General features: G+C 41.6%; 49 protein-coding genes (2 of these 49 only partly in view). 39 read left to right on the forward strand and 10 right to left on the reverse strand.

Annotation, left to right across the window (positions count from 1 at the left end; all coding sequences use genetic code 11):
- Both BSHG_RS16345 and BSHG_RS16340 read left to right on the forward strand, forming a co-directional pair.
- Positions 1-559, forward strand: partial view of an ABC transporter ATP-binding protein gene (locus BSHG_RS16345; RefSeq protein WP_005796802.1) — the end only. 1,277 nt of this gene lie to the left of the window's left edge; 559 of the gene's 1,836 nt are visible here — the last part of the coding sequence; the start codon falls outside the window, past its left edge; it ends in the stop codon at positions 557-559.
- Between the two features lie 2 nt (positions 560-561).
- Entirely contained in the window at positions 562-1,794 is a 1,233-nt protein-coding gene (locus tag BSHG_RS16340; RefSeq protein ID WP_008657979.1) for a hypothetical protein, read from the forward strand.
- Between the two features lie 3 nt (positions 1,795-1,797).
- Here BSHG_RS16340 and BSHG_RS16335 read toward each other — a convergent pair whose 3' ends face one another.
- Positions 1,798-2,427, reverse strand: coding sequence for a viroplasmin family protein (locus BSHG_RS16335; RefSeq protein ID WP_008657980.1), 630 nt, complete (start codon positions 2,425-2,427; stop codon positions 1,798-1,800).
- Positions 2,428-2,546: 119 nt separating this feature from the next.
- Between BSHG_RS16335 and BSHG_RS16330 the strand changes: the two genes are divergently transcribed.
- From BSHG_RS16330 to BSHG_RS16285, 10 genes are all read left to right on the forward strand, one after another.
- Complete coding sequence (locus BSHG_RS16330) at positions 2,547-3,149, forward strand: nitroreductase family protein (RefSeq protein WP_005783862.1); 603 nt, start codon at positions 2,547-2,549, stop codon at positions 3,147-3,149.
- 836 nt (positions 3,150-3,985) lie between these two features.
- A complete protein-coding gene (locus BSHG_RS16325) occupies positions 3,986-4,525 on the forward strand; it encodes a shikimate kinase (protein ID WP_005783866.1) in 540 nt (179 codons plus the stop codon).
- 146 nt (positions 4,526-4,671) lie between these two features.
- Positions 4,672-7,170: a tetratricopeptide repeat protein gene (locus tag BSHG_RS16320; protein WP_008657982.1), complete on the forward strand. Its 2,499-nt coding sequence runs from the start codon at positions 4,672-4,674 to the stop codon at positions 7,168-7,170.
- A 7-nt stretch (positions 7,171-7,177) separates the two neighbouring features.
- Entirely contained in the window at positions 7,178-8,944 is a 1,767-nt protein-coding gene (locus BSHG_RS16315) for an HSP90 family protein (protein ID WP_008657983.1), read from the forward strand.
- Positions 8,945-8,952: 8 nt separating this feature from the next.
- Positions 8,953-10,032 (forward strand): hypothetical protein, encoded by a 1,080-nt coding sequence (locus BSHG_RS16310; protein WP_005796795.1) that lies wholly within the window; start codon positions 8,953-8,955, stop codon positions 10,030-10,032.
- Between the two features lie 57 nt (positions 10,033-10,089).
- A complete protein-coding gene (speA, locus tag BSHG_RS16305) occupies positions 10,090-11,982 on the forward strand; it encodes a biosynthetic arginine decarboxylase (RefSeq protein ID WP_005783873.1) in 1,893 nt (630 codons plus the stop codon).
- Positions 11,983-12,121: 139 nt separating this feature from the next.
- Positions 12,122-12,895 carry an acetylglutamate kinase gene (gene argB, locus BSHG_RS16300; protein WP_005783875.1) on the forward strand — a complete coding sequence of 258 codons (774 nt, stop codon included), beginning with the start codon at positions 12,122-12,124 and terminating at the stop codon, positions 12,893-12,895.
- Positions 12,896-12,955: 60 nt separating this feature from the next.
- The gene (locus BSHG_RS16295; protein WP_005783878.1) at positions 12,956-13,465 is read left to right on the forward strand and encodes an RNA polymerase sigma factor; all 510 of its coding nucleotides are present in this window, start codon (positions 12,956-12,958) and stop codon (positions 13,463-13,465) included.
- Entirely contained in the window at positions 13,455-13,964 is a 510-nt protein-coding gene (locus BSHG_RS16290) for a hypothetical protein (RefSeq protein ID WP_008769198.1), read from the forward strand. The genes BSHG_RS16295 and BSHG_RS16290 overlap by 11 nt, the downstream gene beginning before the upstream one ends.
- Positions 13,965-13,968: 4 nt before the next feature.
- Positions 13,969-14,445 carry a DUF4252 domain-containing protein gene (locus BSHG_RS16285; protein ID WP_005801902.1) on the forward strand — a complete coding sequence of 159 codons (477 nt, stop codon included), beginning with the start codon at positions 13,969-13,971 and terminating at the stop codon, positions 14,443-14,445.
- Between the two features lie 187 nt (positions 14,446-14,632).
- Here BSHG_RS16285 and BSHG_RS16280 read toward each other — a convergent pair whose 3' ends face one another.
- Positions 14,633-15,412, reverse strand: a complete 780-nt coding sequence (locus BSHG_RS16280; protein WP_005796792.1) for a head GIN domain-containing protein — start codon at positions 15,410-15,412, stop codon at positions 14,633-14,635.
- A gap of 19 nt (positions 15,413-15,431) precedes the next feature.
- Complete coding sequence (locus tag BSHG_RS16275; RefSeq protein WP_005801900.1) at positions 15,432-16,166, reverse strand: head GIN domain-containing protein; 735 nt, start codon at positions 16,164-16,166, stop codon at positions 15,432-15,434.
- Positions 16,167-16,286: 120 nt separating this feature from the next.
- Here BSHG_RS16275 and BSHG_RS16270 point away from each other — a divergent pair, with 120 nt between their 5' ends.
- Positions 16,287-16,985: a SprT family zinc-dependent metalloprotease gene (locus BSHG_RS16270; RefSeq protein WP_005783888.1), complete on the forward strand. Its 699-nt coding sequence runs from the start codon at positions 16,287-16,289 to the stop codon at positions 16,983-16,985.
- Positions 16,986-17,146: 161 nt separating this feature from the next.
- Here the strand turns inward: BSHG_RS16270 and BSHG_RS16265 are convergent, their stop codons facing one another.
- The gene (locus BSHG_RS16265; protein WP_005801898.1) at positions 17,147-17,545 is read right to left on the reverse strand and encodes a hypothetical protein; all 399 of its coding nucleotides are present in this window, start codon (positions 17,543-17,545) and stop codon (positions 17,147-17,149) included.
- Positions 17,546-17,655: 110 nt separating this feature from the next.
- Here BSHG_RS16265 and BSHG_RS16260 point away from each other — a divergent pair, with 110 nt between their 5' ends.
- The 24 genes from BSHG_RS16260 to BSHG_RS16150 all read left to right on the forward strand — a co-directional run bounded on the left by BSHG_RS16260 (position 17,656) and on the right by BSHG_RS16150 (position 44,397).
- Positions 17,656-18,705 carry a transcriptional regulator gene (locus tag BSHG_RS16260; protein ID WP_008657985.1) on the forward strand — a complete coding sequence of 350 codons (1,050 nt, stop codon included), beginning with the start codon at positions 17,656-17,658 and terminating at the stop codon, positions 18,703-18,705.
- Positions 18,706-18,865: 160 nt separating this feature from the next.
- Entirely contained in the window at positions 18,866-19,093 is a 228-nt protein-coding gene (locus tag BSHG_RS16255; RefSeq protein WP_005783893.1) for an NVEALA domain-containing protein, read from the forward strand.
- A 180-nt stretch (positions 19,094-19,273) separates the two neighbouring features.
- The gene (locus tag BSHG_RS23225; protein ID WP_005783894.1) at positions 19,274-19,540 is read left to right on the forward strand and encodes a hypothetical protein; all 267 of its coding nucleotides are present in this window, start codon (positions 19,274-19,276) and stop codon (positions 19,538-19,540) included.
- A 70-nt stretch (positions 19,541-19,610) separates the two neighbouring features.
- The gene (locus BSHG_RS16250) at positions 19,611-20,795 is read left to right on the forward strand and encodes a 6-bladed beta-propeller (protein WP_005783896.1); all 1,185 of its coding nucleotides are present in this window, start codon (positions 19,611-19,613) and stop codon (positions 20,793-20,795) included.
- Positions 20,782-21,342, forward strand: coding sequence for a hypothetical protein (locus BSHG_RS16245; RefSeq protein ID WP_008657987.1), 561 nt, complete (start codon positions 20,782-20,784; stop codon positions 21,340-21,342). The genes BSHG_RS16250 and BSHG_RS16245 overlap by 14 nt, the downstream gene beginning before the upstream one ends.
- Positions 21,343-21,546: 204 nt before the next feature.
- Positions 21,547-22,527 (forward strand): GntR family transcriptional regulator, encoded by a 981-nt coding sequence (locus BSHG_RS16240; protein ID WP_005783903.1) that lies wholly within the window; start codon positions 21,547-21,549, stop codon positions 22,525-22,527.
- A gap of 72 nt (positions 22,528-22,599) precedes the next feature.
- Positions 22,600-24,372 carry an L-fucose isomerase gene (fucI, locus tag BSHG_RS16235; RefSeq protein WP_008657989.1) on the forward strand — a complete coding sequence of 591 codons (1,773 nt, stop codon included), beginning with the start codon at positions 22,600-22,602 and terminating at the stop codon, positions 24,370-24,372.
- An 18-nt stretch (positions 24,373-24,390) separates the two neighbouring features.
- Positions 24,391-25,545, forward strand: a complete 1,155-nt coding sequence (gene fucO / locus BSHG_RS16230; RefSeq protein ID WP_005801896.1) for a lactaldehyde reductase — start codon at positions 24,391-24,393, stop codon at positions 25,543-25,545.
- Positions 25,542-26,180 (forward strand): class II aldolase/adducin family protein, encoded by a 639-nt coding sequence (locus BSHG_RS16225; protein WP_005783908.1) that lies wholly within the window; start codon positions 25,542-25,544, stop codon positions 26,178-26,180. Before fucO ends, BSHG_RS16225 begins: the two co-directional genes overlap by 4 nt.
- 17 nt (positions 26,181-26,197) lie before the next feature.
- Complete coding sequence (locus tag BSHG_RS16220; protein ID WP_005783910.1) at positions 26,198-27,610, forward strand: rhamnulokinase; 1,413 nt, start codon at positions 26,198-26,200, stop codon at positions 27,608-27,610.
- An 11-nt stretch (positions 27,611-27,621) separates the two neighbouring features.
- Positions 27,622-28,953: an L-fucose:H+ symporter permease gene (gene fucP / locus BSHG_RS16215; RefSeq protein WP_005783911.1), complete on the forward strand. Its 1,332-nt coding sequence runs from the start codon at positions 27,622-27,624 to the stop codon at positions 28,951-28,953.
- Between the two features lie 13 nt (positions 28,954-28,966).
- Complete coding sequence (locus BSHG_RS16210; protein ID WP_008657994.1) at positions 28,967-30,070, forward strand: hypothetical protein; 1,104 nt, start codon at positions 28,967-28,969, stop codon at positions 30,068-30,070.
- A gap of 170 nt (positions 30,071-30,240) precedes the next feature.
- On the forward strand, positions 30,241-31,392 hold the full coding sequence (locus BSHG_RS16205; protein WP_032497437.1) for a 6-bladed beta-propeller: 1,152 nt from the start codon (positions 30,241-30,243) through the stop codon (positions 31,390-31,392).
- Positions 31,392-32,606 carry a 6-bladed beta-propeller gene (locus tag BSHG_RS16200; RefSeq protein WP_008657998.1) on the forward strand — a complete coding sequence of 405 codons (1,215 nt, stop codon included), beginning with the start codon at positions 31,392-31,394 and terminating at the stop codon, positions 32,604-32,606. Before BSHG_RS16205 ends, BSHG_RS16200 begins: the two co-directional genes overlap by 1 nt.
- 137 nt (positions 32,607-32,743) lie before the next feature.
- A complete protein-coding gene (rimP, locus tag BSHG_RS16195) occupies positions 32,744-33,211 on the forward strand; it encodes a ribosome assembly cofactor RimP (protein ID WP_005783918.1) in 468 nt (155 codons plus the stop codon).
- A 2-nt stretch (positions 33,212-33,213) separates the two neighbouring features.
- Entirely contained in the window at positions 33,214-34,476 is a 1,263-nt protein-coding gene (gene nusA / locus BSHG_RS16190; protein WP_005783919.1) for a transcription termination factor NusA, read from the forward strand.
- A gap of 120 nt (positions 34,477-34,596) precedes the next feature.
- Positions 34,597-37,644, forward strand: coding sequence for a translation initiation factor IF-2 (infB, locus tag BSHG_RS16185; RefSeq protein WP_005783920.1), 3,048 nt, complete (start codon positions 34,597-34,599; stop codon positions 37,642-37,644).
- Between the two features lie 74 nt (positions 37,645-37,718).
- Positions 37,719-38,222 (forward strand): CvpA family protein, encoded by a 504-nt coding sequence (locus BSHG_RS16180; RefSeq protein WP_005796780.1) that lies wholly within the window; start codon positions 37,719-37,721, stop codon positions 38,220-38,222.
- A gap of 5 nt (positions 38,223-38,227) precedes the next feature.
- Entirely contained in the window at positions 38,228-39,682 is a 1,455-nt protein-coding gene (sufB, locus tag BSHG_RS16175; protein WP_005783924.1) for a Fe-S cluster assembly protein SufB, read from the forward strand.
- Entirely contained in the window at positions 39,682-40,428 is a 747-nt protein-coding gene (locus BSHG_RS16170; protein ID WP_008658000.1) for a hypothetical protein, read from the forward strand. The genes sufB and BSHG_RS16170 overlap by 1 nt, the downstream gene beginning before the upstream one ends.
- Positions 40,429-40,451: 23 nt before the next feature.
- Positions 40,452-41,204 (forward strand): Fe-S cluster assembly ATPase SufC, encoded by a 753-nt coding sequence (gene sufC / locus BSHG_RS16165; protein ID WP_005783928.1) that lies wholly within the window; start codon positions 40,452-40,454, stop codon positions 41,202-41,204.
- An 8-nt stretch (positions 41,205-41,212) separates the two neighbouring features.
- Entirely contained in the window at positions 41,213-42,556 is a 1,344-nt protein-coding gene (gene sufD / locus BSHG_RS16160; RefSeq protein WP_008769207.1) for a Fe-S cluster assembly protein SufD, read from the forward strand.
- An 11-nt stretch (positions 42,557-42,567) separates the two neighbouring features.
- Positions 42,568-43,779, forward strand: coding sequence for a cysteine desulfurase (locus BSHG_RS16155; protein ID WP_005783932.1), 1,212 nt, complete (start codon positions 42,568-42,570; stop codon positions 43,777-43,779).
- Between the two features lie 297 nt (positions 43,780-44,076).
- The gene (locus BSHG_RS16150; protein WP_005779329.1) at positions 44,077-44,397 is read left to right on the forward strand and encodes a heavy metal-binding domain-containing protein; all 321 of its coding nucleotides are present in this window, start codon (positions 44,077-44,079) and stop codon (positions 44,395-44,397) included.
- 74 nt (positions 44,398-44,471) lie between these two features.
- Here the strand turns inward: BSHG_RS16150 and BSHG_RS16145 are convergent, their stop codons facing one another.
- The 6 genes from BSHG_RS16145 to BSHG_RS16120 form a co-directional block, all read right to left on the reverse strand.
- Positions 44,472-46,064: an alpha-galactosidase D gene (locus BSHG_RS16145; protein WP_005796777.1), complete on the reverse strand. Its 1,593-nt coding sequence runs from the start codon at positions 46,062-46,064 to the stop codon at positions 44,472-44,474.
- Positions 46,065-46,155: 91 nt separating this feature from the next.
- Positions 46,156-48,000 carry a RagB/SusD family nutrient uptake outer membrane protein gene (locus BSHG_RS16140; protein WP_005813804.1) on the reverse strand — a complete coding sequence of 615 codons (1,845 nt, stop codon included), beginning with the start codon at positions 47,998-48,000 and terminating at the stop codon, positions 46,156-46,158.
- Positions 48,001-48,014: 14 nt separating this feature from the next.
- Positions 48,015-51,413, reverse strand: a complete 3,399-nt coding sequence (locus tag BSHG_RS16135; RefSeq protein WP_005796774.1) for a SusC/RagA family TonB-linked outer membrane protein — start codon at positions 51,411-51,413, stop codon at positions 48,015-48,017.
- A gap of 165 nt (positions 51,414-51,578) precedes the next feature.
- Positions 51,579-52,727: a FecR family protein gene (locus BSHG_RS16130; RefSeq protein ID WP_008658010.1), complete on the reverse strand. Its 1,149-nt coding sequence runs from the start codon at positions 52,725-52,727 to the stop codon at positions 51,579-51,581.
- A gap of 87 nt (positions 52,728-52,814) precedes the next feature.
- A complete protein-coding gene (locus BSHG_RS16125) occupies positions 52,815-53,357 on the reverse strand; it encodes an RNA polymerase sigma-70 factor (RefSeq protein ID WP_005796768.1) in 543 nt (180 codons plus the stop codon).
- 230 nt (positions 53,358-53,587) lie between these two features.
- Positions 53,588-55,747 carry an alpha-galactosidase gene (locus tag BSHG_RS16120; RefSeq protein ID WP_008658011.1) on the reverse strand — a complete coding sequence of 720 codons (2,160 nt, stop codon included), beginning with the start codon at positions 55,745-55,747 and terminating at the stop codon, positions 53,588-53,590.
- A 243-nt stretch (positions 55,748-55,990) separates the two neighbouring features.
- On the opposite strand from BSHG_RS16120, the gene BSHG_RS16115 reads away from it, so the two are divergent.
- Together BSHG_RS16115 and BSHG_RS16110 are read left to right on the forward strand one after the other, a co-directional pair.
- Positions 55,991-56,545 (forward strand): hypothetical protein, encoded by a 555-nt coding sequence (locus tag BSHG_RS16115; protein WP_005796764.1) that lies wholly within the window; start codon positions 55,991-55,993, stop codon positions 56,543-56,545.
- Positions 56,546-56,668: 123 nt separating this feature from the next.
- Positions 56,669-57,671 carry the 5' end (the start) of a sodium-translocating pyrophosphatase gene (locus BSHG_RS16110; protein WP_005796762.1) on the forward strand. 1,202 nt of this gene lie beyond the right edge of the window, so the window shows 1,003 of its 2,205 coding nt (coding positions 1-1,003); its start codon is at positions 56,669-56,671; its stop codon lies beyond the right edge, outside the window.

Here is a 57,671-nt window from a genome sequence, read left to right on the forward strand (position 1 = left end):
GCAGGAAGGGACGATTACTATAGACGGAGTCAGTATCAAGGATGTTCGTATCTCTGATTTGCGCAGCCTGATAGGAAATGTCAATCAGGAAGCTATTTTGTTCAATGATACATTCTTCAATAATATTGCTTTCGGCGTTGAGAACGCGACTATGGAGCAGGTGATTGAGGCCGCCAAAATAGCCAATGCACACGATTTTATCATGGAGAAAGAAGACGGTTACCATACTAATATCGGTGACCGGGGCAGCAAGCTCTCCGGGGGCCAACGCCAGCGCATCAGCATAGCCCGTGCCATCTTGAAGAATCCTCCCATTTTGATTCTTGACGAGGCTACTTCCGCTTTGGATACTGAGTCAGAGCGTTTGGTACAGGAAGCGCTGGAGCGTTTGATGAAAACACGTACGACGATTGCTATTGCCCACCGCCTCTCTACCATCAAAAATGCAGATGAAATTTGTGTGCTGTACGAAGGGGAAATTGTAGAACGCGGAAAACACGAAGAATTATTGGCTAAAAACGGATATTATAAACGACTGAATGATATGCAGTCACTATAGACATGACAAAAAAATGGCAATATTTATGTAGATGCCTTTTAGTATTGGTTTTTATAGGAGGAGTTATCCCCGCAAAGGCACAACTGGTAGAGCGAGTTTGCCGTACCGATTATAAAATAAGCCCCGAACGAAAAGGAGAACTTCTTCTGGAGTTGGACAATATCAGCTTTTTCAAAGACAATGAATTTGCCGGTACAGTGATAAAAGGCTATTCATTGCCGGGACTCTGGATACAACCCAAATTTGTATATTATCCTTTGAAGAATATCAAGTTGGAAGGAGGAGTCCATATGTTATGGTTTAGTGGGGCTTATCGATATCCGAGTGTTTCTTATCAAGACATAGCACTGTGGAAAGGTGAACAATATCAGAAAGGTGCTCATCTTTTGCCTTTTTTCCGGGCACAAATATCGATGAAATCAGTAGACTTGATTTTAGGGAATATATATGGAGGCTCCAATCATGGACTGATTGCACCTTTGTATAATCCGGAGTTGAATTTGACTGCCGATCCGGAGACGGGTTTTCAGGTATTGGCAGGTGCTCCCTGGATCGATCTGGATGCTTGGATTGATTGGCAGAGTTTTATCTTTCGGGACGATACTCATCAGGAAGCTTTTACTGTCGGATTATCTACACGGTTCAAGTTGAATGCCCCTTCTTCGACTTTCCATTGCTATATTCCTTTGCAAATATTGGCGCAACATCGCGGAGGCGAGATCGATACGATTCGCGAGAGTTCAGTACAAACGTTGATGAACGGTGCCGTAGGGGCAGGAGTGACGTGGAACATCGATCGCCGGATTTTGAAGCGTGTTAATGTAGAACTTGATGCTGCCGGTTATTATCAACAGAAAGGTGAGTTATGGCCTTATCGTAAGGGCATTGGAGTCTATAGTAGTGCTTTTGTTGATTTGGGCAACTTCCGCGTAAAGATGGGGCATTGGATCTGCAACGATTTCATTACGATGTTTGGAATTCCCTATTTCGGAACAATATCTACCAAGAAAGAGGGTATAACTTATGATAAACCGCAAACTCTGTTCTGTTCGATAGAGTATTCCCGCATGTTCGGGAAGCATTATGCACTGGGATTGAAGGCCGATGCATATCAGTTTTTCCCGGGGACAATGCGGAGTGCCAATGGAGAATTAACTTCTCCCGGTAGCACTACCAGTTTTTCTGTCGGAGTCTATTTCCGGATTAATCCATCATTTTTATTGAAGAAGTTTTAGAGTCTATTTTCTTCCGAAGTCTGCCGGTATTTCTCCCCATTCTCTGGTTTCCCATTTCAATATGGGAGTGGTATACTTATTTTCTTTAAGCCATTTTTCTGCGCGTTCTATCAATACAAACAGGGCTTCAGTTTCTGCCGTACGGGAGAGTTTCGTCTTGCATTTTTTTTGTTTCACCCAACTGATTGCGTTTGCACTGTCGCTATAGATTGGCATGTCGAACCCTTTCTGCTTCAGCAAAGCAAGACCGTGTACGAGTGCCAGAAACTCGCCGATATTGTTGGTACCTTTCATCGGGCCGAAATGAAAAATTTCTTGCCGGCTTGCCACGTGGACACCACGATACTCCATCGGGCCCGGATTGCCACTGCATGCAGCGTCCACAGCGAGGCTGTTTTCTATGACTGCTACCGGTAGCATATCAGTGGAAGGTCCGGTTGTTTTTTTCTTTGCATTTTTACCAATATAAGCATAAGGTGATGCAGCGAAAGCTCGTTCTGCTTCTTCCCGGTTATCAAAAGATTTATATTTGGCACTGTCATATCCCTTCACCTGAAGCTGACATTCGGTCCAGGAGGTATAAATACCAGGAGTGACTCCATCCCATACAACGTAAAATTTTTGTTTGCCCATATTTGATGTTTCAACTTATCGGGTGGTAAAGGTACGAATATATTCCATTACCGAACAACTTTCGTTTGTCAGTTGTTTTAATTTAAAAGAATCAATCTAATAAAGAAAGGAGTATTTTTATGAAAAAATCCTTCGAAGAGGCCCTCAAACACAGAAGGACCTATTATTCGATAACAAACCAGTCTCCGGTTTCTGATGAGGAAATAGAGCGGATTGTCAATTTAGCTGTCACTCATGTGCCTTCTGCTTTCAACTCTCAATCAACTCGTGTAGTGCTATTATTGGGTGAGAATCATAAGAAATTATGGCATATCGTAAAAGAAACATTGCGAAAGATCGTCCCACCGGAAGTTTTTAAAACGACGGAAGCCAAAATCGACAACTCTTTTGCAAGCGGATACGGAACTGTTTTATTCTTCGAAGATCAGTCGGTCGTTAAGGGATTGCAGGAAGCATTCAGCAGTTATAAGGATAACTTCCCCGGGTGGTCGCTGCAGACTTCTGCGATGCATCAGCTGGCTGTATGGACGATGTTGGAAGATGTCGGCTTCGGAGCTTCTTTGCAACATTACAATCCGCTGATCGATGAAGAAGTACGCCATACCTGGCATTTGCCTGAAGAGTGGCATCTGATTGCCGAAATGCCGTTTGGACTTCCGGTACAGGGACCTGGCGATAAAGATTTTAAAGATTTGGATACCCGGGTCAAGGTATTTAAATAAGGTTTATTTGTTTCACCGAAGGAGGGGATATCGTTTTATCTTTGGTCAAGACTTGTTGAGTAGCATTACATCGCTTTGTGTGCAATGTGTTATGATTAAGTCTTTTATGAAAAAGAACGACATCCTTATCCGGGTTCGCATGCCTGTGCTCATAAGCCCGCATACTCGGGCTCATGGATACAGGCATGCGGGCTTATGGGCCTCCGTATTGCCTGAAAAACAGAGGGGGTAAGACGGAAGATCGAAATGATTTTTTGGGGTTCTTCTTCAAATTTGGTGGTAAGTTTTCTTTTACTCATGGAGTCTAATTCAGTTTTCGGAAGTGTAAGCCCTCTTTTATAGTTGACAAAAAAGGAAGTATCCCGGCTTTCACCCGAAGAGTCCATCCGTGAGGTGAGGAAGCTAATCTTAGACTAAATCATCTGAAAATCAATGTCTTTAAAAAGTAAGATTTCTCTCCTTAAAAGCTTTGTTTTAACATAGAGTTAAAGCTTGTTCTTTGGATGTGAATAAGAAGTTCTTTAAATGCAAAAGGCTTGTTATTTGCGCACAAGAACCTGCCAACCTGCAAAAGACGTTAACAATGTTAATTGAAGAAAGGTATAAAGATGAAGATACCGGTTCAAACGACGTAAATTCACTTCCGAAGCTTGAGCTATCTTATTCAGCCGATGTCTGTTTTTTCTTATTAAAGCAAAAAGGACAATAATCAACTTGAAAAAAAGAAATTAAAGAATTTACCACCAAATTTGAAGAAGAACCCGAAAAGTTACCATGTGGGTCATTCGGTGTTCTCTCAATAAATATCTATCTTTGTGCGAAAATGCCGTTTGCTTATGATCCGTATATTTCTGACCGGCTATATGGGAGCCGGAAAAACCACGTTAGGAAAGGCTCTCGCACGAGAACTGCACATCCCATTTATCGATTTGGACTGGTATATTGAAGAGCGTTTTCACAAAACGGTCGGAGAGTTGTTTTCTGAACGGGGAGAAGCCAGTTTTAGGGAACTTGAAAAGAACATGCTACATGAAGTAGGTGAGTTTGAGGATGTGGTGATCTCTACAGGAGGAGGGGCGCCTTGCTTTTTCGATAACATGGAGTATATGAATCGGGTGGGGACTACCGTCTTTCTGGATGTAGACCCCAAGGTATTGTTTAGCCGGTTGCGGGTTGCCAAACAACAGCGCCCTATATTGCAGGGGAAGAAAGATGACGAACTACTTGATTTTATCGTACAGGCACTCGAAAAACGTGCGCCTTTTTATCGTCAGGCTAATTATATCTATTGTGCAGACAAACTGGAAGACCGTAGTCAGATTGAAACATCCGTGCAACAACTGCGTAAACTTTTGAACTTACATATAGCAAGCTAAATTTTAAGAAACCTTATTTTCTGCTTCGGCTATCCCTTTTTTCTTCTCTATCCTTTGTTCAGTCGGCCAATATTACTATCTTGCAGTCGCTGTGAGGTTTTATGCCTGTCAGTGTGTTACAACATAAATAAAACGATCAGACAATTATGGAAACTTTAAAAGAGAAATTCGAAGCCCTGGCCCATCGTATCCAATCATCCGGAAAACCGGCTGCCGCATGGTTCCCTCAATTTACACCTGTCACTTTGTTGAACGCCGAAAATTGGTGGGAAGCACTTGCTGTGTGCGAATATGCCTTGGACACCCATGAGGACGAAGCACTGACAGCCGGATTTTTTGAATTAATATTCAGTGCATACGATTGTAACGTAGAAGTGGATCTTAATGAGGAAGAGTATGCCTACTGGTGGGAGAAAGTGATCAGTGTATGCGATCGTGTGGCTGTATTCAACGGTGCCGGGTGGTCACAGAAAGGTGCACAATATTCGGAAGCCCGTTATGGGAAACGTGATCTCAGCCTGTTATTCCCTTGCTATGAAAAAGCGGCGGAAATGGGAAGCCCGGAAGCAGAGGCAACCGTTGCTTATTGGCGTTATATGGGTTTCTACTGCGAACAGGATAGGGCAGAAGGAGAGCGTCGATTTGCAGCTTTATCCTCACCCGAAGCTTTGCTATGGGGAAAATATTACCGGGCTTATGCCGAGCAGCACACCGGCAGTAAAGAGAAAGCCCTGCTTATGCGAAAAGAGCTGCTTGACGAACTTCCCGAAGGCCATCGCCTGCGTGCCCATGTATATGCCGCGATGGGCGACGCACTTGATATAGAAGAAGGAAGTGTGGCTGAAGAAGCGGCATGCTATGAGAAGTCGCTGGAACTTGTTCCTAATCTATATTCTTTAAAAAATCTGGCAACTCTCTATTTTCGCTATCCGGAACTAGGGAAGCAAAAAGAACTGGCGTTTGAGTTGTGGGAGAAAGCCTGGCATGCAGGTGTATGGTCTGCAGCTAATTTCCTTGGATATAACTATCAGGAAGAAGAGTGGCTCGATATGCCTAAAGCCATTGAATGGCTGGAGAAAGGGATGCTTTATTGTGAATCATATTGTGCCTATGAATTAGCATTGATCTATCTTTATAATGATGAGTATAAGAATGTGGAACGTGGGTTGATGTGCCTGCAGCGCTGTGTCGACGACAATTATGTAGAAGCTATCGAGACGCTTGCCAATGTTTATTTCAACGGTGAATTGGTGGAAGAGAATATCTCGTATGCCTGTCAGTTGTTGGAGAGAGCTATCAAGCTGGGGTCCGGTAGTGCAGCCTATCGTATCGGCTGGATGTATGAGCGTGGATTGCTTTCTGAAGAACCGGATTATCAGAAGGCTATGGAGTATTATGAAAAAGCTGTGTCTATGGACAATGCTGACGGGTATGCACGGGCGGCTCTTTATTTGGCTAATGGTTATTCCGGAGTTACGGATGCCGGGAAGTCAAAGGCCTATTATGAAAAAGCGGCAGAGCTGGGTTCATGTTTTGCAATGGTAGAATTGGCATTCTTATACGAAAATGGTGAGGTGGTGGAACAAAGTTATGAGAAAGCTTTCGACTTGCTCCAAAAAGCTGCCGGACAGGAGTATCCTTATGCGATGTATCGTGTAGGACTTTATTTGGATAGGGGAGTCATCGGTGAGCCACGGCCCGAAGAAGCGTTTGCATGGTATGCAAAGGCAGCCGAACGGGGAGACGGAGATGCGATCTTCGCTCTTGGGCGTTGCTATAAGAATGGAATTGGTACGGAAGAGAATCCGGATAAGGCTCTTGAATGGTTTACTAAGGGTGCAGAGAATAACGAACCCCGTTGTCTTACAGAAATGGGGTTGGCTTATGAATACGGTAGTGGGATAGAAGAGAATCCTCATCAAGCTGTTGAATATATGACAAAGGCTGCCGAACAAAATTATGGTTATGCCCAATTTAAAATGGGAGACTACTTTTTCTTTGGTTACGGTGCCTGTCCCGAAGATAACAAACAAGCTGTGGAATGGTACGAGAAGGCTGTTGCAAATGATATACCTTTGGCTATGTTGCGTATGGGTGAATATTACCTTTACGATTATGACAAACTGAATGAGTCGGAGAAAGCTTTCAGCTACTTCAAGAAAGCGGCTGAAGCAGAATGTTATAATGAAGGACTGGGAATCTGCTACGAGATGGGTATCGGTGTGGAAGACAATGAAACAGAGGCATTCAAATATTATACTTTGGCTGCGGGCAGTGGCAATGTTATGAGTATGTATCGCACCGGATTGTGTTATTACAACGGAGTAGGTGTAAAACAGAATTATACAGAAGCTTACCGATGGTTTAATGATGCCGCCGGAAATGACAATGTGGCTTCGTATTATTATTTAGGTAAGATGCTGATGTATGGCGAAGGCTGTGTGCCCGATGCGGAAGCAGGGCTTCAATGGTTGATGAAAGCTGCTGAGCATAATAGTGACAAGGCGCAGTTCGAATTGGGCAATGCCTATTTGATGGGCAATGGAGTAGAGGAGAATGATGAGATCGCTATGGAGTGGTTTGAGAAAGCAGCCGAAAACGGAAACGCGAAAGCCTTGAAAATTACTGGAAGAAGACAACGATAAAAACAGAATGGAAAAAGAAGGTAATAATCTGTTTCAGGTCAATCTTAAAGGTATGATTGCCCTGTTGTCAGAGCATATTTATAGTAATCCGAATACTTTTGTCCGGGAGTTATTGCAAAATAGTGTGGATGCCATCACTGCATTGCACAACATCGATGAAAATTACTCCGGACGTATTGATGTCTTCCTGAATGGGGATGGCTCGATGGTCTTTCAGGACAATGGAATCGGACTGAAGGAAGAGGAGGTATACCGTTTCCTCACAGTGATAGGTGAAAGTTCAAAGAGAGACACTCCCGATGCCGACGATTTTATCGGTCGGTTTGGTATCGGCTTGTTGTCTTGTTTTGTGGTGACCAATGAAATCAGGGTAGAGAGCCGGTCGGCAATGGGGGGAAATCCTGTTTGCTGGTGCGGAAAGGTGGACGGTACTTATCAGACTACTTTCCCCGATGAAGAGTGGGAGATCGGTTCAAGGGTTGTGTTGAGGCCTAAAAATGAATGGGCTCATCTGTTCGAATACGAAGTGTTTAAAAAGATATTGGTAAATTATGGAGAAGTCTTGCCATATCCTGTCTATTTACATCGTGGAGAAGAAGAAGAGTTGATTAATACCCCATCACCCGTCTGGCTTGATCCGAAAGCTACCCGGAAAGAGTTATTGGATTATGGGACAAAGGTCTTCCAATCGTCTGCTCTGGATGCATTTCCTATACGGACAGAGCATGGACGGATAGAAGGTGTACTCTATGTATTACCTTTCCGTACGCAATTCTCTGTGCGTAATTCGCATAAAGTATATCTGAAGCGGATGTTGCTTAGTGAGGACGATTGCAATCTGTTGCCTTCTTGGGCATTTTTTATTCGTTGCCTGGTGAATGCCGACGGACTGCTTTCTACAGCCTCCCGCGAATCATTTGTCAGCAACGGTTCATTGAAAGATGCCCGGAAAGAGATTGGGGTCGCTATCAAGGAATATCTCCGGGCTTTGGTGCAGAACAATCGGTCCGTTTTTAATAAAATACTGGATGTTCATCACTTTCACATTAAAGCCATTGCTTCGGAAGATAATGAGTTACTTCGTCTGTTTATGGATTATCTTCCGTTTGAGACGAATAAGGGAATAAGAAGTTTCGGTAGTATCCGTTCGTCAAATAATACTATTTATTATACACGCAATCTGGAAGATTTCAGGCAAGTGCGCAGAATAGCCGGTGCACAAGGCAGGCTGGTAGTTAATGCTGCTTATACATTCGATGAAACGTTGTTGAAAAAATATATCCGGCTTAATCAAGAACTGTCTTTAGAGGAGATTTCACCTGCCCGTCTGTTGGAAGAGTTTGCCGAAGTAGAGGGTAATAAAGAGCACCGGTCTTTTGAAACGAAAGCCAGTGAACTTTTGAAACGTTTTGGGTGTATTTGCCGGTTGAAGCATTTCACTCCGGTGGATACTCCGGTTATATTCGTAGCCGAAGAAAAAGAAGAGAACAGTAAAGTCGCCAATAATCCGTTGGCGGCGGTATTGGGCTCGGTAAATGCCAAAAAACGTTTGCCACCCACATTGACTTTCAATGCCGACAATGAGATGGTGCAGACATTGCTGAGAATCCAGGGAGACAACAAGCTGTTTCAGCATGTTGTGCACATTCTGTATGTACAATCGCTTTTGCAAGGAAAATATCCTGTGAACAGTGAGGAGATGGAACTTTTCAATCACTCTCTTTCTGAATTGATGACTGCCAAAATGAATGATTTTATAAACTTTCTCAATTAAACGAAAGCATGAAATATACACTTGAAATACAAAAATTACTGTTGCAGGCACAAAACGACAACCTGCATCCCCGCGAAAAGGCCAATTTGCTGAGAGAAGCTATTCGCATTGCAGACGAGAATGAAGATGTACAATGGGCTGTGGAGATGAGATTGGATCTTATTTACGAGCTAAATCTCCTTTCGGCTGATGCTGAAGAAATTGCTGTATTTTCTAAAATCCTGGACAGTTATGAAAATCATAAGGACCAGATAAATGAAGATGATATTTTATGGAAATATAAATGGATATGGTCTTGTACATTCGATCTTCCCAGCATACCGATGGAACAGGTAGAGGCAGTGGGAGAAGATTATAAAACCCGTATCTTGCGAAATGGTTACTCGTTGCGTACGTACTATCATCGTCTGTCTGTGGAGTATACCAAAATGAGGGAATACGCGAAAGCTAAAGAATGCATTGATAAAATGTTGGCGGAAAAAATGGATGATCTGACTTGTGAGGCATGCGAACTGAATTTTATGTTGGATTATTATCTTGAAACCGGGCAGTTTGAGGAAGCTTATAATCGTGCCCAACCTTTAATTACCAGACAGGTTTCTTGTTATGAAGCTAACCTGAGAGCCTATATGAAGTTGGCTTATTATGCCTGTAAAGCCGGGAAGCCGGAAATTGCTGCCGATATGTGTGCACGGGCTGAAGAAGCCTTGGTTGGGAGAGAAAAAGATGAATATTTGTTGCTATATCTCGGGTTGTTTATTGCCTATTATTTTATGACCCATCCGGATCGGGGCTGGGAGTATGCAGAGCGTTGTATTCCCTGGAGCCTGAATACTAATATGCAGAAAAAATATCGTTTTTCGTGTGATATGGTAGAGGCTTTGAGTTATGAATCCCGTGAAGAAGTCAGTTTGTCCCTGCCGGAAGAATTTCCGCTTTACCGGGCAGACGGAATATACTCAGTTGCTGCATTGCGTGATTATTTTTATAAACAAGCTACCCAATTGGCAAGCTTGTATGACACACGTAACGGAAATAACGGATATCAGGAACGATTATTTAATGTCAATTTAATTGGCAACCTGTAGATTAATACGTATTTTTGCCGTCCAATTATTTATTAAAAACAACTGAATAACAGAAAAATGAGAAAGTGGCGTATTGAAGATTCTGAAGAACTTTACAACATCACAGGTTGGGGGACTTCATACTTTGGTATTAATGACAAGGGTCATGTTGTTGTTACACCGCGGAAAGATGGCGTAGCCGTCGATTTGAAAGAATTGGTCGACGAGTTGCAGTTGCGTGATGTAGCGGCTCCGATGCTCGTACGTTTTCCGGATATTTTGGATAACCGTATTGAAAAGACTGCCTATTGTTTTAAACAGGCATCTGAAGAATATGGATATAAAGCCCAGAATTTTATCATCTATCCGATTAAAGTGAACCAGATGCGCCCGGTTGTTGAAGAAATAATCAGCCACGGCAAGAAATTTAATCTGGGACTTGAAGCCGGTTCCAAACCGGAATTGCATGCTGTAATTGCCGTCAATACCGATTCTGACTCTCTTATTATCTGTAATGGATATAAAGACGAAAGCTATATCGAGCTTGCTTTGCTGGCACAAAAAATGGGTAAGCGCATTTTCTTGGTCGTTGAGAAAATGAATGAACTGAAACTGATTGCCCGCATGGCAAAACAGTTGAATGTGCAGCCTAATATCGGTATTCGTATCAAACTGGCTTCTTCGGGAAGCGGCAAGTGGGAGGAGTCCGGAGGGGATGCCAGCAAGTTTGGTTTGACTTCCAGCGAACTGCTCGAAGCACTCGATTTCCTCGAGAGTAAGGGAATGAAGGACTGCCTGAAACTGATCCATTTCCATATCGGAAGCCAAGTGACAAAGATACGTCGCATCAAAACAGCATTGCGGGAAGCCTCTCAATTTTATGTGCAGCTTCATGCAATGGGATTCAATGTTGAATTTGTTGATATTGGCGGAGGGCTTGGAGTCGATTATGACGGAACCCGTTCGTCAAGCAGCGAGAGTAGCGTGAACTACTCTATTCAGGAGTATGTCAACGACTCTATTTCTACGTTGGTAGATGCCAGTGATAAAAACGGTATTCCCCATCCTAATATCATCACGGAGAGTGGCCGGGCCTTGACAGCACATCATTCTGTGTTGATTTTCGAGGTGCTCGAAACGGCTACTTTACCTCAATGGGATGATGAAGAAGAGATTGCTCCGGATGCACACGAACTGGTACAAGAACTTTATGGTATCTGGGATACACTGAACCAGAATAAAATGCTCGAGGCGTGGCATGATGCCCAGCAGATACGTGAAGAAGCACTTGACTTGTTCAGTCATGGAATTGTGGACCTGAAAACGCGTGCTCAGATCGAACGTCTTTATTGGTCAATTACTCGCGAAATCAATCAAATAGCCGGTGGGTTGAAACATGCCCCCGATGAATTCCGTGGGTTGTCCAAGTTGTTGGCCGATAAATATTTCTGTAATTTTTCACTTTTCCAATCACTGCCGGATTCTTGGGCAATCGACCAGATTTTTCCGATTATGCCCATTCAGCGTCTGGATGAGAAGCCGGATCGTTCGGCCACTTTGCAAGATATAACCTGTGATTCCGATGGGAAAATAGCCAATTTTATCTCTACCAGGAATGTGGCACACTATATGCCGGTTCATAGCTTGAAGCAGAAAGAGCCTTATTATGTTGCGGTATTCTTGGTAGGAGCTTATCAGGAAATTCTGGGTGATATGCATAACTTGTTTGGAGATACAAATGCAGTACACGTTTCTGTCAATGAGAAGGGATATAACATTGAACAGATTATTGATGGTGAGACGGTTGCCGAAGTGCTTGACTATGTACAATATAGCCCGAAGAAACTGGTTCGAACCCTGGAAACATGGGTGACAAAGTCCGTTAAAGAAGGAAAAATTTCGGTAGAAGAAGGTAAAGAATTCCTTTCCAACTATCGTTCGGGATTGTATGGATACACTTATCTTGAATAAATAGAAAGGATTACAATAAACAACGAACAACAAACGACGAGCTACAAGTTACGAATACTGCATGATATCAGTCTCGTTTCTTGTAGCTCGTGGCTTGTAATCCGTGGTTCATAACTCATAATTTGTAATGAAAGAAAAGATGAAGGAAAAACTGACAGTCATTAAAGTCGGAGGTAAGATTGTAGAAGAAGAAGCTACATTAAATCAGTTGTTGAATGATTTTGCAGCCATTGAAGGGCATAAAGTGCTGGTGCATGGAGGCGGACGTTCGGCAACGAAAATAGCCGCGCAACTGGGTATAGACAGCAAAATGGTTAATGGACGCCGTATCACTGATGCTGAGACATTGAAGGTGGTGACTATGGTTTATGGCGGGCTGGTGAACAAAAATATCGTAGCCGGATTACAAGCTCGCGGTGTCAATGCTTTGGGATTGACCGGGGCGGATATGAATGTAATCCGTTCAATGAAGCGTCCTGTGAAAGAGGTTGATTATGGTTTTGTAGGGGACGTAGAGCGTGTGGATTCTACGCTACTTTCCGATCTGATTCATAAAGGTGTTGTTCCTGTGATGGCGCCGTTGACGCATGACGGACAAGGGAATATGCTCAATACGAATGCAGATACCATTGCCGGAGAAACAGCAAAAGCCCTTTCTGCTATTTTTGATGTGACTTTGGTTTATTGTTTCGAAAAGAAAGGCGTGCTTCGTGATGAAAATGACGATGAGAGTGTCATCCCCCAAATTAATCATGCCGAGTTTCAACGCTACATTGCCGAGGGGGTTATTCAGGGAGGAATGATACCGAAGCTTGAAAATTCTTTTGAGGCAATTAATGCAGGTGTGTCTGAGGTTGTAATTACCTTAGCATCAGCTATTCATACAGATGGGGGAACTCGGATAAAAAAATAATTCAAAAAAATAGGAGTACTTCTGTAACTTTTCACCAGCTCATCCGTCAACTTAATAGAGATGCAAGAAATCAGCTTCCGAGACGACATATTGCCATTGAAGGATAAACTCTTTCGTTTGGCACTCCGAATCACTTTCGACAGGGCCGAAGCAGAGGATGTTGTTCAGGATACGATGATTAGAGTGTGGAATAAACGTGAAGAGTGGACACAATTCGGATCTATAGAGGCATATTGCCTGACTGTAGCAAAAAATCTGGCTATAGACAGAAGCCAAAAAAAAGAAGCTCAGAATGTAGAACTCACACCTGAAATGGAAGAAGAATCCGAAATATCCGGGCCTTATGATCAATTGGTCAATAATGAACGGATGTCGATTATCCATCGTCTGATTAACGAACTTCCTGAGAAGCAACGGCTCATTATGCAGTTGAGGGATATAGAAGGAGAGAGCTATAAAGAAATAGCAAAAATCTTGAATCTGACAGAGGAACAGGTAAAAGTGAATCTTTTCAGAGCAAGACAAAAGGTAAAACAAAGGTATTTAGAGATTGATGAATATGGATTATAAGTATATAGAACAGCTTTTAGAGCGATACTGGCAATGTGAGACTTCTCTGGAAGAAGAATCGGAATTGCGCTCTTTCTTTTCGGAGGAAGAGGTGCCTGCTCATTTGCTCCGTTACAAAGAACTGTTTGTTTATCAGACTGTTCAACAGGAGGCAGGGCTGGGAAAAGACTTTGATGCACGTATTCTGGCTCAGGTAGAGGCACCTGTGGTAAAAGCAAAACATCTGACAATGGTCGGAAGATTTATGCCTTTATTTAAGGCTGCTGCCGTGGTTGCATTGATTTTATCATTGGGCAATGTAGCACAACATACATTCTTTGCCGATGAGGCTTTGGATTATAATTATGATGCTTACAAGGACACATACGACGATCCCGAAGTGGCTTACAAACAAGTTTCTTCTGCGTTGATGATGTTGTCTGAAGGTATAAATAAATCGCAGGATCAGGTCGTAAGAGACAGTGTAAAGGTCGAACCGGTTCGTGTGATGAAGGAATAGAATAATGAAGAGCGTTCTTTTAATGTGCTGGATGGCATTGCTGTCTGTGGCTGTTTCGGCCCAGGACTTTGCTTCACGTTTCATGGCTGAACATCAGGCAGATTCCAATCTGACTTGTGTTACGATCAGTCCGAAAATGATGGAGGAGATTATGAAAAGCGATGCTGAAAAAGATAAGGAGGTGCTGGATATGATCTCTAATCTCAAAAGCATGCAGGTGCTTACTTCTGATGTGGAAGGAAAAAAGTATTTCAATGCAGCTTTGAAGGTGGTAGAGAAGAATTCCGGTCGGTTTGAATCGTTTCTTTCTTTTAAGGACAAATCTGAGAATTGTCAGATTATGGTTCGTAAGAAAAAAAGTACGATTGTTGAACTGGTGATGTTGATGCACGAAAAGAATCACTTTGCTGTGGTAAACTTTACGGGGAATATGAGTCCGGAGTTTATTGCACAAATAAAAAGACATTTTCATTTGCTTTAAACATATAATATAGTTAGTGTGCTTAATTAAAACAACTTTTTGACTTGAGGCTGTGAAGTTTCAATTCTCTCAATTTCAATAAAAAACTAACTAAATAAATGGGCTACCGCGTGATGCAGTAGCCCTTTTATGTTTATACTACGTTGTCTTCATAGAGCGAAGTTAAACTAAGAGAGAGTTTTTATATTTAGAGTTTCTGTAGTCCTCTTTTAGAAAAGTTTATTTGCGGGTTGCCTTTATAGGCTACGTTTCCACTGCCACTGACTCCTCCTGTCAGATTTTCTGTGGCGTAACATCTTATACTGCCCGAACCGCTAATACGTGCATTGACATTATCTACTTTTAATTCGGTAGCATTAATGTCTCCCGAACCGGCAATGTGATATTCGGCCTCGGTCGATTTGCCGTCTAGCAGTACATTTCCCGAGCCGGAAATGTTTACTTGGGTGTCGGATGTACTGATTCTTTTCAGGTTGACATTTCCTGAACCGTAAATACGTGCTGCCAATTTTGCGCATGAGAAACTGTTTCCGCTGATGTTTCCCGAGCCATAGATAGACATTTGCAGTTCATCATGGCTTTTTATTCCATTTGTAAAAGTGGTATTTCCCGATCCATATATAGATAAGTGTTTTAATGATGGAGAAGATACTCTGATCTCGAGTTTCCCACTATTACGGATGGAGGTATTCTTTTTGAATTTAATCGTTAATGTTCGACCGCTGACAGAGGTTTCCATCAATTCAACTATATTGTCGGGGCCATAAATCTGAACGGTGGGGGCGCCCTGTTTTTGTGTATAAACAATATCTGAACTACTCATCGATTTTATTTGGTCGAATGAACCGACTTTTATATTTTTAGTGATGTAGTTGGAACTTCCACTGATTTGCTTTCCTTGCGAACAGGCTGTGATGCTGAGTAACAAAAAAGTAATTGTAAGACTCGATAGTATATATTTTTTCATGCTCTTCTGATTTGTTATATTAGATATTCTTGATAGTTCCCACTCCTTTTTTACTGAGTGATTTTATAGTAGGGCTACCTTTATATTTAATACTTCCCACTCCTCGTACGGCTGCATCAATGGACTCTGTTGCATTACAGGTTATATCTCCTACGCCTTGTGAACTGGCTTCCACTGCGTTGGCTCGTAGATTTCCCGCTTCTATGTTGCCCACTCCTTTGGAATGAAGAGCAGCTATCTGAGCTGTGCCTTCAAGCTTTACATCACCTACACCCATCGACTGAACGTTCAATTTTTGGCAAGTCAGCGATTGAATGTCCACATTACCTACCCCTTTACTCTCTATATCAAGATTATCCGTAGTTAATCCATTTTCGATATGTACATCGCCCACTCCTTTAAAGGAGATACCATTTAAGGTGGGAGATGTAATGGTTATTTTCATCTTTTTGAAGTTGCGTACCTTTTTTGATTTATCGATACTCAAAAATAGTGTATTGTCCTTTACGGCTACTTGTATCAGTGCTACGATGTTATCCGGTCCGTAGATTTGCAGATCCGTTTTTCCGTCTGTGGATTGTGTATAATAGATGTTGCCCACAGTCCCCGCATCAATCTTATTGAACTCCTTCACTTTATAGTCTCTTGTGATGAGCTTCTTGCTGGGTTGGATACCTTCACCTATTTGTATACAGCTACTCAATAAACCTGTAGTTAGCAGTAATACCGATAACATTCTGAAAATTGTTTTCATTTTATTTCGTTTTTAGAGGTTTCTATTGATTTAGACGTAAGTCGGCTATGAAAAGTTGCATCTATCTTTCTTTTTTATGCAAAATAATCCGTTTATTTGTATTTATAATTAAGAGTAACATTGGATAGGGTTATCGAAGATAAAGAGTTAGGGCGTTTGGTTGTACGCGATAATGTGCGTGCAAAACGGCTTGTTTTTCGTACGAAAGCGGATGCTATTTACATTAGTATACCTCTGGGAGTTACGATGCGAGAGGTAAAAGAGGCAATAGAGAAGTTGCGTCCCCGATTACTGGATTCCAGGCAGAAGTTGGTGCGCCCTTTGATTGACCTGAACTATCGGATTGAGACAGAATACTTCAAATTATCACTGGTTAGTGGTAAACGAGAGAGGTTTTTGGCACATTCAGAGTTGGGAGAGATGCGGATTATCTGTCCTCCAACAGCTGATTTTACAGACTCGAATTTGCAGGATTGGCTTCGAAAAGTGATTGAAGAAGCTTTGCGACGGAATGCAAAGATTATCTTGCCTCCCCGGTTGTATATGCTTTCAGAGAAGCACCGTTTACCCTACGAGAGCGTGCAGATAAATTCGAGCCGTGGGCGATGGGGAAGCTGTTCCTCTCGTAAAAAGATAAATCTCTCTTATTTCCTTGTATTGTTGCCAAAACATCTGATAGATTACGTCCTTTTGCATGAACTTTGCCATACTTGCGAGATGAATCATGGAGATCGCTTTTGGGACTTGCTAAATGGGCTTACCGATGGGAAAGCATTGGAACTACGCGAAGAGTTGAAGAGGTACAAGACTGAGATCTGACATGGCAGTTACAAAACAATTGTCGTAAAATTCTTCCCACCACAGATTTCGCCGATTATTACAGATTAATTGTCTGCATGGATAATCGGCTTTTAGTTTTTCATGAGTGTGAATCGAATCTTTTATATTCTATGGTTTAAACTGGAAAAGCTCTTGCTTTCTCATTTTTGTGGCAGCTGTTTGATACCGTCAATATCCTTTTCAAAACGGTAAGTACCTCCTTTTTCACTTAGGTCAAATGCGGCTACTGTTTCAGTTTGATTGTTTACAATCATCAGTGCACTTTGCTCTGCGAAGCGTTCGACTTCGATGGCAGTAGGTTCCTCTTTGATCTGTTTATTCATGATCAGACTGTCGTTAACAAACAGTGAAATAGAATCACCCACGAAGCCTTTTGTCAACTGAATGGAGTATGTTTCACTAAAATGACGATTAGCTTCTTTTTCTCGTTGTAATCTTAAACTCATATATACAAAGATGACCACGACAAATATGACGGCAAATGCCAAAATGCCGTTTCCTACCATAAATTGCTTGTTAGTGTTAAGACGATGTGCCATAATGTTATTCTATTCTTTTTATAATATCCGTGATAAAGATAGTGATTTGTTTTATTCATTACAAGAATAACGATACCTTTGCTGAAATTAACTGTGAAAAACGAATGGTAATGTCTTGGGGGAAAACAATTCTCGGTTGTTTGATTGGAGGGTATGCCCTTCTTGGTTTGTTAGGGGGGAACTATGCATATGAACAAGAAGTAAAGGCATTGCATGTATATGCGGATAGTGTTTTTCATGAAGCTTTTCATGTAGAATTGCAAAAACGAGGTATGGATCAAGTGGAAAGTTGGAGATATGGATGTGAAGACTCTTTCGTCTCTTCAGTGGATACAGCCTTCAAAAAAGTTACTATACAGGACGAGTACGGTACGTATAGTTTTCGGGTTGATGCAATGAAGATTCGCAAAAATATCGTGTCTTCCCCTGGAGAGCAAGGACTGCATACTGTTGTTTGTTTAACACATCCTTTGAGTGTAGATACGTTGAATATACTATGGAGGACTATGTTGAATGAAAGACAGAAATTTCCTATTCGTACAGGATTAAAATTAACTGTTTCTGATAATAATGGAGTGGTCCGCTCTTCTTTTAGTCCGGATAGCCTTTCTTGTTTATCTTATTCTTCGATATTTACTTATTATGTAGGCTATAGATGTGAAATTGAAATCTTAGGGTTTGTATCTATATCTTTTTTCTCAGTATTTGTAAATATAGTTTGGACTCTTATTGGAGTTGTTGTTGCTTTTGTGCTTTGTGTGATTCTTACAATCTATATATATAAGTTGTCTGTTCACCCTCCTAAAATAAAAGAGGTTACTACTTATATTCAGACAGTTGCTGTTAAAAAGGGGACTCTGCCTATATACGATTTGAAAGATGATCTTAAACTGGATGTTGGTAAAGGTGTATTGATCTGCGAAAACATGGAAGTATCTCTTACTCCCCAGCAGCGTGTTCTTTTAGTTTTGTTTATTAAGGCTGAGAATCATACTCTGTCTATGTCTCAAATTATGGCAGATGTTTGGCCGGGAAAATCTATTTCTCCCGATTGTTTCCATAAAGCAATAGAACGTTTGCGTGATTTGTTAAGGCAGCTTCCTATGACCATACAAATTGAATATTTAGGGGAGGAAATTTATCAGATGCAAATTTTATAATGTTTGTATTTGAGAATTTTGTATAAGCTTTCGGATCTGCTTTCGGAGGTTTATATAGGCTTTTATTGTTTGTCAGTGAATGTCAGTCGATTCCTTCTTGTTGTTTTTTTATTCCTTTTCTTTTTCCATAGATTTGTAACCGTTAAAAACAAATCGGAGTATGAGAAATTTTTTTGTAAGTGCCTTTTTATTATTAGTCGGTATTGCCGTTATGACTGTTTGCCGAATGAATAATAAGCAATATTTGAGTGAATTGGCTTTAGTGAATGTTGAAGCGCTTGCTACAGGTGAAGGAGATGTTCCTACAAGTTGTTATGGCAGTGGTAATGTAGATTGCCCTATAAGCGATAGCAAAGTTTCCTATGTTATGAATGGGCGCAGTTTTTGAAAGAGTATTAATTTAAAAAGGAGTGAGTTGTATTATTAGTGTTTAGTAAACCCACTTTGAATCAGTCCAAGGAGGGACTAAGATATGCTTCAAATATAAAATAAAACAATTAGAGATAAGAATGGGAGGAAAGTTCTTCTCACTGATTTCTTGAAATATGAATTTTAAAAAAAAATATTTATGAATTATAAGAAGAAAATTATTTGTCTTTTGGCATTATTTACAATTGTTGTTGTAAATGTGCTTAATGTCGTTGTGAAATCGGATGATGCTGAGACATTAACTCTATCTGGAATAGAAGCTGTAGCAGCTACTTATGAAAACAGTCCGGGAAACTATACTGGAGCCCATAATCAATATTGTACAAGTCCCAAAAATGCTACAGGATGTGTTTCGGATCCTGATCCAACCCGCACTTGTTCATATTCAATTTTTTGTAAAAAATAATAGTTACTTGTTCAAATGTTACCGGAAGAGGTGTTTTCCTCTTCCGGTTTATTCTAATAATATGTTAGTTATGAAGTACTTGAATTTGTTTATATTCGTGTTGTTGTTGGCAGGATGTAATCGACCTGTTAAACACTCCGATATTATCCAAGCCGATACTATGGTAAGTATCATACCCCAAGAGGATACTATCACATTATCTGCTCTCTTTTCTAGATGTGAAATTGTAAAATTGAATGATATTGTTTTAGCGTCAATAAATAAAGTATTTAAGTATGATTCTTTGTGGATTGTGCAAGGAAAGTCTGATCAGGGTGGGGTCCATTTGTTTAATAATGAAGGCCGATATTTAAAAACCGTTTTGAAATGGGGGCAGGGACCTGAAGAAGCATATGATATTTGGAGTATTAAACTATTAGATGGATCTATCTATTTATTGATTAATTCTGGAACAGAAGTTGTGGAATATTCTTTGCAGAAACAAAAAATGGTAGAGCGCTTTCGGCTACCGTCTGAGATACTTTCAGCTACAGATTTTGTTGTTGATAATGGTGGAAATTATATATTCTTAAAATCGATCTCCCGAGAGAAAAAAAAGGAAGAGTATAAACTTTATGTGTATAATAAGAAAGAGGGGACAATCGTAAATAGAATATTGAATATGGATAAAAAGTCTAGTGAGTATATTTCTTTTGATCAAAGTGATTGTTTATATCGTGTTCAGGATGAAATCTATTATTACGAGGTTTTTAGAAATGGTATTTGTCGGTTATCTGCTAATGATATGACTGGATACATCGCTTTTAAACAAAATGAATATACTTTTCCGGAAAAAGAACTTTATAATGAAGATCATACATTTCAGTCTTTTATAGATGTTTGTGAAAATAGTCCTTTTATTTGGGCGCATCGTAATTTATTTGAAGGAGAGCGCTTTGTGAGTTCTACTTATATGTATAAAAAAGAACTGTTTTGGAATATTATAGATAAATCTGATTATAGCGTACATTCATATAAATGGGTATATGATGACTTGATATTAAATGAGGTTGTCCCTGTTGAAGATTATTTATATCGTGCTAATGTTCAGGAGAATATCCATTATTATACATTGTCTTTTTACGATTTTGATAGAATTATGCAGTTGAAAAAGAAGTGTAAAAAAAGCGTAGGAGAAAAGTGGATGGTAAAACTAGATGATATGTTAGATGAAAATTCAAATGATATAATAGTTTGTTTTTATGAGAAAAAGTAATGATATAATTTTTTATTCGTTGTTAGCATTGTGTCTATTTACTAACTGTCTGTTTATAGGATACTACTATTACCAACAAAACAGGGAAGTACTGTTGGGGCAAGAGTTGGAACATCAGAAAAAACAAAATTATGAATTAATAGTTAATCAAATAGAATCAGGGATTATTCCACATGTAATTTCTGATAAAAAAGAATTTGCAGGATATTTTGTCCTTGTGTTTCCTAATGGTATTTGTGATGTTTGTAATAAATGGTTGTTTAAACAAATCTCTGAATTATCCAGTACTTCGGATTTAGTGGTGGTTGTCCCTGATAAATTGAAGAAGAATATGGAAATCTATAATACCGTTTATAAACTTAAGTTGTCGTCTATTTTTTGTTCGGAAAAGTATGCCATGCCTCAGGAGGAATTTAAAGATATGACATATATATTCTATTGCTCAAAAACTGGAACGGTTTTATATCCTTTGGCACTTCATCATAAAAATATAGACTTGGACTTGTACTTTAAATTAGTAAAGTCAATAGATTTAGATTTCTTGTAACACAAGGGATGCTTTTCTATATTTAAGTAAGAGTAGCTCTGTTGGTTGTAGAGTAAATGATTACTATAAATAATTGCTTTGTTCTCTGCCTTTGATGTTGTATAACATACCATTTTATCTTGCTTATCCAGAATAAACTACCTTTCTTTGTATCATGATAGTTCAGCATAGCTATCTACAATTAAATAACCTTTATTGATACGTATGAAAATAACTTTTGGACAACAAACGACCAAAGTAAAGCAACTGGCTGATAAGATCAGTTTTGATATCTCGATGGGAGTATATAAATCGGGAGACTCATTGCCTTCTATTAATCAGCTCAGTCAGGCGTATGAAGTTTCCCGTGATACTGTGTTTAAAGCTTTTCTTGATTTAAAAGAAAGAGGGATTATTGATTCTACTCCGGGAAAAGGGTATTACGTTGTGGGGAGATTGAAGAATGTATTGCTTCTGCTTGATGAATATTCTCCTTTTAAGTATGCACTTTACAATAGTTTTGTAAAGCGTTTGTCTATCCGCTATAAAGTCGACCTGCTGTTTCATCAGTACAATGAACGTTTGTTCAATACCATCATCCGTGAATCGTTGGGGCGGTATAATAAATATATTGTGATGAACTTCGATAACGAAAAACTGTCTCCTAATCTTTATAAGATAAATCCATCCAAACTTCTTCTTCTTGATTTCGGTAAATTTGAGAAAGAGGGGTTTTCTTATGTTTGTCAGGACTTTGATCAAGGATTCTATAATGCGCTATTTCAACTGGCAGATCGATTGAGAAAATATCAAAAACTCGTTTTCGTGTTAGTAGATGATAGTATGCATCCCCGGAGTAGCCGTGACTTTTTTGAGAGATTTTGTGCCGATCAACATCTTGGTTGTGAAGTGGTGAGTGATATTGAGGGACTTCAGGTTCGCAGAGGAGAAGTTTATATAGCAATTCGCCAAATAGATGTAGTAAGTATTATTAAGAAAAGTAGGGTTGAGGGATTGCAATGTGGGGTTGATTTTGGCTTGATCGGATATAATGATACACCTGCTTATGAAGTGATAGATCAGGGAATAACTGCACTAAGTGTGGATTGGGAAAAGATGGGAGATAAAGCTGCTGAGTTTGTTTTGCAGGGGAAAACCATACAAGATTACTTGCCTACGGAGGTCAGGTTAAGGGCTTCTTTATAAAAGAGCTTTTCAGACCTGTATGTCAGCACAGGTCAGCATAGGAAGATTGTTTAATAAACTTAATAATATAGTATGAAAAAGTATCCAAAAATCGGGATTCGTCCCACCATCGATGGACGTCAGGGCGGCGTTCGCGAAAGCCTTGAAGAAAAAACAATGAATCTGGCAAAAGCTGTTGCCGAGTTGATCACTTCTAATTTGAAGAATGGAGACGGAACCCCTGTGGAGTGTGTGATTGCAGATGGAACCATCGGACGTGTGGCTGAAAGTGCTGCTTGTGCGGAGAAGTTTGAACGTGAGGGGGTAGGAGCCACTATCACTGTCACTTCATGCTGGTGTTACGGTGCCGAAACAATGGATATGAATCCGTATTATCCGAAAGCTGTTTGGGGATTTAATGGAACAGAGCGTCCGGGAGCTGTATATCTGGCTGCTGTGCTGGCAGGACATGCACAGAAAGGACTTCCGGCATTTGGCATTTATGGTCGCGATGTACAAGACTTGAATGACAATTCTATTCCGGCAGATGTAGCTGAAAAAATTCTGCGTTTTGCACGTGCGGCTCAGGCTGTAGCCACAATGCGTGGCAAATCTTATCTGTCTATGGGCAGTGTTTCTATGGGTATTGCCGGTTCGATTGTAAACCCGGACTTTTTCCAGGAATATCTGGGCATGCGTAATGAATCGATTGATTTGACAGAGATTATTCGTCGTATGGCCGAAGGAATCTATGATAAGGAAGAGTATGCCAAGGCAATGGCTTGGACTGAAAAATATTGCAAAAAGAATGAGGGCAATGACTTTAATATACCTGAAAAAACGAAGACCCGTGCACAAAAAGATGAGGACTGGGTGTTCATTGTGAAAATGACAATCATCATGCGCGATCTGATGCAGGGAAACCCTAAATTGAAAGAACTCGGATTTAAGGAAGAGGCTTTGGGGCATAATGCTATTGCGGCAGGTTTCCAAGGGCAGCGTCAGTGGACCGATTTCTATCCGAATGGCGACTTCTCTGAAGCATTACTCAATACTTCGTTCGATTGGAATGGTATTCGTGAGGCTTTTGTCGTTGCAACAGAAAACGATGCTTGTAACGGTGTGGCTATGCTGTTTGGTCATCTGCTGACGAATCGTGCACAGATTTTTTCAGATGTACGCACATATTGGAGTCCGGAAGCAGTGAAACGTGTGACCGGTAAAGAGTTGACAGGAATGGCTGCTAACGGTATTATTCACTTGATTAATTCGGGGGCAACTACTCTTGACGGAACCGGACAGCAGACGAATGCTAACGGAGAACCTGCGATGAAACCTTGCTGGGAAATTACAGAAGGAGAAGTTGAGAAGTGTCTGGAGGCTACTACCTGGTATCCGGCTAATCGCGATTATTTCCGTGGAGGTGGTTTCTCTTCCAATTTCTTATCAAAAGGAGGTATGCCTGTAACTATGATGCGGTTGAACCTGATAAAAGGTCTTGGTCCAGTGCTGCAGATAGCCGAAGGCTGGACAGTAGAGATTGATCCGGAGATTCATAAATTACTTGACGAACGTACGGATCGTACATGGCCTACTACCTGGTTTGTTCCTCGTTTGTGTGATAAACCGGCCTTTAAAGATGTATATTCTGTGATGAATAACTGGGGGGCCAATCATGGGGCGATCAGTTATGGACATATTGGGCAGGATGTGATTACATTGGCTTCCATGCTTCGTATTCCGGTTTGCATGCATAATGTAGAAGAAGACCAGATTTTCCGTCCGGCAGCTTGGAATGCTTTTGGTATGGATAAAGAAGGAGCAGATTATAGAGCTTGTACTACTTATGGTCCTATTTATAAATAACCTTTAGAAGAGTACAACATGATTAATCGATTTATATTAAACGAAGTTTCTTACTTCGGTCCGGGAGCACGTGAAGTGCTCCCCAAAGAGATTTCACGTTTGGGGCTGCACAAAGCATTTGTCGCAACAGACAAAGATTTGATAAAGTTTGGAGTAGCTGACAAAGTACTTAAGGTGCTGGAAGCTGCCAAGATTCCTTATGAAATATTCAGTGAGATTAAGCCCAATCCTACAGTGTCGAATGTGAAAGCCGGTGTCGAGGCATTTGCATCTTCCGGTGCAGACTTTATTTTGGCTATAGGTGGCGGATCTTCTATGGATACGGCAAAGGCGATTGGTATTATTACCAATAACCCGGAATTCAGTGATGTCGTTTCATTGGAGGGAGTGGCAGATACCAAGAAGAAATCTGTTCCCATCATCGCGTTGCCTACTACTGCAGGAACTGCGGCAGAGGTGACTATCAACTATGTGATAACGGATGAAAAGAACCAGAAGAAGATGGTTTGTGTAGATCCTAATGATATTCCGTCTATTGCGATAGTGGATGCTGAGTTGATGTACACACTTCCTAAAAGTCTGACTGCAGCTACGGGACTCGACGCACTGACTCATGCTATTGAAGGTTTAATAACCAAAGGGGCATGGGAGATGAGTGATATGTTCGAAATTAAAGCTATTGAAATGATCAATCGTTATCTTGTGACTGCCGTTGAAGAACCATCGAATGCAGAGGCACGTAACGGTATGGCAGTGGCTCAATATATTGCAGGTATGGCTTTTTCGAATGTAGGTTTGGGAGTTGTGCATGGTATGGCACATCCGTTGGGAGCTATTTTCGATATTCCTCATGGTGTGGCCAATGCTCTATTATTGCCCATTATTATGGAGTTCAATGCTCCTGCAGCTCTTGACAAATATGTTGAGATAGCTAAAGCGATGAATGTGTATTCTACTGACATGACTAAAGAAAAGGCGGCAGAAGCAGCAGTCGAAGCTGTAAAAACATTATCTTTGAGGGTCAATATTCCGCAACACTTGTCGGACTTGGGTATTCAGGAAAGTGATCTTGACCGTCTGGCCACAGCAGCGTTTGCTGATGTATGTACGCCGGGCAATCCACGGGAAGTAACAAAAGAAATTATTCTTGATTTATATAAGAAAGCATTATGATAACCAATGAACATATCGAGCAATACCTTGCTCAGGCACATCGCTATGGCGATGCCAAACTGATGTTGTGCAGTAGCGGTAACCTTTCATGGAGAATCGGTGAAGAAGCGCTTGTTTCCGGAACAGGTTCTTGGGTGCCGAATTTGCAGAAAGAGAAAGTATCCATTTGTAATATTGCTACGGGTACGCCTCAAAACGGTGTGAAACCTTCCATGGAAAGTACCTTTCATCTGGGGATTCTTCGTGAGCGTCCGGATGTAAATGTCGTTTTGCATTTTCAGTCGGAATATGCTACGGCTGTTTCTTGTATGAAAAATAAACCATCTAACTTCAATGTAACTGCGGAGATCCCTTGTCATGTAGGTAAAGAGATTCCTATTATTCCTTACTACCGTCCCGGTTCTCCGGCGCTTGCCAAGGCTGTTGTGGAAGCGATGAAAGAACATAATTCTGTATTGCTGACTAATCATGGGCAGGTGGTATGTGGCAAGGACTTTGATCAGGTATACGAACGTGCTACTTTCTTTGAGATGGCTTGCCGTATCATAGTTCAATCCGGAGGGGACTATTCGGTCTTGACGCCGGAAGAGATTGATGACTTGGAGGTATATGTATTGGGAAAGAAAACAAAATAGATAATGACTACCAGCTTATGAGTACTTACTTAGCAGCTGACTTTGGTGGAGGTAGCGGTCGGATTATGGCCGGTACCCTTACCGAAGGTAAGCTAAAACTGGAAGAGGTATATCGTTTTGCCAATCGGCAGATAAAACTTGGAAACTGTGTTTACTGGGATTTTCTTTCTCTTTTTGAAGAAATGAAAAACGGACTTCGTGTCGCTGCCCGGAAAGGCTATGAAGTAAAAAGTATGGCTATTGACACCTGGGGAGTTGATTTTGGGTTAATAGATAAGGATGGTAAGTTGCTGGGCAACCCGGTCTGTTATCGTGATTCCCGTACGGATGGTATACCTGAAAGAGTGTTTAAACAGATTGATCAGACTGTTCATTACGCTGAAATCGGGATTCAGGTGATGCCTATCAATACTCTGTTTCAACTTTATAGTATGAAGCAGAATGATGATGTGCAACTCCGGGTGGCTGATAAGCTATTATTTATGCCTGACCTGTTCAGCTATTTTCTTACCGGAGTAGCGAACAATGAATATTGTATCGCTTCTACTTCAGAGCTACTGGATGCTCGTCAGCGTAATTGGTCGGATAACTTGATCAGTGAGTTGGGATTACCCCGTCAGCTTTTTGGTGAAATCGTTTTTCCCGGAACTGTCCGTGGCAAATTGAAGCAGGAAATAGCAGATGAAACCGGTTTGGGATGTATCAATGTCGTTGCTGTTGGTTCGCATGACACAGCCAGTGCCGTATTTGCCGTTCCCTCCAATGAACCCAATCGGGCTTATCTCAGTTCGGGAACCTGGTCTTTACTCGGGGCAGAGGTAGATCAACCGATTCTGACAGAAGAAGCACGTGTGGCCGGATTTACGAATGAAGGCGGAATACAAGGTAAGATACGTTTTCTACAAAACATAACTGGGCTTTGGATTTTACAACGTTTGATGGCTGAATGGAAAGAACAGGGAAAGGAAATCAGTTATGATTGTGCAATAGCTGAAGCTACAGCGTCGGATATTCGTTCGGTGATTGATGTGGATGATTCTGCTTTTTGCAATCCCGACCATATGGAAGAGTCGATCATTAAGTATTGTCATAAGCACCATTTACGGACACCAGTCTCTCAAGGAGAATTTGTTCGTTGCGTTATCGAGTCATTGGCATATCGTTATAAATTGGGAGTAGAGCAGATGAATCGATGTCTGCCGGCACCGGTCAAACAGCTTCATATTATTGGAGGAGGCTGCCAGAACCGTCTGTTAAATCAGCTTACTGCCAATGCTTTAGGTATTCCTGTGTATGCCGGTCCGGTAGAAGCCACTGCTATCGGCAATATTTTAGTGCAGGCAAAAGCCCAAGGCGAAGTCGATTCTTGGGAAGAATTAAAAGAAATTATCATAAACAGTGTAGAACCTCAGGTATATTATCCTGAATAACCCGACAATTCATGAAAAACACCAACCGTTCCATTCTCCATAAAGATGGAGTAAGTTATATCCTACCATTTATCTTAGTGACCTCTTGTTTTGCTCTATGGGGGTTTGCTAACGATATTACCAATCCAATGGTGAAGGCTTTCTCGAAAATATTCCGTATGAGCGTCACTGATGGAGCACTAGTACAAGTCGCTTTTTACGGGGGATACTTTGCAATGGCCTTTCCTGCTGCAATGTTTATTCGCAAATACTCTTATAAAGCCGGTATCCTGTTGGGACTGGGGCTATATGCTTTGGGTGCCTTGCTGTTTTTCCCAGCAAAGATGACAGGCGATTATTACCCTTTTCTGCTCGCTTATTTTATTTTGACATGTGGACTCTCGTTTCTGGAAACAAGTGCTAATCCTTATATATTATCGATGGGTACAGAAGAGACGGCGACCCGACGATTGAATCTGGCGCAGTCGTTTAATCCGATGGGATCATTGCTCGGCATGTATGTTGCCATGAATTTCATTCAGGCGCGTCTGAATCCTATGGATACGGTAGAACGCAGCCAATTGTCTCCGGCAGAGTTTGAAGTATTGAAAGAGTCGGATCTCTCTGTGTTGATTGCTCCTTATCTGATTATAGGATTAGTAATTCTAGCGATGCTTTTTGTGATACGTGCCGTTAAAATGCCTAAGAATGGCGATAAGAACCATAATATTGATTTTATACCCACATTGAAGCGTATCTTTAAAATTCCCCATTATAGAGAAGGAGTCATAGCACAATTTTTTTATGTAGGTGCACAGATTATGTGTTGGACTTTTGTTATCCAATATGGAACGCGCTTGTTTATGTCGCAGGGAATGGAGGAGAAGGCTGCTGAAGTGCTTTCCCAGGAATATAATATAATTGCTATGATTATTTTTTGCATAAGCCGTTTCGTGTGTACATTTATTCTTCGCTACCTGAATCCGGGGATGCTTCTCAAGATTCTTGCGATTGCGGGTGGTGCTTTTACGTTAGGTGTGATTTTTTTGCAAGACATATGGGGATTGTATTGTTTAGTAGCTGTTTCGGCTTGTATGTCACTAATGTTTCCCACGATTTATGGCATTGCTCTTCGTGGTTTGGGTGATGATGCCAAATTTGGGGCTGCCGGTTTGATTATGGCAATTCTGGGAGGCTCTGTGTTGCCACCATTACAGGCTTGTATTATTGACCAACATACATTGTTGGGTATGCCTGCTGTAAACTTGTCTTTCATACTTCCTTTTATCTGTTTCGTAGTGATTATTATTTATGGGCATCGTACGTGTGCACGTGTGAAGAAGATAAAAGCAGCACGAAAGTAATATTGAGAATCGGATGCGGTGTTTGACGATTCTTCTGGGCAACTGTTTTCTTCTGCTTGTGTCATTAGCCTCTTGCGGGAAAGTGTCATTAGCGGAAGAAGCAGTGTTTTCTATACCGGTGGATACGACATTTATGAGGCTTCGTCAATGGGAGTGGTATTGTCAGAAACGGGCTGACAGTTGTCTGACAGAGAATAATTATCAGGGAGCTTTATCTTGGCTGGATTCCGCTCGTATCCAAGTGGAACATTACGGACGTCCTTATTATATATTGGCACGCGGGGACGTATATTATTCCATCCATCAATATGATTCTGCCCGTCGTTATTTTAGTATGGCAGCCCATTCCATTCATCCACATATTGCTATCGAAGCTTGGAGGAAACTTGCAGAACTGGAACTTATGGAAGGAAATGAGAAGCAAGTGTTCTATTCTACGCAGAAGGCAGATGCGCTTTTCCGGGTGGAGATAGGCCATGTGCAGAGTGATAACAGTGAAGCTCTATATCAGGAAGAGAGGTTGAAAAACGAGTTAAACCAATTGAAGATTGCCAAACAGAATCGGGAAATTGCCATGTTAACTTTGAGCCTTTGTCTGATTATACTGATTGCTTTGTTTATTTTCTACCGGCAAAATAAGATAAAGCGTGAAAAAGAGCGTCTGCTTCTTGAAGAGAAAGCCAAGTTGGAGCAAGAGAACCAAATACTGAAACAAACTGAAGAGTTAAGTGCTTTGAGAGAAAAAGAGGCGGTTTTGCGAGAGTCTTTGTTCCGTAAGGTCGATGTTTTGCGTAAAATACCCTCCCTCAATGAAGAAGAACAGGAGAGTGGTGAACATCGCATAGCTTTGTCGGAAAGGGAGTGGGAGGAAATTCGTCAAACAGTGGATAATGCTTATGATGGGTTTTCACAACGGTTGCTTGCACGCTTTCCTTTGTTGACCTTAAAAGATATTTATTTCTGTTGTCTGGTGAAGATCAATGTCAGTATAAAGGACCTTTCCGATATTTATTGTATTAGTCGTACCTCGGTTAGTAAAAAGAAATTTCGCATCAAGCGAGAGAAGCTTGGAGCAGAGGATTCGGACTCTTTAGATGACTTTTTACGTGGTTTTTAGTTCTCGGAAACTTGTTTGTCCATGCTAATTTAAGAAATATTTTATATAATATGTTGATATATAGTGTGGTAGCGTATCTCTTTTTGAAGTACTTTGTCTATATCCCTTTTTGTTTTTCCTCTGCCCGATGGTTAATTTTGCAATATCAAAACTTTAAAAATGTACGTGATATGTTGAATCGACTGAACTATTTCATTATGTTGGCAGGGCTACTTGTTTTAGTAGCATGTTCGTCTAATTCCGGAAAACAGGTAGAGGTTGCAAATACTCCTTTTGTTTACGATGGATTAAAAGAGTATCCGGTAAAAGAGTTGAAACTGTCCGATCTGGCAGTTAGTGATTATGTGTTATTAAAAGACGATGAAAATTCATTGTTGGGTAGGTTACCGACAAATCCCTGTATGCAGGTCACTGAAGACCGGATTTATATTCAGGATGAAGAGCAACAGGCTATATTTATTTTTGACCGTCAGGGAAATCCATTATTGCAAATGCGTCATAAAGGAGGTGGTCCTCAGGAATGGGCGTCTCTGAACTCTTTCTATGTGGACAGCCCTAATAAAGAAATTATAGTGTTGGACTGGGCTAAAAAGTTTATAGTTTATGATTTGAATGGGAAATTTAAACGAAGCTTCCCAACGCCTGGTTGCTCTTGGAAGTTTGCTAACTTGAATGATGAGGCCGTACTGATATATTGTCCTTTTACGAATCGTAATAATGGAGAGGCAGTTTGTATCCTTTCTAAAAAAGATGGCAAAAAGTTGTATGTGTGTCCTATTACGATAGATAATTTTGTGTGGGATAGCGAGGGACGTATTGGCTATGAACCATTGAAGCCAGCTTATGGTGGGATTTTATTTTCAGATTTATCATTGAAAGGCGTGTATTTTATTGATGCTGAAACATATGAAGTAAAACAGGTTATTGATGAAGTGACAGAATATAAATTTGAAAATGCAGAGTTCGTTAAGCTACATCCGGCGATCGATGCTAAAGATTATACTTTGTATACTACGCTCGGTACGAAATGGTTGACTCCAGATATGCCAATGAACTATTATTATTTTGATAAGAAGGAGCAAAAAATGTATACTTTGAAAAATGAAACCGGATGGGCTGTTTTAAAAGATGTCTGCAATGTACAGAGAACCCGTACAACGAATACTCCAGGTCTCGGCATTGGTTATTATTGGCCTTCTACTATGAAAGGAGAGTCGATGCAAGCTGAAAAAGAGCAGTTTGACCCTCGTTTCCGGGCAATAATGGAATCTATACCTGAAGAAGGTAACCCTGTATTACAAATTATGAACTTCAATAAATGATGAAGTTGTTCCGCGAGATATTGATTATTTGTCTTCTTGGGAAGTTAATAGCTTGTTCGCCATTAGCTTCCGGGGAGATAAATGACGTTTGGGGACATAAACAAGTGGCTACGGTTGAAATGGCAGGCTCTGATAGCGTTTGGGTCTGCCACTTGTCTATGTTGAAGGATACGGTTACTGTACCTCTTAGTTATTTTGTCGAGGAGCTGGAAATGGTCAAACTTGATAATCGGGATGCTGCATTGGTATCTTCTTCCAAAACAATTATTGGCAAACAATATATTTTAGTACATAAAATGGGGCATGTCCCTTTCAAACTTTTTACTAAAAGCGGGACTTATTTGAGGGATATCGGTTCCTTTGGTCAAGGTGCGGGTGAATATGGCTTAGCTTATGATGCACAGATGGATGAGGAGAATAACCGGTTTTATGTGTTATGTTGGCAGGCCGACCATATTTTGGTATTCGATTTACAAGGAAATATACTTCAACCGATTCGATTGGCGCATTGGTCACCTAAAGGGGTATTTCATGTAGAAACGGAACGAGGACGAGTGCATGTTTGTGCTCTTTCTTTTAATCGTGACTTTGTAGGTGATAGGCATTCGCCTATGATTTGGACGCAAAGTTTGGATGGCAAGATTATAAAAGAACTTCCGGCAGGGTATTTGGCCGTGAATGATTATGGAAATGAAATCAAATCTCTAAATAATGGGACGATGATGGACATTGGTTTCTGGTTTGGAGGCCAATATCGTAACGATTCATTATATCACTATAATAACCAGGAGTTTAGGCTTGTTCCGCGTTTTACGCTTGATTATGGAGGACATGAATTGACCCCACACAGCTTCGGAGAGTTGCCGAATCACTTCTGGGGAGAAATATCATATCCTGTAAGGCTAAGTCCACATTCGTCAACTACCACTCCTCCGGAATATTATATGGTTGATAAACATACTTTACGAGGCGCTTTTGTTGAAATATACAATGATTTCTTAGAGGGCATTCCTGCTGACTGGTTCTTTTCATCTCATGACGGATATTATGTTTGGAATGTTGAACCTGTACGATTGAAGCAAATGGTTGAGGATCGTTTGTCTTCAGGTGAGATTGTCTCGGATTCGGACCGAAGAAAGCTAACCGAACTGCTTAGGAGTACTAAAGAAAACGATAACAATTATATTTTCTATGGTCGATTGAAATGTAGATAGTTCCTGTTTTTTTCTTATCATTTCTTTTTTTTCTCTAATATTTTGTAGTCGAACAGATTATTTATATCTTTGCACCCGAAACGGATGAAAGGTGGAGGGGCGATTAAGCTCCTTTTTTTGTTCTTAATAGTTAATCAATGATAGAAAAAAGAACTGTTTGTCAGATTGTTGAAGAATGGCTGGAGGATAAAGACTATTTTCTGGTAGAAGTGACCGTCAGCCCTGATGACAAGATTGTGGTCGAAATTGACCATGCAGAAGGTGTTTGGATTGAAGACTGTGTGGAGCTGAGTCGCTTCATTGAGTCGAAACTGAACCGTGAAGAGGAAGATTATGAGCTGGAAGTAGGTTCTGCCGGAATCGGACAGCCATTTAAAGTATTGCAACAGTACTATAACCACATCGGCCTGGAGGTGGAAGTACTGACTAAAGGCGGACGCAAACTGAGCGGGGTCTTGAAAGATGCTGATGAAGAAAAGTTTGTTGTGACCGTACAAAAGAAAGTAAAACCCGAAGGAGCCAAACGTCCTCAATTGGTAGAAGAGGATGAAACCTTCACCTATGATGATATAAAATATACTAAATACTTAATTAGTTTTAAATAATTATGGCCAAGAAAGAAGAAACAATCAGCTTGATTGATACATTTTCGGAATTTAAGGAACTGAAGAATATCGATAGAACCACGATGGTAAGCGTGCTCGAAGAGTCGTTCCGCAGTGTGATCGCGAAAATGTTTGGCACTGATGAAAATTACGACGTAATTGTGAACCCGGATAAGGGTGACTTTGAAATATGGCGTAACCGTGAGGTAGTGGCAGACGAGGATTTGACTAACCCGAATATGCAAATTTCGTTGACTGAAGCACAAAAAATCGATGCTTCTTACGAAGTGGGTGAAGAAGTAACCGATGAAGTGATTTTCGCTAAGTTCGGTCGCCGTGCTATTTTGAACCTTCGTCAGACACTGGCTTCTAAAATTCTTGAGCTTGAAAAGGACAGTATTTATAATAAATACATTGATAAAGTAGGTACTATCATCAACGCAGAAGTATACCAGATCTGGAAAAAAGAGATGTTGTTGCTTGACGATGAAGGAAACGAGTTATTGTTGCCGAAAACAGAGCAGATACCAAGCGATTTTTATCGTAAAGGAGAAACTGCCCGTGCAGTGGTGGCACGCGTGGACAACAAAAACAACAATCCGAAAATTATCCTCTCGCGTACTTCTCCGGTTTTCCTGCAGCGCTTGTTCGAGATGGAAGTGCCTGAAATAAACGATGGCCTGATTACCATCAAAAAGATTGCCCGTATTCCCGGTGAACGTGCCAAGATTGCGGTAGAATCTTATGATGACAGAATTGACCCTGTAGGAGCCTGCGTAGGTGTAAAGGGAAGTCGTATTCATGGCATCGTACGTGAACTTCGCAATGAAAACATTGATGTGATTAATTATACATCTAATATTTCATTGTTTATCCAGCGTGCTTTAAGCCCGGCTAAGATTTCTTCTATTCGTCTGAATGAAGAAGAACGTAAAGCAGAAGTATTCTTGAAACCGGAAGAAGTATCGTTGGCTATTGGTAAAGGCGGTTTGAATATTAAACTGGCCAGTATGTTGACTGAGTACACCATTGATGTGTTCCGTGAGTTGGATGAAAACGCGCAGGATGAAGATATTTATTTGGACGAGTTCAGAGATGAAATCGACGGATGGGTGATCGATGCTATCAAGGCTATTGGCATTGATACGGCTAAGTCTGTATTGAATGCACCTCGCGAAATGCTGATTGAAAAAACGGATCTTGAAGAAGAAACGGTGGACGAGGTATTACGCATTTTGAAATCGGAGTTTGAAGATAATGAATAATAGATCAATGCGATGATGTGCCGATATGCCAATAAAAAGAAAGGGCGTATAGGAATTGGCACATTGGCATATTGAACGATTATCAAATTATTCTTTCTCCATTATTCTTTAAATTAAAATATGACGATAAGGTTAAACAAAGTTACAAGAGATTTAAATGTAGGAATCGCGACGGTAGTTGAGTTCTTGCAAAAGAAGGGGTATACCGTTGAGGCAAACCCGAATACGAAAATTACCGAGGAGCAGTATGCTATGCTCGTGAAAGAGTTCAGCACAGATAAGAACCTTAGACTTGAATCGGAACGTTTCATTCAGGAACGTCAAAACAAAGATCGCAACAAGGCATCTGTTTCTATCGATGGTTATGATAAGAAGGAGCCGGAGAAGACTGTTGCTGACGATGTGATTAAGACGGTCATTCCGGAAGATGTGCGTCCGAAGTTTAAACCTGTCGGAAAAATTGATTTAGATAAACTGAACCGGAAGGTTGAGAAAGAACCGGTGAAAGAAGAGCCAAAACCACAACCTGTAGCTGCTGAGGAAAAGAAAGTAGCGGAAGAGGTTAAGCCTGTTGTAAACGAAGTGAAAAAAGAAGAAGTCACTGTGACTCCTGCTACTTCGGAACCGAAACCGGTGAAAGAAGAACCGAAACCGGTGGTGGTTGAAAAGCCTGTTGAAACAGAAAAGAAAGTGGTTGAGGAAGTCAAGAAAGAAGAACCAAAAGTCGTGGTGTCTCCAGAAAAAACAGAGAAGAAAGAAGAGAAACCGGTAGCAGAAGCACCGGTTACTCCAGTAGAGAAGGAAGAGGAGGGCGTATTTAAGATCCGTCCGACTGAGTTTGTATCTAAGATTAATGTTATCGGGCAGATTGACTTGGCTGCATTAAATCAGTCGACACGTCCGAAAAAGAAATCGAAAGAGGAAAAGCGGAAAGAGCGTGAAGAGAAGGAAAAGCTTCGTCAGGATCAGAAGAAACAGATGAAGGAAGCCATCATCAAGGAAATCCGTAAAGAAGATAGTAAACAAGCTAAGGTCGTTGGTAAGGAAAACCTTGATCCTAACGGTAAGAAGAAACGTAATCGCATCAACAATAATAAAGAAAAAGTAGATGTGAACAATGTTGCTTCTAATTTTGCACACCCTACTCCAAACAGTGAGCGTACGAATAATAACCGTGGAGGAAATCAACAAGGTGGCGGCGGACAGAATAGAAACCGTAATAACAATAATAAAGACCGCTTCAAAAAGCCTGTAGTAAAGCAGGAAGTAAGCGAAGAAGATGTAGCAAAGCAGGTTAAAGAAACGTTGGCTCGTCTGACAAGCAAAGGTAAGAACAAAGGTGCCAAATATCGTAAAGAAAAACGTGACATGGCGTCCAACCGTATGCAGGAACTGGAAGATCAGGAAATGGCAGAAAGCAAGGTACTGAAACTGACAGAATTTGTGACTGCTAATGAATTGGCAAGCATGATGAACGTATCTGTAAATCAGGTTATCGGAACTTGTATGAGCATTGGTATGATGGTTTCTATCAATCAGCGTCTGGATGCAGAAACGATTAATCTTGTGGCTGAAGAATTTGGATTTAAGACTGAATATGTCAGTGCAGAAGTAGCCCAAGCCATTGTTGAAGAGGAAGATGCGCCGGAAGATCTGGAACATCGTGCTCCGATTGTTACAGTCATGGGACACGTAGACCATGGTAAAACTTCGTTGCTTGACTACATTCGTAAAGCAAATGTAATTGCAGGTGAAGCCGGAGGTATCACACAGCATATTGGTGCATATCATGTTACATTGGAAGATGGACGTAAGATTACGTTCCTCGATACTCCGGGACATGAGGCATTTACTGCAATGCGTGCCCGTGGTGCAAAGGTGACCGATATCGCAATTATTATTGTAGCTGCCGATGATGATGTAATGCCCCAGACCAAAGAAGCCATTAATCATGCAGCAGCAGCAGGTGTTCCTATCGTATTTGCTATTAATAAAATAGATAAGCCTCATGCTAATCCCGAGAAAATTAAAGAGACATTGGCTCAGATGAATTATCTCGTAGAAGAGTGGGGTGGTAAATATCAGTCACAGGATATCTCGGCTAAGAAGGGTCTCGGAGTTCCTGAACTGATGGAGAAAGTACTTCTTGAAGCAGAAATGCTCGACTTAAAGGCAAATCCGAATCGTAATGCTACGGGTTCTATCATCGAATCAACTTTGGATAAGGGACGTGGATATGTTGCGACTGTATTGGTCTCTAACGGTACGCTGAAGGTGGGTGATATTGTACTTGCCGGAACAAGCTACGGCCGTGTAAAAGCCATGTTCAATGAACGTAACCAGCGTGTAGCCCAGGCAGGGCCATCGGAACCGGTATTGATTCTGGGTTTGAATGGTGCTCCTGCTGCAGGTGATACTTTCCACGTGATTGAGACTGATCAGGAAGCCCGTGAGATTGCCAATAAACGTGAACAGTTACAGCGTGAACAGGGTCTGCGTACTCAGAAACTGTTGACACTGGATGAAGTGGGACGTCGTATTGCGCTGGGTAACTTCCAGGAACTGAACGTAATTGTGAAAGGTGACGTGGATGGCTCTATCGAGGCCTTGAGTGATTCGTTAATCAAGCTGTCTACCGAACAGATCCAGGTAAATGTGATCCATAAGGCTGTAGGTCAGATTTCGGAATCGGATGTGACATTAGCAGCTGCTTCGGATGCTATTATTATTGGATTCCAGGTACGTCCATCGGCTTCCGCACGTAAGTTTGCCGAACAGGAAGGTGTGGACATACGTTTGTACTCTGTTATCTATGCAGCTATCGAAGAGGTGAAGGCTGCTATGGAAGGTATGCTTGCTCCGGAAGTGAAAGAGGTAGTAACTGCTACTATCGAAGTGCGTGAGGTATTCCACATTACTAAGGTGGGTACAGTAGCCGGTGCTGTTGTGAAAGAGGGCAAGGTGAAACGTTCGGATAAGGCTCGCCTGATCCGTGATGGTATAGTAATCTTCTCAGGTTCCATCAATGCTTTGAAGCGCTTTAAAGATGACGTGAAGGAAGTAGGTACAAACTTCGAATGTGGTATCAGTCTTGTTAACTACAACGATTTGAAGGTAGGTGATATGATTGAAACTTACGAAGAAGTAGAAGTGAAGCAAACTTTATAATTCTCACGAAACTGAAAATATACGGAGGCACAGAGTGATTACAACTCCGTGTCTCCGTTTTCGTTTTACATAGAATGACGACCATAGATATTATCATACTGATTGCTCTTGGAGCCGGTGTTATTGTCGGATTTATGAAGGGCTTTATCCGGCAGCTTGCTTCCATTCTCGGATTAATTGTGGGGCTATTGGCAGCAAAAGCTTTGTACACCTCACTGGCTGTGAAGTTATGCCCTACGGTGACCGACTCCATGACTGTGGCGCAGATACTGGCATTTGTCATTATCTGGATCGCTGTGCCGCTAATCTTTACATTGGTGGCTTCAGTATTAACCAAGGCATTGGAGGCGGTTTCACTTGGCTGGCTGAATCGCATGCTTGGAGCCGGGCTCGGAGCTTTGAAATATCTTTTATTGGTGAGCTTGGTTATCTGTGTCATTCAGTTTATAGACTCCGATAGTCAGTTGATTAGCCAAACAAAGAAGGAGCAGTCCTTGTTATATTATCCTATGGAAAGCTTTGCGGGGATCTTCTTTCCCGCAGCAAAAGAGGTTACACAACAATATATATTCAAATAAAAATGATGCAACAAGAAGAACCCAATAAATATGTAAAAGAACTCACGCAGGAGAAGTATAAATACGGCTTCACTACGGAGGTACATACAGATATCATAGAGAAGGGACTCAATGAAGACGTGGTACGTTTGATCTCGTCTAAAAAGAACGAGCCGGAGTGGTTGCTGGAGTTCCGTCTGAAAGCTTATCGTCATTGGTTAACGCTGGAGATGCCTACTTGGGCACATTTGCGTATACCGGAAATTGACTATCAGGCAATCTCATATTATGCCGATCCTACGAAAAAGAAGGAGGGCCCGAAGAGTATGGATGAAGTTGATCCGGAATTGATAAAAACATTCAATAAACTCGGCATTCCACTGGAGGAGCAGATGGCATTGAGTGGTATGGCTGTGGATGCAGTGATGGACTCTGTGTCAGTGAAAACGACCTTTAAGGAAACACTGATGGAGAAAGGTATTATTTTTTGCTCATTCAGTGAAGCTGTGCGTGAACATCCCGACTTGGTGAAAAAGTATCTCGGATCTGTTGTTGGGTATAGAGACAACTTCTTTGCGGCATTAAACTCGGCTGTATTCTCAGACGGTTCTTTTGTCTATATCCCCAAGGGGGTACGTTGTCCTATGGAACTCTCTACTTATTTCCGTATTAATGCTGCCAATACCGGTCAGTTTGAACGTACATTGATTGTGGCTGATGACGATAGCTATGTTTCCTATCTGGAGGGGTGTACAGCTCCAATGAGAGATGAGAATCAATTACACGCTGCTATTGTCGAAATCATGGTACATGATCGTGCGGAAGTGAAATATAGCACCGTGCAGAATTGGTATCCGGGCGATGCCGAAGGCAAAGGTGGAGTTTATAATTTTGTGACAAAACGTGGCAATTGCAAAGGAGTAGACAGTAAACTTTCATGGACCCAGGTTGAGACAGGTTCGGCTATTACATGGAAATATCCGTCTTGTATTCTTTCCGGGGATAATTCTACTGCAGAGTTTTATTCTGTAGCTGTGACGAATAATTATCAGCAGGCAGATACAGGTACTAAAATGATTCATTTAGGTAAGAACACCCGTAGTACGATTGTCAGCAAGGGTATATCTGCCGGGAAGAGCGAGAACTCTTACCGTGGGTTGGTCCGTGTAGCTGAAAAGGCTGATAATGCCCGTAATTATAGCCAGTGTGACTCATTGCTGTTGGGTGATAAGTGTGGTGCACATACTTTTCCCTACATGGATATCCATAATGAAACGGCAGTTGTAGAGCATGAAGCGACTACCAGTAAGATTAGTGAGGATCAGATATTTTATTGTAATCAGCGTGGTATTTCTACAGAAGATGCCATTGGATTGATCGTAAACGGCTATGCTAAGGAGGTACTTAATAAACTTCCAATGGAATTTGCCGTAGAAGCTCAGAAACTACTTACGATCTCTCTTGAAGGCAGTGTAGGATAATGAAGACGAAACGTGTTGGTTGGCTATTGATATTCCTGTCCTATGTTGGTGTAGTACTGGCACAAAACCTTGACGATCAAGAAAGGAGGTGGGCGATCAGTGGCTCTTGGGGAGGAAATTGGCCGATAGTCACAAAGAATACACTTTCGGGAAAAGCTGTTTCTGCAGGACATATACATACTTTAATGTTGGAGTATTATATTCCTTATACCCGTTTCTCCCTGAAAGGAGGATATACAGGTGAAGAAATAGGTTTGAATCCAGGTATTTCTGCCTCAATGAGTAATCTGGAAATAGGAGGGCGGTATTATTTCTTACCACAACGGTTTGCAATCCAACCTTATGGGGGACTTTCTACTGGATGGAACCTCTCTCCACGAAGGCAGGAGGGGATGGGCAGTAGCAGTTATTACGATCCTTCAAGGCAAGAGTTTCGTAAAGATTACGATTATCGATACCGAATTAAAGAACCATTATTCACAGTTTCTCCTGTGGTGGGAGCTGATATATATTTTCTTTCTTGTCTTGCTCTCACCTTGAAATATAATTTCCGGATGGGCATTGCCGGAAAGATAAGTGGAGAGATAGAGAAGACCAATTCTCGTGGAACCGGATTTGTACGTAGCAATGGGATGCGGCAGACCGTAAGTGTAGGGGTAAAGGTTAACTTCCCTTTTACTATTACGCAGACGGACGGAAATTCCATATTACAATGGTTGGACGAGGTTATTTTTGGAAAAGAATAGATAATGAAATAATTGATAAGATCATGTTAGAGATAAAAGACCTGCATGCCAGCATTAACGGCAAAGAGATATTGAAAGGCATTAACCTGACGGTGAAGCCGGGCGAAGTACATGCCATTATGGGACCTAACGGTTCGGGTAAAAGTACGCTTTCGTCTGTTCTGGTAGGTAATCCTGCTTTCGAAGTGACGAAAGGAAGCATCACGTTCTATGGTAAAAATCTTTTGGAATTGAGCCCTGAAGATCGCAGTCACGAAGGTATTTTTCTTAGTTTTCAGTATCCGGTGGAGATCCCGGGCGTGAGCATGGTGAACTTTATGCGTGCTGCTGTCAATGAACAGCGTAAGTACAAAGGATTACCCGCTTTGACAGCCAGTGAGTTCTTGAAATTGATGCGTGAAAAGCGTGCAGTGGTCGAGTTGGATAATAAATTGGCCAATCGTTCGGTAAATGAAGGTTTCTCGGGTGGAGAGAAAAAACGGAATGAGATTTTTCAGATGGCTATGCTCGAACCCCGTCTCAGTATCTTAGACGAGACTGATTCCGGACTCGATATCGATGCGCTTCGTATTGTAGCCGAAGGAGTAAATAAACTGAAAACTCCCGATACCAGTTGTATTGTCATCACCCACTATCAGCGTCTGCTGGACTATATAAAGCCGGACATTGTACATGTTCTTTACAAAGGACGTATTGTAAAGACTGCCGGTCCGGAACTCGCTCTTGAGTTGGAAGAGAAGGGATATGATTGGATTAAGAAGGAATTAGGAGAATGAGTTTAATTATGAATGCAGAACAGCAATATATAGATCTCTTTTCTCAGTGTGAGGCGATGATCTGTCGTCATAGCGCTGAGGCGTTGAATGCCCCCCGGGCAACAGCTTTTGCTGATTTTGAACGTCAGGGGTTTCCTACACGGAAACAAGAGAAATACAAATACACGGATGTCAGTAAATTCTTTGAGCCGGATTATGGGTTGAACTTGAACCGGCTGCCCATTCCGGTGAACCCTTATGAAGTGTTTAAATGTGATGTTCCGAACATGAGCACTTCATTGTTTTTTGTAGTGAACGATGCATTCTACAATCAGGCGCTTCCTAAGTCCGGATTGCCTGAAGGAGTTATCTTCGGTAGTTTGAGAAATATGGCTGAACAGCATCCGGAACTTGTGAAGAAGTATTATGGTAAGTTGGCTGATACTTCGAAAGATGCGGTTACGGCTTTTAATACAGCTTTTGCACAGGATGGAGTATTGATGTATGTTCCGAAGAATGTGATCGTCGATAGACCTATTCAACTGGTCAATATACTTCGTGCGGATGTTAATTTCATGGTAAACCGCCGTGTGTTGATTATCCTTGAAGAAGGGGCTCAGGCCCGTTTGCTTATTTGCGATCATGCAATGGATAATGTAAACTTCTTGGCAACTCAAGTTATTGAAGTGTTTGCAGAAGAGAACTCCGTTTTCGATCTTTATGAATTGGAAGAGACTCATACCAGTACAGTGCGTTTCAGTAATTTGTATGTGAAACAGGGAGCAAACAGCAATGTATTGCTTAATGGAATGACACTTCATAACGGGACAACCCGTAATACGACAGAAGTTACCCTTGCCGGTGAAGGTGCCGAGATCAATCTTTGTGGTATGGCCATTGCTGATAAAAACCAACACGTGGACAATAATACCTCGATAGATCATGCCGTGCCGAATTGTACCAGCAATGAGTTGTTTAAATATGTTCTTGACGATCAGTCTGTGGGAGCTTTTGCCGGTTTGGTACTGGTACGTCCTGATGCGCAACATACCAGTTCTCAGCAGACAAACCGTAACCTCTGTGCTACTCGTGATGCCCGTATGTATACTCAGCCGCAACTGGAGATATATGCCGACGATGTAAAATGCTCTCATGGAGCTACTGTAGGTCAACTGGATGAAAACGCTCTTTTCTATATGCGTGCTCGTGGTATCGCCGAAAAGGAGGCCCGTCTGTTGCTGATGTTTGCATTTGTCAACGAGGTGATTGATACCATTCGTCTGGAGGCGTTGAAAGATCGTCTGCATTTGTTGGTTGAAAAACGTTTCCGCGGTGAACTGAATAAGTGCCAGGGATGTTCTATTTGCAAATAATCAGTGATAAAATGAATATTCATAAGATACGTGAGGACTTTCCCATACTTAGCCGTACGGTATATGGCAAGCCTTTGGTTTATTTAGATAACGGTGCGACTACTCAGAAGCCTCGCCTGGTGATCGATTCGATTGTAGACGAATATTATTCGGTCAATGCGAATGTACATCGGGGAGTTCATTTCTTGTCTCAGCAGGCGACGGAGCTGCATGAGGCTTCACGTGAGACTGTACGTCAGTTCATTAATGCCCGTAGTACTCGTGAGGTCATTTTCACTCGCGGGACAACGGAGAGCATTAATTTAATTGTCTCCAGTTTTGGTGAAGAGTTCATGCAAGAGGGTGATGAGGTGATTGTTTCAGTGATGGAACACCACAGTAATATCGTACCTTGGCAGTTGTTGGCGGCCCGTAAAGGGATTGCGATTAAAGTCATTCCGATGAATGATAAAGGTGAGCTGTTACTTGAAGAGTACGAAAATCTTTTTTCTGAACGTACTAAGATTGTCAGCGTAACCCAAGTGTCCAATGTACTGGGAACAATCAATCCGGTGAAAGAGATGATTGCCACGGCACATGCTCATGGAGTACCTGTTATGATTGACGGTGCTCAATCCATTCCTCACATGAAGGTGGATGTACAGGATTTGGATGCTGACTTCTTTGTTTTCTCAGGTCATAAAATATATGGGCCTACCGGAATAGGCGTCTTATATGGAAAGGAAGATTGGCTCGAACGTCTTCCGCCTTATCAGGGTGGAGGAGAAATGATTCAGTCTGTCTCATTTGAAAAGACTGTCTTCGGTGAATTACCATTTAAATTCGAGGCTGGAACCCCAGACTATATTGCCACTACCGGGCTTGCCAAAGCGCTGGACTATGTCACAGGTATTGGCTTAGACCCAATAGCATTACATGAACATGAGCTTACAGTTTATGCTATGCAACGGCTGAAAGAAATTCCGAATATGCGTATTTTTGGTGAGGCTGAGCATAAAAGCAGTGTAATTTCATTCTTGGTAGGCGATATACACCATTTGGATCTGGGTACCTTGCTTGATCGATTGGGCATTGCTGTCCGTACGGGACACCATTGTGCAGAACCGTTAATGCGTCGTTTAGGCATTGAAGGTACGGTTCGCGCCTCATTTGCCGTGTATAATACAAAAGAGGAAGTTGATGCTCTTGTAGCTGGTATCGAACGGGTCAGTAAGATGTTCTGAGGCATGTGTATTCTGACAGATATTGAAGTGTCGTGAAAGCTGTTGCTTTTGCGACATTTTTTATGTTTGATAGGGACTTGCTGGAATGTGTTGAATGACTTTAGGACTCTGTCTTTAACTCTTTTGGGGAGGAGGTCTGTTTTTCCTCCGTCAACTAAGGGAAGGCGGAGCAAGTACCGTGCAGTATTACTTCCAACGACCGATCCGTATAAATAGATAATAAATGAAGGATTCCTGCAACCTTTTTCTTTCTTTATCGTCTAATATTAATATAAACCTCTAAATGAAACAAGAATTATGTTATTAGCAACCACTCCAATCATCGAAGGAAAACGAATAACCACTTATTATGGCATTGTGTCCGGAGAAACTATTATAGGTGCCAATGTCTTCCGTGACTTTTTTGCCAGTATTCGTGATATAGTAGGCGGACGCTCCGGTTCATACGAAGAAGTGCTTCGTGAGGCAAAAGATACTGCTTTGAAAGAAATGTCTGAACAGGCTCGCCAAATGGGCGCTAATGCTGTGATCGGAGTTGATTTGGATTACGAAACAGTTGGGGGAAGTGGCAGTATGTTGATGGTAACTGCTAGTGGGACGGCTGTGTTCTTGGAATAACAAAGTAATCATAAAGACCATACGGGTGTTACGGAAGTCTGTAACACTCGTATGGATTATATGTTTACCTATTGTTAACGACCTTTGATGATTTCCATTTTATCAATATCGGGTGCCCACCCGTACGAATTATACAGACGTATCGTGTTATAGCCTTTGCGAAGTTTAACCTTGATAGTTGTTGTAGCTGCTTGATCCCATGTACCGGAATAAAGGTTAGACTGTTTATATTCTGTTCCGTTTACAGCTATTTGGATATCGCGTTTATCACCTGAATAATAAGTTAACTTAAGTTGATAATCTCCTCCTTTGCTAATATACACGTTTCTGAATTCTGCCCAATTGGAAGGTGAATTTCCAAGATTTTTCATAATATATTCTCCTGAGGCTCCTGATTTTGGTGTAAAATGAGCTGCCTGTTTGTTGTCTGGCAGAAATTCTTGCATGAAAGCATATTCAGCTTCATAACATGTCCGGTCGTGACGTTTGCTACCTTCAAGTCTTATTAAAGCTGTTCCATGTGCAGGAACTAGCGTTTCATAGTAATCGGTGAATGTTCCCATTTCTTGATGGTTCCATAGATCTCTCACTCGTACATCCCCTGATAAATAGAGCTTATCGAAATCGACTCTGATCTGCTGATCTGTATTGCTTCTGTTATATAGTGCTACTGCACGTAGTTTGCCTTCACGTTTCTGAATGGCTTTTGATAAAATCAGATAGTCTTTTCCCCGTTCAATGGCTTCAGCCTGCAGACCTAATGAATCCTGATTTAATGCGATCACTTCCTTATTGGTAATGATCGATAAAGTTTTTTCAGGAATTGTACGAAGATCGCATCCGATCATTAACGGGGAGGACAAGATAGACCATATTCCAAAATGAGTTTTTTCTTCGTCTTCCGTGAGCCCTCTTCCTACTTCAAGCATATCCATGTCATTATAGTGCCCCGGGCTTGCGTAAGGTGCTAAGTAGAGATTTCTTTCAATGATTCGGTCGATTGTTGTGAATCGTGGATTGATGTCTGTATGGATTCGCCAGGAACCTGCCAACTGGGTAGCCCAAGTGCCCGGAAACTGCCAACGGCATATATTATATCGAACATCTGTCCGTCCTGTCCGTCTGATCGCTTTGTAGATATCCGTATAACGTTGCTGCTCACTTTGTCCGGTTGCTTCACCGCCACACCAGTCTATTTTAATGAAATCATATCCCCAGTCTTTGAGGAAGGTTTGGCAGTCTATATCGTCGTGTTTCCAAAGTCCTACACCGATACCGAGTGTATCTGCGTCATAGATGGAGCCACAAGTGTTGCTGCCCGCATCAGAATATATACCGGCTTTCAATCCTTTTGAATGAATATAGTCGGACAGGACTCTCATCCCATTCGGGAATTTTTTCTTATTGGCAAAAAGACGTCCTTCCGAATTTCGTCCTCCAAAGTATCCGTCGTCTATGTTCACATATCCATAGCCTACATCCTTCAGACCCCGGTTGACCATGGCATCAGCTGTTTCTTTAATTAGTTCTTCATTAATATGTACTCGGAAGGTGTTCCATGAACTCCACCCCATCATGGGAGTATTTGTGTTTTGTGCCGTGACAGTTGTGAAAAAGCTTGCCAATAACAGGAGGCAGCAATAAGTAGTAACTTTCTTCTTTTTCATAAGGTGTTGTTTTTGTAAGGTAAAATAGCCTGTATATCCCTGTCCGGTGGTAGGTATATACAGGCTAATTTATATTATTAGGAAAGATGAATTACCAACCCGGATTCTGGACCAGATTTGAATTTACATTCAGGTAATCCTGTTTGATCGGACTCAAATACTGTTCATCCCTGAAGATGAATGGTTGAGCATCCAAACGTGCATTTTTATAATACTCTTCGTTGGTTGTACCGTAAGAGTTCAATCCGATCATACCATTTTCCATACCGCTCCATTCTTTCAGGGCAATCAGCCAACGGCGATAGTCGTATGACATATGTCCTTCGAACATCAGCTCTATGGTTCTTTCACGATGAATTACCTCACGAAGTTTGTCTCCGGACGGAAGTCCTTTGTAGGAAACTTCTACATTAGGAATACCGGCTCTCTGGCGGATCAGGTTGAAGTAAGTAAGTGCATCTCCTTCCAGTGTTCCATTGTATTCAAAGTAAGCCTCTGCATAGTCCAAATACAATTCTCCTAAGCGGATGATAGGGAAAGGGAAAGCTACCAGAGAGTTGCTGGTACCACTAACAAAAGTTTCTGGATGAGCCAGTTTGGCGATAGCATACGATCCATATAATTGGTCACTTCCCGCATCACGTGTTCCATTTTGCTCTTTGAAGCGCATTTTGAGGTTAATGGTGTCTCCGTTGATCAGGTAGTCCCCGCGGTTGAAGCCGATAGAACCATAGAAACGTGGTTCACGGTTGCGATGGAGCACTGCTACCGAATCCCCTTCGGCTACTGTGAAACGATGTGCATAATCAAACTCCGGATCTTCATCTATCGGAAGTCCGTTCTTGGTCAGATACATGTCCGCACTGAAAGCCGTTGCACCTAAAGCTCCATAAGGTGCTCCCGAGGAAGTACTGATACCTTTGGGAATTACGTGTGTTTGAATAGAGTTTCCATCGGCCCATGTTTCTTTCCAGCCACTATATCCCCAGATCAGTTCTTTATTCCATGCGTCTACAACCAGGTTACGTGCATTGGCAATGGCTTGGTTGAATTCCGGCAGATTACCTTTCTTTGTATACTTATACAATTCTGCTCCGGCTTGATGTGCCATGTCGATTGCCTTTTTACATTCGTCCATGGCAGTTTTCCATTTATTCTTGTCATAAGTCAGGTTCATGAGCAACTGTCCGTCCTTGTTCTTGAAATTCTTATACATATCAGCATTCCCATTGAACTGTGGGCTGGCTGCGTACAAGTACATTCTTGCCTTTAGTGCTTGTGCAATGACTTTTGTAGCACGACCGTAGTTGGAAGCTTTCACTGTCATAGGCAGGTCGGCAGAGGCATTATCGAACATTTGAGCAATTCGGCTAACGCATTCATCATAGGGTACACGCGGCTTGAAAAGTTCTTCTTTGGGTGCATTAAGAGGGATTGCTTCGTCCAGTATGACTATAGGACCGTAGTTCTGTAATAGCAGGTAGTGGTAGTAGGCAATCAGAAATTTTACTTCACCTTTCCAAAGTACTTTCTTGGCTGCGAGGTCTGCCTCTGAGATTTGTGATGGCTTTACATCATCAATATTATCCAAGAACGTATAACATTGGCGGATACCGTTGTATGAACTTTGCCACACATCAATGATCGGATCAGCAGAATTGTACAATCCTTGTTGCATTCTCATAAAGGTGAACCAAGTAGTGGTCCAGTGGGCAGATCCGACAGTTTCCGGAGTTGTGCACCAACTGAAGTTCTGACGGAAGTTCAGATAATTGGGAATGAAAGAATAGCAGGCGAAGACAAAGTTCTCGGCAGTCTGTTCGTTCTTGAACGCATCAGCCAAAATAGGGGTGTCATCGGGTACAATGTCCAGATAATCACAAGAGTGTAAGCTAGCTCCGATTAGTAAAGCTACAATTATATTTTTTAGTTTCATAATTATTCAGATTTTTAAAAAGTGAACTGTAAACCGATGGAACCCATGATTTGTGTCGGATATTTTAATCCGTTTGAGGTATAGAGCTCCGGATCCCATAATTTAAATTTAGAGAATGTCAGCAGGTTTTGTCCGCTGATATAGGCACGTAAAAATTTATAAGAGTATCCTAATTCCACGTTTTTAAGTCGGATATACGAACCATCTCTCAGCCAGTAAGTAGAGTTGGGGTTATTATTGTTGTTTTTCCCGTTTGTCAGTCTCGGATACATTGCTTCGGGGTTCGGGTTTGCCTCTGTCCAATGATTATCGGCAACAAATTGCATGACACCATACGATTCTCCACCGAAAGGATGGATGTCGCTCAACATGATGCTTCTTTTGCCTACTCCTTGAAAGAAGATGGAAGCATCCCATTTTTTGTACTGGATACTGACTCCCAGACCATAGCTGATTTGGGGTAATTCCGGATTACCAATGTAAGTTTGATCGTTTCCGTCGATCTTTCCGTCATTATTGAGGTCTGCATATTTAATATCACCCGGTTGCACAACTCCGGTTAGTATTTGTTTTGGACTGTTGTCAATCTCTTCCTGATCTTTGAAGAGTCCTAATGCAATATAGCCTTTATACTGATTCAGGGGGCGTCCTACTTGTGACATGTATGCATATTCGTAGTCCGGTTCGTCTATTTCCATATATTGGTTCTTAGCGTATGTGAAAGTACCTTTGGCAGAGATCATGAAGTCTTTGCTGACAGCGTGATTATAGTCCAATGACATGTCAACGCCTTGATTGCGTACCTTACCCAGATTACCATAGGGTCGGAGATCTCCGGTGATACCACTTTCTGCAGGGATTGTATTACGTCTAAGGAAGATGTCTTTACGATCTTCTCTAAAGAAATCTACGTTGAGGCTTAATTTGTTGAATAATCCCAGGTCGAATCCTACATTATACTTTTTACCGATTTCCCATGTCACCTTTTCAGCTCCGTAAGTAGTGATGGTAGCTCCGTTAGATGAGGTTTGCCACTGGTCACCGAATACAAATCCGGCTCCACCCAAATCTACTTTAGTAAGATAGGGGAAACGGTTGGAGCCGATATCCGCATTACCTACCAATCCGTACGAAGCGCGTATTTTTAAGTTGGAGATAACTTTTGTCAATGGTTCGAAGAATTTCTCGTTGGAGATAAGATAGCCGACAGCGAGTGAAGGGAAGAATCCATAACGGCTTCCTTTTTCGAAGTTCTCACTACCATTGTAACCGAAGTTGAATTCAGCCAAATAGCGTCCGTCATAAGCATAGGTAACACGTCCGGCCAGCCCCTGATTACGTTCCGGCAATGTATTGTAATAGTTATTGTCAGGATTGTTCAGATTGTATTCGCGCTGAAGATATACCAACATTGCTCCGACATCATGTTTATCACCGAACATGCGCTGATAGTTCAGTGTAGCCTGCAGGTTCATCAGACGGTCGCCAGTAGTGGAAGTCGATGTCTCAAGAGCGGTACGTCCCTTACTGATAGAGTTATAATCATAAAGATAGCTTCCGTCTTCTTGCTCCTGAGGATTCTGTAATTCATAAAAGTAAGGTGAAAAGGAGCGATTGACAGTCGTCTTCGACCAGTTTTTAAAAGAAACCAGTGCTTTAAAATTCAATCCTTTGGTAAGGAAGTCAAGTTTCTGTTCCAGTTCGAAAGCCGTATTAATGGTATATGCGCTTTGCTTAGAACTACCTTGTACCATACTTGCATAGGGGTTGCGATAAATACTGAATCCTCCGGAACCGATAGGACCACCTGATTTGTTTCCGAATATAGTGTGATCTTCACGGTTGATATTCGGATATACAGGTGCAAAATACATTGACGGAGCTTCCATTACGTATTTATACAAATCGTCCATACTGGTTGACGGACCATTGTAATTGACTATTTGCGAGTTGATTCTCACATTTACTTTGGTACTTGATGTCAACCATGCTCCCACGTTACTTTGGAACGAGTAGCGAAGATTCTGTATATTGTTGTCGAATGTGTTATTCGGATCTTTTTTCAGCATACCATTATCATTATTGATGGAGGCGCTGATGAAATAGTCTACTTTCTTTGTACCACCCATTACATTCAGGTTGGCTGATTGGTTCATGGAGTAGTCTTTAAACATATAGTCGAACCAATCAACATTGGGATATACATACTGATTTCTGCCTTCAAGCGTTCCTTGAATTTTATCATCTGAGAAAGCCGGTGTACCATCCGGGTTACGGGTCAGAATGGCTTCATTTCTCAATTTCATGGCTGTTACTGCATCTGCCAGTTTGAGTGTACGTGTCGGTGCGGTAAATGTATTATCGATGCGTACGTTGATGCGTGCTTTTTCAAGATCTTTACCGGTTCGGGTAGTGATCAGGATGACACCATTGGCACCGCGCGCTCCGTAGAGGGCTGTAGCCGAGGCATCTTTCAATATTGAGAAGTTTTCGATAGCTTCCGAGGGAATAGCGTTCATATCTCCTGCCGAAACTTCGACACCATCGATGAAGATCAGAGGATCAGTCGTTCCACTGAAGGTTGCGGCACCGCGTATCCAGAAGTTTGCTCCATCGGCACCCGGCTCACCGGTGCGTTGCATAGAAATCACGCCTGCTATACGTCCGGCAAATGATGTACTCAGGTTACTGGAAGGTACTCGAAGTTCAGCCGGTTTGATGGATTGTACAGCACCTACAACACTGGCTTTTTTCTGTGTTCCGAATCCTACTACCACTACTTCTTCCAGACTCTGGGCGTCAGGTACCAATTTGAAAACAACTATCTTTTTCCCTTTTAGCGGAATTTCAACAGGGGTATATCCGATAAAGGAGGCTACTAATGTGCTATTTTCCGGAGCCATTAATGTAAAGTTCCCTTCGACATTGGTTACTGTTCCCAATGTACTATTGCCTTTTATTACGATATTTGCTCCCGGAATCCCTTCTCCGTTTTCGTCAAGAACCTGACCGGTGATTTTGATTTTTTTTTCCTGTTGAGGTGCTTCTGCCGTAACTTTGGTAATTGTGATCTGACGGTCGTTGATGTTGTACTTCAATCCCGCTTCTTTAGACAAGATATTCAGAATCGATTCTACATTCTGTTTATCTATCGAAACAGACACTTTCTTCTGCAGTACAGGTAAAAGATCTTTTGAATACAAAACGACAAATTCACTGTTTTTTTCGATGTATTCAAACACTTCTTTTACTGTTTTATTAGTTGCGTGAAGCGTAAAAACAGTTTGCTGGGTATAAGTTTCTACAGCATAAACCGGAGTAGTGATACTCGGTATAAGTAAAAAAATACTAATTAATAAAAAAAAGGACGTAATCCTCCCTGCCTTATGACAAGGAATTGCTTTCTTTTTCATACATTTACATTGATTTTAGTTAATCATTAAAAGTTTGTGATTTAATAAAAAGTCATTAGAGTCGGATAATATGGGCGTATTATCCGATTTTCTTTTTTTATCCGCTTTCTTTCTACATAATAATGTGTGTTTTTTAAGGTTAAACATTTGTTTATTTTACTTGTATTATTCTATATAGATTACATTGTTTTTCATTGTGTATTCGGCAGGCAAGATAGATAGAATTGACTTCATTACCTGATTTAAATCATCATTTAAAAAGAGCTTACCAAACATTTGTTCGTTCTCTATCGCAGCATCACACCGGATGTTTTGTCCGTAATAATCTTGCAGCCGTAACAAAACTTGCTTTAGGCTTTCTCCCTGCAAGGTCCATATCCCGTCAATCCAACTGATATAATCACGGGCATTTACTTTTTCTTTTCCTGATATACCTTCCTGATTAAGTTCTACTTTCTCGTTAGGTACCATCTTTATATGATGATTTTGTTGGTCTTTTACATTGACCGAACCTTCTACCAATACGACTGCGGCTTTTTCCTGATTTTTATAAGCCGATATGTTGAAGGATGTACCCAAAACGCGTACTTCAAATCCGGAAGTATTCACGATAAACGGTTTCGAAGTATCATGTGTTACGTTCAGATACACTTCTCCTTCCACATAAATTTCTCTGTATTTCCCTTCAAATGCACGGGGATAGATAACTTTACTCCCGGAATTGATCCATATTTTACTGTTATCGGCTAAGACAATCTGTGAACGCTTACCTTTCGGGACAATAATCTGATTGTATTCCTCTTTAATGTCATCTTCCACAAGTTTATTAGAGTTGACCTGCACCTGACCTGTTGCCGAATAGACGATCTGGGCATTATTGTCCAATTCTATCTGCTTTTGATCCGAAACCACCAGCGTAACTTCTTTTATATCCTGTGGAATTTCTGTTTGCAGACTTTGTGCTATTTTATTCAGATCATGTCTCTCTTCATCATTCAATAAAAGAAAACAGCCGGCTCCTATTAACAGGGCTACAGAAGCTGCAACTGCCGAATATTTCAGAATACTGAACAACCTTGCCGTCTTATTGCTCTTCAAGGCAAGACGGACCGGAGTGTTGTCGGCATTTATTTTTGCCTGCACTTTTGCCCATATATCCGGTTCACCCGTTTCTTCGGGGAGACATCGGTTCCAGAGAAAGTCGAGCTTATCATATTCGGCTTGTTCTTCCGGAGATTCAAATGATATCTTTTCCGGATGATCGCCATCCTTATTCAGGCGTGAAGCAAATGATTTAAACTTATTCTTTCTCATTATTTTAATAGGATTACATTAATAAAGACGCAGTTTACTTGAGAATGTCCTATTCGGATTCCATTTTTTTTTAGATTATTTTCTGATTTATTTTTTCAGACCATTTGAAATGATCTCTAATGCTTTGGCAACGTGGACGTTAATGGTCTTAACCGAGATATTCAGCATATCGGCTATTTCTTTATAGGGTAGGCGTTCTATCTTGGCAAGAGCGAAGACTACCTTGCATTTTGGAGGAAGTGTTTGAATGAGGCTATTGATTTGAGCTATCTCTTCCTTGCTGATCATCTCTTCATCGGGAGTTTGCAGATTTCCGATTATTTGAAAATCATCTATTTCTTCCCATGAGGCAATTTCACTTGAATTTTCCGCTTTTCTCAGATAGGAGATGGCTTTGTTATGAGTTAATGTGAGCAACCAAGCTTTTATATTCTTGATTTCATCTATTTCTTCCCGGTGTCTCCATACATCCAGAAAGACGTCGCTGACTACTTCTTCAGCGGTTTCTTTGCTTCGTACGAAACACTGTGCATAGTAGAACAAGTCTTTCGAATAGCTATTAACAAAATGACGGAAAGAAGCCTCTTCTCCTTTCTTTATCTTGCTGATATATTCTATGTTGTTGTTCATATATAGAGTAATGATTACCATATGTGCGCTGCAAAAATATAAAATATAAACTTCTTTTCTTAATATTTATTACATTGTTTCGCTTCTTAATTTAATAATATATGGTATTTAAAAGCTTGATCACTTTTACTTGCTGCTATTTGCAGGTTTTGTGTTAGCCATAAATGAAAGGCGGAACACTGTCAGGTGTCCCGCCTTTGGTATCTGTTTGTAGATTTATCGTAGTAAGATTACTCTGCTACCAACTCTATTACCCGGCTATTGGTTTGTGAAGTTGTAAATGCATTCAATCCTATTTTCATCAGATAGTCACCGGAGAAGATTTTTTCATTACCCGACAAATTGGATTTCCGACCCGGCATCAGATTAATTTCCTTCACCCGGTACATCTTTTGGGCATCAAGCCCCCGGAGCTTTATCGGTAGTAGTTTCTCGCCGAAACGCGGATGGATGTCGTAGGTAAAGAGGACGGCTTTCGAAGCATCGGGGGCAGTATACATCACTGCCATGTGGTTGCCATCATATGGAGATACGAGACGATATTGATCACCATCCAGAATGACAGGTTTCAAGCGTTTATAATTGGCTACTGCTTCCTGGCAATAAGTAAGTTCATCTGCTTTCATGTCTTTCAGTCCGATGTCGAAACCGAGTTTACACATACTGGCAACATCGGTGCGGAATTTCACACTTGTTCTGCTGTTCCAGCTTGTTACGTGTGCACACATCGCTTTGGCCGGGAAGAACTGTGAGAAGCCCCACTGAATGAATAAGCGTTCTACCGGATCGGTATTATCCGAACACCAAAATTCGGTGAAGTACTTCAGTGCTTCATAATCACAACGTGCACCTCCACCGGAGCAAAGCATCATGGGCGCATTAGGATATTTCTCTTTTACCCGTTTCAATACATTATATATACCGCGCACGTGGTCGATGTAGAGCTGTCCTTGTTTATCTTTCAGGTAAGGCGAATAAATATTAGTAATCGGACTGTTGCAATCCCATTTAAAGAAGGCTACATCGGGATTCTCTGTCATAATCTTATCTACGACACCAAACACGAAGTCTTGTACTTTAGGATTGCTCAGGTCAAGTACCAACTGATTACGGAAATAATAAGTTTCCCGGTTCGGGTAATGGATAGCCCATTCCGGATGTGTTTCGAACAGGTCACTCTTGGGATTCACCATCTCCGGTTCAATCCAGATACCGAATTTGACACCGGCTTCTTTCGCTTTCTCTACTAATGCAGGGATTCCTCCGGGAAGCTTACTTTTCATCGCTTCCCAATCGCCCAGGCCGGCATGGTCATCGTTGCGCGGATGTTTGTTGCCAAACCATCCGTCGTCGAGCAGGAACATATCTACGCCCAGGTGTTTGGCCTCTTTCATCAGTTTGCCCAGTAATTCTTCATCAAAGGTGAAGTAAGTATTTTCCCAATTATTAAGCAGAGTCATTCGGTCTCCCTTGCCGTCTTTCAGTTGGTAGTTGCGTGCCCAATTGTGCAGGTTACGGCTGGCTTCACCCGTACCGTTGTTACTCAACGTAAAGATAAACTCCGGGGTGGTAAATGTTTCGTTTGCTTTCAATTGATAGTCCGAGGCGTATGGATTGATAGCAGGGATGATTCGTAAGTTGCCTTCATTGTCCACTTCGAAAGTAAACTGGTAGTTGCCTGTCCATCCGATGGTGCCCAATACTACTTGTCCCTGATGCTCCTGAGCGGGCTGTTCCAGTCCGAGTTCAAAAAAAGGTTGCATGTGCATGGCAGCACGGCTACCCAACTTCGTATCGAGAATCTTTTTGCCGGGTTGCAATTGCTGTGTACTCATCTGCACCTCTTTAGCCCAGTCACTGCTGAATTCGGTGAGATAATATTTTTGGTTTGAGAAGTAAAGCATTGTCGAAGCATAACGCCATAACACGACCGGCTTCTTTTGTTGATGCTTGATCTCGCTCCATGTTTTGATGACATTTTGTTTAGGATAGGCTACATAGTGCAGTGTGACGTCCACCGGATATTGGTCATCTTTCATCCGGATGATGGTTTCTGTTCCACCTTCCACTGCTTTCTGTTCCGAAGATACATAACGCAGGATCGTGCTGAGATTGCCATCGTTGTTCGTAATGGCTACAGCCGGTTCGAAATAATCTTCTCCACCCGAACCCGGATAGACTTCCCATCCTCGTGAGGAGCCGGAAAGGTTTTTCAGGTCTTGTTCGTTCAGTAGTCTGTCACCCAGATAAGATTGATACAGACGTCCGTCCGGAGCAACTTCCAGGATAAGGTCCGTCCGATCTGTCGAGATGCGAATCTGTCTGGACTCTTGTGCATTGACATGAATACAAGCTACAAGAATCAGTAATGTTGCAAGTAATTTTTTCATGGTATTGTTGTTGATGTTATGAAATATGCATTGTGTGTGCAAAGTAAGATAAACTTCATTATATTCACAAATGAAACGGGAAGAAACAAATGGATGTTTATGGTTCAGAGCTCTGTTTCTTAAGCGTTCTCCGGCAGATAGTGGCTTTTAAAAGAGCTTCCGGGGTAGTGGGAATATCATTCCGGTACTTTGTTGTTACATAAATAAAAATATGTAATTTTGAGGATCTTAAAATAAAACAGGATGAAAACAGGTATGAAGCTAATTCAGGGAGCTTTGTTTGTGCTTCTTTTTTTGTTTGCCGCCTGCACACCCCACAGGCGCCCGATTCCCGACGAAATGATAGGAGAACACAGAATTCACCGGGCGGACGGATTCATGACACAGGATTATCGTTTGTCAATTATCCCAGTCAACGATTCGGTGTATGATATAAAGTTGTGGGAGAGGAAGAGTTCTTCAGAATCTCCGGAAAAGGTATATTACGATGGATTGCGTTTCCATTATCGGGATACGGTGCATATCTTCACAAAGCGCGTCACGAGTGGTACCGAAACTTATCGGGTGAATAGACGTCGGGTGACCCGTGATAAGAATCCTCGTATCTGGTATACTCTAAAATTAAATAGTACCGGGTTTGTGATGTCCGACTCATTGGTGGAGCGAAAAGGGGCTTCCGATGAACAACACCGAAAATTACTTTATAAACGTTATGGCAGACTGACTTTCCGCGAAGGTAAAATCATTTTCCTGAATAGCCGTTGTCCGGCATTCTATGTGAAGAAGGAAGAGAAATAAAGTGCATAGTGCCTGTATTCGTTTTTTAGAGGCGGGAGATCAGCAAAAGTCGAAAATATTTGGTTATCTCGTTTAGATTCAATACTTTTAGGCTTTCGTTAAACCTCTAAATATTGTACGTCTATGGATAGCATTCTTTTTTGGCTTGTTCCGTTTGCCTCTGTTCTGGCTCTCTGTTTTGCGCTCTATTTTCATAAACAAATGATGAAGGAGAGCGAAGGTACTCCACAAATGATTAAGATTGCCGCTGCCGTGCGTCGGGGCGCTATGTCTTATCTGAAACAACAGTATAAAATCGTTGGCTGGGTATTTCTCGGACTGGTGATTCTGTTTTCTGTAATGGCTTATGGTTTTCAGGTGCAGAATGCCTGGGTACCGATAGCTTTCCTGACCGGAGGTTTCTTTTCCGGTCTTTCCGGCTTTTTGGGAATGAAAACAGCTACTTACGCATCGGCGCGTACGGCTAATGCTGCTCGCACGTCATTGAATGCCGGATTGCGAATAGCCTTCCGAAGCGGAGCTGTGATGGGACTGGTAGTGGTCGGCCTGGGACTGCTCGATATCTCTTTTTGGTATCTGTTGCTCAATTGGGCGATACCTGCCGATGTGCTGACACCCACTCATAAACTCTGTATCATCACTACTACAATGCTGACTTTTGGTATGGGCGCCAGCACGCAGGCGCTTTTTGCCCGTGTGGGAGGTGGCATTTATACAAAGGCTGCCGATGTGGGAGCCGATCTTGTGGGGAAAGTTGAGGCCGGTATTCCCGAGGACGATCCGCGTAACCCTGCCACCATTGCTGATAATGTAGGTGATAATGTGGGTGACGTGGCAGGAATGGGTGCCGATTTATACGAGTCATATTGCGGTTCCATTTTGGCAACGGCTGCTTTGGGTGCGGCCGCCTTTATTCATACGGGCGATACGGTTATGCAGTTTAAAGCTGTAATAGCTCCGATGTTGATTGCCGCTATCGGCATCATTCTTTCTATAATCGGTATTTTTTCAGTACGTACCAAAGAGAATGCTACCATGAAAGATCTGCTTGGTTCGCTGGCTTGGGGGACAAACCTGAGTTCGGCTTTGATTGTAGCAGCCACTTTTTTTATCTTGTGGTTATTAC

The organism is Bacteroides sp. 3_2_5 (assembly GCF_000159855.2).
Taxonomy (GTDB): domain Bacteria; phylum Bacteroidota; class Bacteroidia; order Bacteroidales; family Bacteroidaceae; genus Bacteroides; species Bacteroides fragilis.

Bases quoted from the DNA above. Each gene is read 5' to 3' on its own strand.
- BSHG_RS16200 (WP_008657998.1), top strand. From the start codon at position 31,392: ATGAAGTTGTTCCGCGAGATATTGATTATTTGTCTTCTTGGGAAGTTA.
- BSHG_RS16170 (WP_008658000.1), top strand. From the start codon at position 39,682: ATGAAGACGAAACGTGTTGGTTGGCTATTGATATTCCTGTCCTATGTT.
- BSHG_RS16320 (WP_008657982.1), top strand. From the start codon at position 4,672: ATGGAAACTTTAAAAGAGAAATTCGAAGCCCTGGCCCATCGTATCCAA.
- BSHG_RS16260 (WP_008657985.1), top strand. From the start codon at position 17,656: ATGTCTTGGGGGAAAACAATTCTCGGTTGTTTGATTGGAGGGTATGCC.
- fucP (WP_005783911.1), top strand. From the start codon at position 27,622: ATGAAAAACACCAACCGTTCCATTCTCCATAAAGATGGAGTAAGTTAT.
- BSHG_RS16325 (WP_005783866.1), top strand. From the start codon at position 3,986: ATGATCCGTATATTTCTGACCGGCTATATGGGAGCCGGAAAAACCACG.
- BSHG_RS16280 (WP_005796792.1), bottom strand. From the start codon at position 15,412: ATGAAAAAATATATACTATCGAGTCTTACAATTACTTTTTTGTTACTC.
- fucO (WP_005801896.1), top strand. From the start codon at position 24,391: ATGATTAATCGATTTATATTAAACGAAGTTTCTTACTTCGGTCCGGGA.
- BSHG_RS16155 (WP_005783932.1), top strand. From the start codon at position 42,568: ATGAATATTCATAAGATACGTGAGGACTTTCCCATACTTAGCCGTACG.
- BSHG_RS16210 (WP_008657994.1), top strand. From the start codon at position 28,967: ATGCGGTGTTTGACGATTCTTCTGGGCAACTGTTTTCTTCTGCTTGTG.
- BSHG_RS16125 (WP_005796768.1), bottom strand. From the start codon at position 53,357: ATGAACAACAACATAGAATATATCAGCAAGATAAAGAAAGGAGAAGAG.
- BSHG_RS16295 (WP_005783878.1), top strand. From the start codon at position 12,956: ATGCAAGAAATCAGCTTCCGAGACGACATATTGCCATTGAAGGATAAA.
- BSHG_RS16340 (WP_008657979.1), top strand. From the start codon at position 562: ATGACAAAAAAATGGCAATATTTATGTAGATGCCTTTTAGTATTGGTT.
- nusA (WP_005783919.1), top strand. From the start codon at position 33,214: ATGGCCAAGAAAGAAGAAACAATCAGCTTGATTGATACATTTTCGGAA.
- BSHG_RS16225 (WP_005783908.1), top strand. From the start codon at position 25,542: ATGATAACCAATGAACATATCGAGCAATACCTTGCTCAGGCACATCGC.
- BSHG_RS23225 (WP_005783894.1), top strand. From the start codon at position 19,274: ATGAATTATAAGAAGAAAATTATTTGTCTTTTGGCATTATTTACAATT.
- fucI (WP_008657989.1), top strand. From the start codon at position 22,600: ATGAAAAAGTATCCAAAAATCGGGATTCGTCCCACCATCGATGGACGT.
- BSHG_RS16205 (WP_032497437.1), top strand. From the start codon at position 30,241: ATGTTGAATCGACTGAACTATTTCATTATGTTGGCAGGGCTACTTGTT.
- BSHG_RS16335 (WP_008657980.1), bottom strand. From the start codon at position 2,427: ATGGGCAAACAAAAATTTTACGTTGTATGGGATGGAGTCACTCCTGGT.
- BSHG_RS16180 (WP_005796780.1), top strand. From the start codon at position 37,719: ATGACGACCATAGATATTATCATACTGATTGCTCTTGGAGCCGGTGTT.
- BSHG_RS16115 (WP_005796764.1), top strand. From the start codon at position 55,991: ATGAAAACAGGTATGAAGCTAATTCAGGGAGCTTTGTTTGTGCTTCTT.
- BSHG_RS16150 (WP_005779329.1), top strand. From the start codon at position 44,077: ATGTTATTAGCAACCACTCCAATCATCGAAGGAAAACGAATAACCACT.
- BSHG_RS16245 (WP_008657987.1), top strand. From the start codon at position 20,782: ATGAGAAAAAGTAATGATATAATTTTTTATTCGTTGTTAGCATTGTGT.
- infB (WP_005783920.1), top strand. From the start codon at position 34,597: ATGACGATAAGGTTAAACAAAGTTACAAGAGATTTAAATGTAGGAATC.
- BSHG_RS16145 (WP_005796777.1), bottom strand. From the start codon at position 46,064: ATGAAAAAGAAGAAAGTTACTACTTATTGCTGCCTCCTGTTATTGGCA.
- BSHG_RS16265 (WP_005801898.1), bottom strand. From the start codon at position 17,545: ATGGCACATCGTCTTAACACTAACAAGCAATTTATGGTAGGAAACGGC.
- sufC (WP_005783928.1), top strand. From the start codon at position 40,452: ATGTTAGAGATAAAAGACCTGCATGCCAGCATTAACGGCAAAGAGATA.
- BSHG_RS16275 (WP_005801900.1), bottom strand. From the start codon at position 16,166: ATGAAAACAATTTTCAGAATGTTATCGGTATTACTGCTAACTACAGGT.
- BSHG_RS16310 (WP_005796795.1), top strand. From the start codon at position 8,953: ATGAAATATACACTTGAAATACAAAAATTACTGTTGCAGGCACAAAAC.
- BSHG_RS16140 (WP_005813804.1), bottom strand. From the start codon at position 48,000: ATGAAACTAAAAAATATAATTGTAGCTTTACTAATCGGAGCTAGCTTA.
- BSHG_RS16315 (WP_008657983.1), top strand. From the start codon at position 7,178: ATGGAAAAAGAAGGTAATAATCTGTTTCAGGTCAATCTTAAAGGTATG.
- sufB (WP_005783924.1), top strand. From the start codon at position 38,228: ATGCAACAAGAAGAACCCAATAAATATGTAAAAGAACTCACGCAGGAG.
- BSHG_RS16130 (WP_008658010.1), bottom strand. From the start codon at position 52,727: ATGAGAAAGAATAAGTTTAAATCATTTGCTTCACGCCTGAATAAGGAT.
- BSHG_RS16135 (WP_005796774.1), bottom strand. From the start codon at position 51,413: ATGAAAAAGAAAGCAATTCCTTGTCATAAGGCAGGGAGGATTACGTCC.
- sufD (WP_008769207.1), top strand. From the start codon at position 41,213: ATGAATGCAGAACAGCAATATATAGATCTCTTTTCTCAGTGTGAGGCG.
- BSHG_RS16240 (WP_005783903.1), top strand. From the start codon at position 21,547: ATGAAAATAACTTTTGGACAACAAACGACCAAAGTAAAGCAACTGGCT.
- BSHG_RS16330 (WP_005783862.1), top strand. From the start codon at position 2,547: ATGAAAAAATCCTTCGAAGAGGCCCTCAAACACAGAAGGACCTATTAT.
- BSHG_RS16285 (WP_005801902.1), top strand. From the start codon at position 13,969: ATGAAGAGCGTTCTTTTAATGTGCTGGATGGCATTGCTGTCTGTGGCT.
- BSHG_RS16220 (WP_005783910.1), top strand. From the start codon at position 26,198: ATGAGTACTTACTTAGCAGCTGACTTTGGTGGAGGTAGCGGTCGGATT.
- BSHG_RS16255 (WP_005783893.1), top strand. From the start codon at position 18,866: ATGAGAAATTTTTTTGTAAGTGCCTTTTTATTATTAGTCGGTATTGCC.
- argB (WP_005783875.1), top strand. From the start codon at position 12,122: ATGAAGGAAAAACTGACAGTCATTAAAGTCGGAGGTAAGATTGTAGAA.
- BSHG_RS16290 (WP_008769198.1), top strand. From the start codon at position 13,455: ATGGATTATAAGTATATAGAACAGCTTTTAGAGCGATACTGGCAATGT.
- rimP (WP_005783918.1), top strand. From the start codon at position 32,744: ATGATAGAAAAAAGAACTGTTTGTCAGATTGTTGAAGAATGGCTGGAG.
- BSHG_RS16120 (WP_008658011.1), bottom strand. From the start codon at position 55,747: ATGAAAAAATTACTTGCAACATTACTGATTCTTGTAGCTTGTATTCAT.
- BSHG_RS16250 (WP_005783896.1), top strand. From the start codon at position 19,611: ATGAAGTACTTGAATTTGTTTATATTCGTGTTGTTGTTGGCAGGATGT.
- speA (WP_005783873.1), top strand. From the start codon at position 10,090: ATGAGAAAGTGGCGTATTGAAGATTCTGAAGAACTTTACAACATCACA.